Origin of the sequence: Pantoea sp. B270 (assembly GCF_018726825.1) — a bacterium.
Classification (GTDB): Bacteria; Pseudomonadota; Gammaproteobacteria; order Enterobacterales; family Enterobacteriaceae; genus Pantoea; species Pantoea dispersa.
Genome location: NZ_JAHCSX010000001.1, coordinates 2,446,052 through 2,503,722 on the forward strand (window position 1 = coordinate 2,446,052; position 57,671 = coordinate 2,503,722).

Genomic DNA, 57,671 nt, shown 5'->3' on the forward strand with positions numbered 1-57,671 from the left:
TTAAAGCCCGTAGGCTTGTGATATCAATCCTGCGAGTGCCCACACAGATTGTCTGATAAATTGTTAAAGAGCGGTGCCGCGATTTCTCAAGCGGCGCGGGATGCGTATATTACGCCTTCCGCTTTCTCAGTCAAGCATTTATTTTTGCTTTTCTGAAGGTTGCCGTGAAAGGCCACCTCACTAACAGGGCGCTTCGTAAGCCGTTGTGCCGTGTCAGTGGAGGCGCATTATAGGGAGTTCTTTCGGGCTGACAAGGGCTAAATGCAAATTAATTTTCGAGTGCTGTTTTTTTCGGCGAAAGCCCGTCAAATCGCCAGTTTTTCCAGCAGCGGGAAGCCATAACGCTGCAAAACCGGTGATAATTGCACCACTTCGTCATCCATGCGCGTACAAAATGCCACATTCTGTCCGCTGGAACGCGCCTGAGGCGCTTCGTGCTCTAACAACCAGGCGGTGCGCCGTGCAATGGCTGCGCCCGAATCCACCAGCCGGGTGCCGTCAGGCAACACCTGCTGCAGCTCTTCACGTAACAGCGGGAAATGGGTACAACCCAGCACCACGGTATCCGGCGGCTCTTTCATACGCAGCCACGGTTGTACTGCGCGACGCACATCGTCCAACGACACCGTTTCTCCGTGCAGTTTGGCTTCCGCCAGTTCGACCAGTTCCGCCGAGCCCAGCATTTCGATTTTACATTCGCGCGCAAACTGCGCCACCAGCTCATGGGTGTAAGGCCGTTTCACCGTGCCACGCGTGGCCAGCAGGCCGACCACGCCGTTACGCGTCAGACGGGCCGCCGGTTTAATCGCAGGCACGACGCCGACAACCGGGAATTCAAAGCGCTGACGCAACGCTGGCAGGGATACAGTACTGGCGGAGTTACAGGCGATGACCACTAATGCCAGCGGCACGCGCTGTACGATAGCCTCCACCACCGCTACGACCCGCTCAACAATGTACTCTTCGCTTTTTTCACCGTAAGGGAAGCCGGCATTATCGAAGGCATAGAGATAGTGCAGGCCCGGCAGCAGTTGCCGGACCTCATCATAGACGGAGAGCCCACCGACGCCGGAGTCAAACACCAGCACGGTGGGGCGCAGATCAGAAGCTGTAGCTGGCGCTGAGATAGTACTCCGTTCCTGGAGTTTGATAGCCATACACTGTCTCGTAGTCTTTATCGAACAGGTTGGCAATTCTACCACGAACGGTGAGCTGTGATGTGACCGGATACGAAACTGCCAGATCCCATAAACTTACACCGCCCAGTTTGACGCGCTGCGGGGTAAAGGAGTGGTTGTAATCCGTATCATAGCGATCGCCGAGATAATGATAGGTCAGTGACCAGTCAAACTCATAAATCGTCCAGTCGAGCTGGTATTTCACCTGCTGCTTCGCACGGCGCACCAGCGGTTGATCGGTTTCAGCATCGCGCGCATCAACATAATCGTAAGAAATCTGATGGCTAAGCGGACCGGTATCGAACGACGCCGTGGCTTCTACGCCCTTAATGCGCGCTTTATCGATGTTGTAATAGATATACGTGGTGGGATCGCTATCAATCAGATTATCGATATCGTTACGATAACCGGATACGCGCCAGTTTACCGGCCCGGTCAGGCCAGAGAAGCCCGCTTCCCACTGTTTACTCTCTTCCGGCTTCAGGTCGCTGTTGCCATAAGAACCATACAACTGGCCGAGACGAGGCGCTTTATACGCCGTCGCGTAATCGGCAAACACGCTATAGCCATCAACAAACGCCCATGACGCCCCGCCCTGCCAGGTGCCGTGCCAGCCAAACTGGCTGTTGTCGTCACCGCGTACCGCGCCTTCCAGCGTTACGCTGCCCAGCTGCTGCTGGGTGGTGGCATAAATGCCGGTGTTACGCAGCTCAGTACTGTCAGCCACGTAAGCCGTGCCGGGTTCCGTGGTCTGTTTCTGCCAGTCCACGCCCGCGCTTACGCTGCCCTGCGCCACCTGCAACGTATTACCCCACTGCACATTGTACTGCTTACTGTCATCCAGCGTGGTCGACGGGCCGTAGCGGCCTGTACGCGGATCATAGTTATAGTCTTTGCTGCGGCTGTAGCTGGCGATCAGCTGCGTCGAATAAATGTCGTTGCTGTAACGCAAGCCGCTGTCCCAGGTCTGGCTGTAGAGCTGGCGGGTATCGTTTAATCCGTTGATGTTAAAACTGTTATCGTAGCTGTAGGTGCCGTCGTAGGCCGTACGGTTGTCAAAACCGTAGCCGCGAACAAAGCCGCTCAGCCCATCACTGAACTGGTGCTCCAGCGCGCCATACAGTGTCTTGTTCATGAAGCCATCGCGATCTTTCTGCGCCGGATCGCCATACACATCCGGCAGGTTTGCCACCACATCATAGCCGCGCGTATAGGTGTAGTTGCCCGCCATGGTCAGCGTCGTGGCTGCGCCCAGCTGCTGCTGGGTAGAACCTTCATAGTTTTGATAGCCTTTCGAGCCCACGCCCGCGCTCAGCGTCGTGCCCGGCTTATCACGACCGGTGATGATGTTCACCACGCCGCCAATCGCATCGGAACCATACACCGCCGAGCGCGCACCGCGCACATATTCGATGCGCTGGACCAGAGAAAGCGGAATCTGGCTTAAATCAGACGATCCGGACACACCCGCCTGGTTTAGCCGGATACCGTCGATGAGTATAAGTACGTGGCTGGAGTTGGTGCCGCGCACAAACAGCGAGCTCAACTGGCCGAGGCCACCGTTCTGCGCGATGTCCACGCCAGGCAGGCGACGCATGACGTCCGTCAGGCTTTTAGCCTGCCAGCGATCGATATCGTCGCGGGTCACGACTGTCGTCGGCGCGAGAACGGAGGAAACCGGCTGCAAAAACCGGTTGGCGGTAACGATTTGCGTATCATCATTCTGCTGCGCGTAGCCAGATTGCGCCCAGAGCGACAACGCCGTTGCACTAAAGGCAAACAGCGAAGCGTGTGTTGTTTTCATTGTTATAGCATCCAAAAGACGAAGCAGGATGCCGCAGGTCCGGGATCGATAGCACGCGATGATCTCAGAAATTGCGACGTCACACCGGCAGGTCTTCGGGCTGGGAATCATAAGTGGTGAAGACTTCCCATCCGCGAGGACAGTGTCTGCAATTGCGATCACCACGACATTCTTTTACCGCTGCGCGTCAGCTCCAGATTCACACTGGATTCCCTTTTAACTCAAGGAGGCCGGCAGCCGCAGTCTACGTTTAAGAAGGCCGGAAATCCAGACTGCCAGCCTTCCTGCACCGTCTGGGGCTGGACATCAGCAGGTGAATGCCTACAATCGCCCGGCAGGCAGGCTTAACACCAGGATTGAAGATGACACCCGAACAACTCCCGATTGAACAATACGACGCGCAACTGGCGGAAAAAGTCAGCCGCTTACAGGCGATGATGGCCCCCTACGCAGCGCCCGACGTGGAGGTGTTCCGCTCGCCGGTCAGCCACTATCGTATGCGCGCCGAATTCCGCATCTGGCACGACGGTGACGATCTCTATCACATCATCTTCGATCAAGAGACCAAACAGCGTATCCGCGTCGATCAGTTTCCGGCGGCCAGCCAGTTGATCAACACGCTGATGCCAAAGTTGATCGCCGCGATCCGCGATAATCGCGCGCTGCGTTTCAAACTGTTCCAGATCGATTATCTCTCCACCCTCAGCAACCAGATCGTGATCTCACTGCTGTATCACCGCAAGCTGGAAGCCGACTGGACCGAAGCCGCGACTGCGCTGCGCGATAGCCTGCGTGCAGAAGGGTTTGATGTGCAGCTGATTGGCCGTGCCACGAAAACCAAAATCTGCCTCGATCGCGATTACGTCGATGAGCGCCTGCCGGTGGCCGGCCAGGAGATGATCTATCGTCAGGTGGAGAACAGCTTCACCCAGCCGAATGCGGCGATGAATATTCAGATGCTGGAGTGGGCGCTGGACGTGACGCAAGATTCGCGCGGCGATCTGCTGGAGCTGTACTGTGGCAATGGCAACTTTTCGCTGGCGCTGGCGCGTAACTTCCGCCGCGTACTGGCGACGGAAATCGCCAAACCGTCGGTGGCTTCGGCGCAGTACAACATCGCGGCCAACCACATCGACAACGTGCAAATTATCCGTATGGCGGCCGAAGAGTTTACCCAGGCGATGAACGGCGTGCGCAGCTTTAACCGTCTGGAAGGCATCGATCTCAATAACTATCAGTGCGAGACCATCTTTGTCGATCCGCCGCGCAGCGGGCTGGATGACGAGACGGTGAAGATGGTGCAGGCCTATCCGCGTATTCTCTATATTTCCTGTAATCCGCAGACGCTGTGCGACAACCTCAGCGTACTGAGTGCCACGCATAACATCACGCGGCTGGCGCTGTTTGACCAGTTCCCTTACACCCACCATATGGAATGCGGTGTGTTACTGACGCGAAAAGCCTAAAAAAAACGGGAACCCTGCGGTTCCCGTGATTGTTTTCAGTGCTTGTTCTTGCTGCGGCGGAAGCGCATGGCGATCCAGAACACCAGCGCCACCATCAGAATGGTCGGGATGAAGTTAGACCCGATATCCGGATATTCGGCACGCACCAGCGCGCTGTACACCAGGATCCCCAGCAGAAAAAATGCCGCCGCCAGCGAAGGCATGCCGTCCGGCATATTGCGGTTGAGATAGCGCTGATGCAGACACCACGCGGCAAGGCCAAGGGCGATCAGCGGGAAAATCGAAAAGGGAACAAAGGTGCTGAACAGCACCGAAAAGGAGCCGTTGATAGCTAAACCGGTGATAAAAGCCAGTAACAGCGTTCCTTTATCGCGAGGGTTTTGCTCAATCATTTCATTATCCTTATCACATTACTCTTCGGGGGTTTCCAGGGTAACCGCCAGGCGCTCTTGCTCCCGGCGATACCAGTAATACGCGCCTTTGGCGATCATTCGCAGCTGCAGCACCAGACGCTCTTCCAGTTTGCGCCGCTGTTCGATATCCACATCCAGCGCTTCCGCGCCGGCGCTGAACACAATCGTCACCATCGCTTCCGCCTGCGCTTCGGTAAAGCTGCGCGGCATGCGGTTTTCCAGCTCAAGGTAGTCGGCCAGTTCAGCGATAAAGTGCTGAATCTCCCGCGCGACCGCCGCACGAAAAGCCGCTGAGGTGCCGGAGCGCTCGCGTAGTAAGAGACGAAAAGCGTTGGGATTGTTCCCGATGAACTCCATAAACGTGGCAACCGAGGTTTTAATGATGCTGCCGCCTTTGGCAATGCGCTGGCGCGCCTGGCGCATCAGCTGGCGCAGCATCAGGCCACTTTCATCGACCATCGTCAGGCCGAGTTCATCCACATCGCGAAAGTGACGGTAAAACGAGGTCGGTGCAATGCCGGCTTCGCGTGCCACTTCGCGTAAACTCAGGCTGGCAAAACTCCTTTCTGCACTTAACTGACTGAATGCCGCTTCAATCAGTGAACGTCGTGTACGTTCTTTTTGTTGCGCTCGAACGCCCATTTTCCCGGCCTTGTGAGTAATCAGGCAGGCACTATAACAAACTTTTCAGCGTACAGCGGCGCAAAGTTTGTGACCGCCTGTTAACCTCACTGATTGTCAATCTTTGCCAATTTACGCTGTTAGAATTCAGATGTGCGCGGCGAGATGTTAGAATCTCGTTGTAAAAATGTATAGAAACATAGGACGTACTGGTATGCAAAAGTCTTACGATTACGATGCCATTGTGATTGGCTCCGGTCCGGGCGGCGAAGGTGCGGCGATGGGGCTGGTGAAGCAGGGAGCGCGCATTGCAGTGATCGAACGCTACCACAACATCGGCGGCGGTTGTACTCACTGGGGAACCATCCCTTCGAAAGCTCTGCGTCACGCTGTCAGCCGTATCATCGAGTTCAATCAAAACCCTCTTTATAGCGATCACACCCGACTCCTGCGCTCCTCGTTCGCCGACATTCTGAATCATACTGAGAACGTCATCAGCCAGCAAACTGCCATGCGTCAGGGCTTTTACGAGCGTAACCGCTGTGAGCTTTATCAGGGCGACGCCCATTTTGTTGATGCCAACACCATCGAAGTGGAACAGCCAGACGGCACGCGCGAGCGCTTAACCGCAGAGAAGTTTGTCATCGCCTGTGGTTCCCGCCCGTATCATCCGGCGGACGTTGATTTTACCCACCCGCGCATTTACGACTCCGACTCCATCCTCAACCTGCATCATGAACCTGGCCACGTCATCATTTACGGCGCGGGCGTGATTGGCTGTGAATACGCGTCGATTTTCCGCGGCCTTAACGTCAAGGTTGACCTGATTAACACCCGCGATCGCCTGCTGGCGTTTCTCGATCAGGAGATGTCCGATTCGCTCTCTTATCACTTCTGGAACAGCGGCGTGGTGATTCGTCACAACGAAGAGTTTGAGAAGATTGAAGGTGTCAGCGATGGCGTCATCATGCACCTCAAGTCCGGTAAAAAGGTCAAAGCCGATTGCCTGCTGTACGCGAACGGTCGCACCGGTAACACCGATTCACTGGCGCTGGAAAACGTCGGGCTGGAAGCCGATGGCCGTGGATTGCTGAAAGTGAACAGCATGTATCAGACCGCGCAGCCGCACATTTATGCGGTGGGCGACGTGATTGGCTACCCGAGCCTGGCCTCTGCCGCTTACGATCAGGGCCGCATTGCCGCGCAGGCGATCATCAAAGGGGAAGCCACCGCGCACCTGATTGAAGATATCCCGACCGGGATCTACACCATTCCGGAAATCAGCTCCGTCGGCAAAACCGAACAGCAGCTGACGGCGATGAAAGTGCCGTACGAAGTGGGTCGTGCGCAGTTTAAGCATCTGGCGCGCGCGCAGATTGTCGGCATGCACGTCGGCAGCCTGAAGATCCTGTTCCACCGCGAAACCAAAGAGATTCTGGGTATTCACTGCTTTGGCGAGCGTGCGGCGGAGATTATTCACATCGGCCAGGCCATCATGGAGCAGAAGAACGGCGGTAACACGATTGAGTATTTCGTGAACACCACCTTCAACTACCCCACCATGGCCGAAGCCTACCGCGTGGCGGCGTTAAACGGCTTAAACCGCCTGTTTTAACGAACGGTCCAGGTAACCCTGCATGTGGGTTTTAATTGCTTCTGCCAGCTGCTCATAGCGGCTGCGCAGAGGCGATCCCGGACGATACACCAGCGCGATGGTGCGCTGCGGCACCGGTTTATAACACGGCAGATAGCACACGCCATCACGCACGCGCTCATTCGGTACCGCCAGCGACGGCAGCAAAGTGATACCGCTGCCGGCTGCTACCATGTTGCGCAGCGTTTCCAGACTGGTCGCGCGGAAATGGGTATCTTCATCAGCGCCGGCTTCGAAGCAGAAGCCCATCGCCTGATCGCGCAGACAGTGACCATCTTCCAGCATCAGCAGTTTCTCACCGGCCAGATCCGACATCGGCACGCGATCGCGATCGTGCCACGGGTGATCCTGGTAGATCGCCAGCTTCATCGGCTCATCAAACAGCGGCACTTCAATAAAAGCTTCGCTCTCTTTTACCAGCGCCAGAATGGCGCAGTCGAGCTTACCGCTGTCGAGCTGTGCCAGCAGCTGCTGCGTTTGCGCCTCGTGCAGATACATCTCGAGTTTCGGGAAGGTCTGATGCAGCATCGGAATAATATGCGGCAGCAGATAGGGACCGGTAGTCGGAATCAGACCAATGTGCAGCGGCCCGGACATGGTTTCGCCCTGCTGGCTGGCCATCTCCTTCAGTACCTTCACTTCACGCAGCACGGTTCGCGCCTGATCCACCAGCAGCAGTCCAGCCTGAGTAAACAGCACCTTACGGCTGGTCCGTTCCAGCAGCATCACACCCAGTTCATCTTCCAGCTTGCGAATCTGCCCGCTCAGGGTCGGCTGGCTGACATGACAGGCATCAGCGGCACGACGAAAGTGGCGATGTTCCGCCAGCGAAACCAGATATTCCAGATCACGAATGTTCATTGATAGCCTCCAAACCACGATAGCCCGTGGCGATAGATAGAATAGCAATGAACGATTAGCCCTATCAAGCGGTGAACAGGAATAATACCGGCCATCTGATTAAGACCACAGATTGTTAAAGCGGCTAACGCAGACACGCAACAACAACAATCTGGAGCAGCACCTGCAACCTGCTCACGAAATCACTGAGTTGGCCGGGAGTGCCAGCCCTTTGATGATGTGCCTATAACTATATGTAATTCCGAAGCTAGAGGTTGGCGGGCTACTTAAAGCCCGCTTTTTTTTGCCTCTGCATCACAGTGGCACATCACCCAGCAACTGCTGCAAATCCTGCTCCGTCAGCACCAGGGAGTGGCCGACGATACCGGACTGCGTCAGCTCCTGCTGCAGATCGTCATTATTCAGCACCAGCTCATACTGCTGCGTGGCCGGGTTAAGCTCCGCGTCCTGGAACAGGTTAACCGGCACGCTGGCCAGCAGGTCGTGCAGATGCAGGCCGCTGAGTGCCTCCGGCCGGGCCACATCTCCCGTAATATCATCCGCAACGATCAGGCTGACCGGCGCACTGACATTCCCTGCGCCGCATGTCACCACGATCTGATGCTCGCCAGCGGCCAGCGCATGAGACGGCGTAAAGGTCCATTTGTGATCGCTATCGACCAGCGCGCTGCCGAGCGGCTCATCGTTATCAAACAGCTCAACCCGGCTGCCGGGCTGGCCTTTACCGGAAAAGGTCGGCTGGGTTTGCGTGGTGCTCTCTTCCGGCCAGATAAACTGCGTGCCGCTGTGCATGGCGGTTAGCGTGACCGGTACAAAACCAGCGTCTTCGACGATCAGCGTGAAGGGCGCGCTGGTGCTCTGCGGCATTGCCGCCACCTGTGCCATGAACTGATGACTCCCGCCCGCCAGCGCGGCAGGCAGCGTAAAACTGAAGTAGCCGGTCTGAGCATCGCTGAGCGTGCTGCCCACGAACTCGCCGTGATGGTAACACTCAAGCGTGACGCCACGGCCGGCATAGCCGTTCAGCGCAGGGCGCGTATCGCGGGTGATCTCGCCATCGACAATAAAACCGCCGTCATTCACCGAGGCGGAATCGAAGGTGACAGGAACCTGGTTTTCAACGGCCGGCTCCAGAGGAAAGAAAGGGTAGCCAAAGCGTGAAGTGCTCATTTATGTTCTCCAAATTAACGGCGAGCACACTTTAAGAACTCTTCACGCCAGGCCGATCAAGAATTGTCTCTTTTTTGCGAAAGAAATTTCCTGGCGCGCATTACGCCAGGTTTGAGCGCTGCTTCGCTTCGCCGATCGCCAGCGCCACCTGCTGTGGTGCCACGCCGCCGCGCGCGTTACGCTTATCGAGACAAGACTGCAGCGACAGCACCGGATAAACATCTTCCCCGATCGCCGCGCTAAACTGCTTAAACTGCGCCAGACTTAATGCTTCCAGCGCGACGCCTTGTTTGATCGCTTCCACCACGGTTTCGCCGACAATGTGGTGCGCTTCGCGGAACGGCACGCCTTTGGCTACCAGATAATCGGCCAGTTCGGTCGAGTTAGCGTAACCCTGCTCGGCGGCTTCCTGACAGCGCGGACGCTTCACCTGAATGCCATCCAGCACCAGCGCTGACATATGCAGGCAGTCAAGCCAGGTATCGAGCGCATCGAACAGCCCTTCTTTGTCTTCCTGCATATCTTTGTTATACGCCAGCGGCAGCCCTTTCAGCGTCATCATCATGCCGGTCAGTGCGCCCTGCACGCGACCGCACTTGCCGCGGATCAGCTCCAGCGCGTCCGGATTTTTCTTCTGCGGCATCAGCGATGAGCCCGACGTCACTTTATCGGACAGCTCAATAAAGCCGGCTTCACCGGTGTTGAAGAAGATCATGTCTTCGGCGAAGCGCGACAGGTGCACCATGCCAATCGAGGCATCAGACAGCAGCTCCAGCACGTGATCGCGGTCTGACACGGTATCCAGGCTGTTACGCGTGGCAGAGGCGAAGCCGAGCCAGCCGGCCAGCTGCTCACGGTCGATCTCATAAGCAGTGCCGGCCAGCGCACCGCAGCCCAGCGGGCTGACATCCAGCCGCTTCAGCGTATCCTGCAGACGGCTCTCGTCGCGCGCCAGCATCTCAACGTAGGCCAGACACCAGTGGGCAAACGTCACCGGCTGCGCCCGCTGCAGGTGGGTGTAGCCCGGCATCACGGCATCCTGATTGGCTTCAGCCGTGGCTACCAGCGCTGACTGCAGCTCGCGCGTGGCTTCCAGCAGCAGTGCCACCTGCGTTTTACACCACAGTTTGAGATCGGTCGCCACCTGGTCGTTACGGCTGCGCCCGGTGTGCAGCTTTTTGCCCAGCGCGCCGACTTTGTCGATCAGCTTGCCTTCCACCCAGCTGTGAATATCCTCGGCATCGCTCTGCAGAATCTGCTGCGGATTGGCGCGAACCTCTTCCAGCAGCGCATTCAGCGCGGCTTCCAGCTGCTGCTGCTCTTCACTGCTCAGCACGTTTACCGTGACCAGCGCTTTTGACCAGGCCACCGAACCGATGATGTCCTGCTCCGCCAGGCGGTAGTCAAACCGCAGTGAGTCGTTGAACTGTTTAAACCGTTGATCTGCCGCCTGCGAAAAACGTCCGCCCCAAAGTGCCATCTGCTTGCTCCTGAATCTGTTAAACAAAGGGCGGCCCGAAGCCGCCCCTGCAAAATATGTCGCCTGCCGCCGGTATTACTTCTTCTGCTCGTTCAGCGCGCGAATGCGTGAAGAGAGCGAGAACAGACGAATAAAGCCGCCCGCGTGACGGTGATCGTACACTTCGTCTTCGCCGAAGGTGGCAAACTCTTCTGAGTACAGGCTGTTCGCCGATTTTTTCTGGATCGCCGTGGCCTGGCCTTTGTACAGCTGCAGTACCACTTCCCCGTTCACCAGCTCTGCCAGCGATGCGGCAGCGGCCTGGATTGACTGACGCAGCGGTGCGAACCAGCGGCCGTCATACACCACGTAAGACATCTCCTGACCCAGCTGTTCACGCCATTTGAAGCTGTCGCGATCCAGTACCAGCTGCTCAACCGCACGCAGCGCGTTGACCATGATGGTACCGCCAGGGGTTTCGTAGCAGCCGCGTGATTTGATGCCCACCAGACGGTTTTCCACGATATCAATCCGGCCTACGCCGTGTTTCGCTCCCAGCGCATTGAGTTTTTCCAGACACTGGAACGGGCTCAGTTTCTCACCGTTCACCGCAACAACCTGGCCTTTCTCCACGCTGACGGTGACGTTTTCGGGCTGATCCGGCGCTTCCAGCGGATCGACGGTCCACACCCAGCAATCTTTGTTTGGCGCGTTCCACGGGCTCTCCAGCACGCCACCTTCGGTCGAGATGTGCCAGGCGTTCTCATCACGGCTGTAGATTTTTTCCAGCGACGCGGTGGTCGGGATATTGCGCTCTTTCAGGTAATCCAGCAGCGCTTCACGCGAACGCAGGTTCCACTCACGCCATGGCGCCACCACTTTAAGCTGCGGTGCCAGCGCGGTATAGGTGGTTTCGAAACGCACCTGATCGTTGCCTTTACCGGTTGCGCCGTGGCACAGCGCGTCTGCGCCCACTTTCAGCGCCAGTTCAACCTGCGCTTTGGCGATGATAGGACGCGCCATTGAGGTGCCCAGCAGATAGGTGCCTTCGTACAGCGCACCGGTCTGCAGCACCGGGTAAACGTATTCGCTGATAAACTCTTCACGCAGATCGACCACGTGGCACTCAGACGCGCCCGACTGCAGCGCTTTCTTCTCTACGCCTTCCAGATCGGCCGGATCCTGACCAATGTTGGCCACGAACGCCACCACTTCACAACCACCGTAGTTCTCTTTCAGCCAGGGAATGATGGCCGAGGTATCCAGACCGCCCGAGTAAGCCAGAACGATTTTTTTGATGTTTTGCGTGCTCATGTCGTAATCCTTGATTATGCGAGAATCCGGGTGCCAATCGACACGCCGTTGAAAAGGGTTGGCAGCTGTTCAGCATGACGCCAGCTGGCGATATCCACCGGGCGGCCCAGCGTACGCGCCGCGTCGAGCGCCGCATGCACTTTCACAATCATGCCATCGGTAATAATGCCCTGGGCAATCAGCTGCTCGGCTTTGGCTGCGGTCATCTCGGCGATGCGCTGACCTTTGCCGTCGAGAATACCGCTGACGTCCGACAGCAGCACCAGATCGGCACCGATCGTCGCCGCCAGCGCGGTCGCGGCCTGGTCGGCGTTGACGTTCATCAGTTCGCCGCCGTCGGTGATGCCAATCGAGCTGATCACCGGCATATAGCCTGCATCCAGCAGCGTATTGAGCAGCTGCGGATTGCCCGGCGTGGCGTTGCCGACATGCCCCAGCTCCTCATCGAACTGTGCCACGTTCACCAGTCCGGCATCGCCGAGGCATAAACCCACTGCGCCAATGCCGTACTTCTTCGCCCATGCCAGCAGCGTTTTGTTGGCGGTGCCGGCCAGCGCACCGGTAATAATGTCGATCTGATCGGCTGGCGTCACGCGCAAACCGTTCTTCTTTTTCACCGGCAGCGCCAGTTTCTTCATCAGCTCGTCCACCAGGCAGCCACCGCCGTGGACGATGATCAGCGGACGCTGATACTGCGTGCGGTACGCCAGCAGGGCATCAAACAGACGCGCCAGCGCTTCTTCGCTATCCAGCAGTACGCCGCCCAGCTTAATGATCAGAGGATTGCTCATGGTCAGGTTATCCGTCCGTTAAATCAGAGACAGCGTTTCGGGGAAGCCGAAACGAATATTGAGACACTGCACCGCCTGTGAGGAGGCGCCTTTCAGCAGGTTGTCTTCCGCTGCGACAACAATCAGGTGCTCGCCCTGCACGGCAAAGCCGATATCGCAGAACGGCAGGCCAACCACCGCTTTCAGCGCCGGTACGCCTTTGTCGTACAGCCGCACCAGTGGTTTATCGTGGTAAGCGCTGTGGAACGCCGCCGCCACATCCTGCTGACTCACACCGGCGTTCAGACGGCAGGTGATGGTTTCCAGAATGCCGCGCGGGAAATTACCGAGATGCGGCGTGAAGATCACCGGCGTGCCGAGATGGGCCACAATCTCCGGATGGTGACGGTGATTGAAAAGGCCGTACGGCTGCAGGCTGACTTCACAGAAGCTGGTGGTGACGCTGGCTTTACGTCCGGCACCGCTGACGCCGCTGGTGGCATTGATGACCGGCCACTGAGCCGGATTAAGCAGGCCAGCCTTAATCAGCGGCTTAAGCGCCAGCTGCGCGGCGGTCGGATAGCAACCCGGCACCGCCACCAGCTGCGCGTCTTTAATCTGCTCGTGGTTCCATTCGGCCAGGCCGTAAACGGCTTTGTCGAGCCACGCCTGGTGCTGATGGCTGAAACCGTAATACTGTTGATAAAAGCCGTCGTCGTTAACGCGGAACGCACCTGAGAGGTCGAACACCACGCAGCCGGCTTTCAGGAATTCCGGGGCCAGATCGTGGCTGACTTCGTGTGCGGTGGCGAGGAACACCACATCGACCTTGCCGGCCCACTCTGCGGCATCACCCAGCGGCTGCAATGGCAAATCGACCCTGCCTTTCAGCTGCGGATGGAGATCGGAGAGTAACTTTCCGGCATCCGGGCTTTGCGCTGAAACCGCCAAAGCGGTTATGTTCATATGCGGGTGGCGATTCAGGTAGGTGGCAAGCTCTACGCCAGCATAACCACTGGCACCAACGATCAGCGTATTCAACATCAGGCTGTATACCTTATTACAGTCACACGTATCGGGTCGCGGCATTGCCCCGTTGCCCACGATGCCGTTTGCAGCTTTTTTCAGTTCACATGCAGACGACGTTAATGTATTTTTATTCACTATTAATGCATTAATATTGATACATCCTAACCCAGGGACCGTCAACAGTGAAGACAAAAATTCCACCTTTTATCGAACTCTACCGCCAGCTGATTGCAACACCGTCGATCAGCGCCACCGACAGCGCGCTGGATCAGAGCAATGAAACTTTAATCAATTTGCTGGCGGGCTGGTTCCGCGATCTCGGCTTCAGCGTGGAAGTCCAGCCGGTGCCGGGTACACGCCACAAATTCAACCTGCTGGCGCGCAGCGGCAGCGGCGCAGGTGGCCTGCTGCTGGCGGGCCATACCGACACCGTGCCGTACGACGATGGCCGCTGGACGCGCGATCCCTTCACCCTGACCGAACACGACAACAAGCTGTACGGCTTAGGCACCGCCGATATGAAAGGCTTCTTTGCCTTTATTCTTGATGCGCTGCGTGACGTTGACGTGACGAAGCTCAGCAAACCGCTGTACATCCTCGCCACCGCCGATGAAGAGACCACGATGGCCGGCGCGAAATACTTTTCTGAATCGACCCAGCTGCGGCCGGACTGCGCCATCATCGGCGAACCGACGTCGCTGAAACCGGTGCGCGCCCACAAAGGCCATTTGTCGCACGCCATCCGTATTCAGGGTCAGTCCGGTCATTCCAGCGATCCGGCGCGCGGCGTGAACGCTATCGAGCTGATGCATGAATCCATTACTCAGCTGATGCAGCTGCGTAATACGCTGAAAGAGCGCTATCACCATGACGGCTTCGCCATTCCATATCCGACCATGAACTTTGGCCATATCCACGGCGGCGACGCGGCGAACCGCATCTGCGCCTGCTGTGAGCTGCATATGGATATCCGTCCGCTGCCGGGACTGACGCTGAGCGATCTCGACGGTTTACTCAATGAAGCGCTGGCACCGGTGAGCGCGCGCTGGCCGGGCCGTCTGACTATCGGTGAGCTGCATCCGCCGATTCCCGGTTACGAATGCCCGGCCGATCATGAACTGGTCAAAGTGGTGGAGAAGCTGCTGGGCGTGCCGACAGAAGTGGTGAATTACTGCACCGAAGCGCCGTTTATCCAGCAGTTGTGCCCGACGCTGGTGTTAGGGCCTGGATCCATCAATCAGGCGCATCAGCCAGACGAGTTTATTGATACCGCATTTATTAAGCCGACTCATGCGCTTATCACTCAGGTTGTGCAGCATTTTTGCCATTGATGATTAAAAGATGGGGCATTTCACTGCGAAATCAGCAAATTGCCCCGTCATTATCCGGGATTTGATAATAAGAATAACTTATCCCACCTCCTGTCAATTAAATTCGATGAATTTCCGATAGTTAGCAGCACGATACCGGCAATTTAAGTCAATTGACGAACAGGAAGAACCGTGGCTAGATAAAAGACGATGTTATGCCCGTTGGGTATAGAGGTTTTATATTTAAGACGATAAGGGTGTCAGGGTCACATGAACGAACAATATTCCGCAATGCGAAGTAATGTCAGTATGCTCGGCAAACTGCTCGGGGATACGATAAAGGATGCACTGGGAGAGAACATCCTCGATCGGGTGGAGACCATCCGCAAGCTCTCTAAGTCATCCCGTGCAGGAAATGACACTCATCGTAAGGAACTGCTCTCCACGCTGCAAAACCTGTCTAACGACGAGCTGCTGCCGGTGGCGCGCGCGTTCAGCCAGTTCCTTAACCTCACCAACGTGGCAGAACAGTATCAAACCATTTCGCGCAGCGGCGACGGTGCTAACCATCCGGAGCTGCTGAAAAAAACCTTCGAGCGCCTGAAGCAGCAGAGCGATCTCAGCGAGCCGGCCATCCGCCAGGCGATTGAGGAGCTGTCGCTGGAGCTGGTGCTCACCGCCCACCCGACCGAAATTACCCGCCGCACGCTGATCCACAAGCTGGGCGAAGTGAACAGCTGTCTGCAGCAGCTCGACCACAGTGACATCACCGACTACGAACGCAACCAGGTCATGCGCCGTCTGCGTCAGCTGGTGGCGCAGGCGTGGCACACCGATGAGATCCGTAAATATCGCCCGACGCCGGTAGATGAAGCCAAATGGGGCTTCGCGGTGGTGGAGAACAGCCTGTGGGAAGGCGTGCCGGCGTTTCTGCGCGAGCTGAACCAGCAGGTGGAAGAGAGCTTCGGCATCCAGCTGCCGGTGGATTTCGTGCCCATCAAATTTACCTCGTGGATGGGCGGCGACCGTGACGGTAACCCGAACGTCACCGCACCGATTACCCGCCACGTAATGCAGCTAAGCCGCTGGAAAGCCGCCGACCTGTTCCTGCGCGACATCGGCGTGCTGGTGTCCGAGCTGTCGATGTCCGAGTGCAGCGACGAAGTGCGCGAACTGTGTGGCGATGCGGAGGCGCTGGAGCCGTATCGTGTAATTCTGAAACGTATCCGCAGCCAGCTGATGAGCACCCAGAGCTATCTGGAGCGCCGCCTGAAGGGCGAGCGCCTGCCGCGTCCGGCCGATCTGCTGGTTTCAAACGATCAGCTGTGGCAACCGCTGTTTGCTATTTACCAGTCGCTGCAGCAGTGCGGCATGGGCATCATCGCCAACGGCCAGCTGCTGGATACGCTGCGCCGCGTGAAATGCTTCGGCGTGCCGCTGGTGCGTATCGATATCCGTCAGGAGAGCACCCGCCACACCGAAGCGATTGCCGAAGTGACGCGCTATCTCGGACTGGGCGACTACGAAAGCTGGTCGGAAGCTGATAAGCAGGCGTTCCTGATCCGTGAACTGAATTCCAAGCGGCCGCTGCTGCCGCGGCAGTGGGAGCCCAGCGACAACACGCGTGAAGTGCTGGATACCTGCAAAGTGGCGGCAGAAGCGCCGCAGGGCTCGATTGCCGCCTATGTGATTTCGATGGCCAAAACGCCGTCTGACGTGCTGGCGGTGCATCTGCTGCTGAAAGAGGCCGGCATCCCTTACGCAATGCCGGTGGCGCCGCTGTTTGAAACCCTCGACGACCTCAACAACGCCAATGACGTGATGAGCCAGCTGCTGAATATCGACTGGTATCGCGGCTTCATCAACGGCAAGCAGATGGTGATGATTGGCTACTCCGACTCGGCAAAAGATGCCGGCGTGATGGCAGCCAGCTGGGCGCAGTATCAGGCCCAGGATGCGCTGATTAAAACCTGCGACAAAGCCGGCATTACCCTGACGCTGTTCCACGGACGCGGCGGTTCGATTGGCCGCGGTGGCGCACCGGCGCATGCAGCCCTGCTGTCACAGCCGCCGGGCAGCCTGAAAGGCGGCCTGCGCGTGACCGAACAGGGCGAAATGATTCGCTTCAAATATGGCCTGCCGGAAGTCACCATCGCCAGCCTGTCGCTTTACACCGGGGCGATTCTGGAAGCCAACCTGCTGCCACCGCCGGAGCCAAAACGCGAATGGCAGGAAATCATGAACGGTCTGTCAGCCTATTCGTGCGCCATGTACCGCGGCTATGTGCGTGAAAATCCGGACTTCGTACCCTACTTCCGCTCGGCGACGCCAGAGCAGGAGCTGGGCAAACTGCCGCTCGGGTCGCGCCCGGCGAAACGGCGTCCGACCGGCGGCGTTGAGTCGCTGCGCGCCATTCCGTGGATCTTCGCCTGGACGCAGAACCGCCTGATGCTGCCCGCGTGGCTGGGGGCCGGCGCGGCGCTGCAGAAAGCGATGGACGAAGGCCATCAGGATCAGCTGGAAACTATGTGCAGCGAATGGCCGTTCTTCGCCACGCGCCTCGGCATGCTGGAGATGGTGTTCTCGAAGGCTGACCTGTGGCTGGCGGAGTATTACGATCAGCGTCTGGTGGATAAATCGCTGTGGCCGCTCGGCAAACAGCTGCGCGATCAGCTCGATGCCGACATCAAAGCGGTGCTGACCATCGCGAACGATGCGCATCTGATGGCGGACCAGCCGTGGATCGCCGAATCCATTGCGCTGCGTAACGTCTACACCGATCCGCTCAACGTGCTGCAGGCGGAACTGCTGCAGCGTGCGCGTGCGCAGGAAGAGCGCGGCGACGAACCTGATGCGCGCGTAGAACAGGCGCTGATGGTCACTATCGCTGGCGTCGCGGCCGGCATGCGTAACACCGGCTAACGGCTGGCGGCGCATCACGCCTCGCACAGCAAAAAGGGGGCCCTGAGGCCCCCTTCTCTTTTTTATCCTTTCACGCTTATGCCGCCAGCGTCGGGCGAACACCCAGCGTGTGGCAGATAGCGTAGCTCATCTCGGCGCGGTTCAGCGTGTAGAAATGAAAGTCCTTCACCCCTTCGCGCGACAGGATTTTCACCATGTCCATGGCGATGTTGGCACCGACCATTTTGCGCGTCTCCGCATCATCATCCAGCCCGTCAAACATGGCGTTCATCCAGCCCGGTACGCGCACGTTGGTCATGGTGGCGAAACGCTGCAGCTGTTTAAAGTTGGAGACCGGCAGAATGCCCGGCACGATCTCCACGTCGATACCGGTGGCCACGCAGCGATCGCGAAAGCGCAGATAGCTCTCCACGTCGAAGAAAAACTGGGTGATCGCGCGACTGGCGCCGGCATCAATTTTTCGCTTCAGATTGATCAGATCCGCCTGCGCACTCTTCGCTTCCGGATGCACTTCGGGATAGGCCGCTACCGAGATGTCGAAATCACCGACCTCTTTCAGCAGCGACACCAGATCGCTGCCGTACATGTCTAATTTGCCGCCGCCCGGTGGTAAATCGCCGCGCAGCGCCACGATATGGCGAATGCCGTTATTCCAGTAGTCTCGCGCAATGGCGCGCAGTTCATCGCGCGTCGCATCAATACAGGTGAGATGCGGTGCCGCTTCCAGTCCGGTGCGCTCTTTAATGCCTTTGATGATGCTGTGAGTGCGGTCGCGCTCGCCGGAGTTGGCTCCGTAAGTTACCGAGACGAATTTGGGTTTCAGGCTGCTCAGGCGGTCGATGGAGTTCCACAGAGTTGCTTCCATTTCGCTGGTGCGGGGCGGGAAAAACTCAAAAGAGACATTAATTTGCCCGTTCAGCTCAGCCAGGCTCTGGTTCAGCGCTTCGCGCTGATTGGCATGAAAGAAACTCATCCTGTTACCTCATCATCACATATCGATTAATTTGCGAACCGCGAACATCCATACGTTTAGACGTCCAGATGCACAAAATGAACGATCTTCAGCTTAGCGTCAACATAAAATTGTTTGCCGGGCGTGACAAATATTCAACCAAAGTGAAAGGGATTCACCTGACGGGGAAGCAGAGGGAAAAACGCAGACAGCGGACGCCGTCTGCGCAGCAGGTTTACAGCAGTTGGGCGAGACGATTGATATCAGACTGTAGCGCACCGGCGGTGACATCCCGGCCGGCGCCCGGCCCGCGGATCACCAGCGGATTGTCGCGATACCAGCGGCTTTCAATAGCAAACACGTTATCACACGGCAGCAGCGCCGCCAGCGGATGCTCCGGACGCACCGCTTCCACGCCGACGCGCGCTTTACCGTTGGCATCGAAACGCGCTACGTAGCGCAGCACCAGACCCATCTCCTGTGCGGCTTCGAAGCGCTGCAGCATCTGCTCGTTCAGCTCGTCGGCGTTTTCAAAGAAGTGGTCAATGGATTCGCCTTCGCACTGTGACGGCACCAGCGATTCAACCCGCACCTGATCCGGTTCGATGTCGTAACCGGCTTCGCGCGCCAGAATCACCAGTTTGCGCATCACGTCCTGACCGGAGAGATCGACGCGCGGGTCGGGCTCGGTTAAGCCCTGCTGCCACGCCTGATCGACCAGCTCGCTGAACGGCACCGTGCCGTCAAACTGCAGGAACAGCCACGACAGCGTGCCGGAGAAGATACCGCTGATCGCCAGAATGCTGTCGCCGCTTTCGCGCAGGTCGCGCACCGTGTGATTGACCGGCAATCCGGCACCCACGGTCGCGTTATACAGCCAGTGGCGACCAGTTTTGGCGAAGGCATCGCGTACCTGACGCCAGCTCTGGCCGCTGGCAGCGCCGGCCACTTTATTGGCGCTGATGACGTGGAAGCCGTGGCTGGCAAAATCGTGATACTGCTGCGCCAGCGAATCACTGGCGGTGACGTCCAGCACCACCAGATCGTCAAACGGGTGCGCGCGCATCCACAGGAACAGCGACTCTTCGTCGCGCGCTTCGGCTTCATCATCAAAGAAGGCCAGCGCCCGACTGGCGTCGAGACCGTCATAGCTCAGCAGGCTGCGGCTACTGTCCGCCACGCCCGCCAGCACAAACTCGAACCCGGTACGCGCCGACAGCGTCTCCTGCTCGCGCGCGAACAGCTCCAGCCAGCGTGAGCCGATATTGCCTTTGCCGAACAGAATCAGGCCGATGCGCTTCTCGGCGCGGAACAGCGACTGGTGCAGTCCCTGAATCAGGTGCTGGGTCGGTCCGACGCGCAGCACCGCCACCAGGCTGATGTGATCTTCTGACTGCCAGACGAATTCGACCGGCTGGTCTTTGATCTGCTGCCAGAAGCGATGGCTGTGCAGCGGATTACGCGTTACGCCAGCACCGACCAGCGCCACCAGCGCCAGACCGTCGCGCAGCTGCAGATGACCGGGCAGCGCCGCGTCCTGCAGCAGGTTAAAGGCGCTGTTGACCACTTCCGAGGTGTAACACAGCTGCAGCAGGCGACGATCCGGATGGATACCCATCGCCAGCGGACGCAGCTGCGCGCGCTTCAGCAGCAGATCGATCTCTTTCTGCTGGGTAGCAAAATCGTGGCTATCGGGAATCTGAATCTCAACCAGGCAGACATCGTCGTGGCTGGTGACAATGCGCGCGCCGGTGCCGGACGCCAGCACGCGCTCAATGCGCGTTGAGCCCTGCTCCGGCTGATAGCTGCAGCGCAGCTGTAAATCGATGTCGCTGTTGGAGACCGGCTGCAGCGTACGCGTGTGCAGCACCGGCGCCGCCAGTCGGGCCAGCTCGCTGGCCTCATCCAGCCGCAGCAGCGGCAGCAGGCAGGCATCGGAAACCTTGCGCGGGTCCGCGCTGTAAACGCCAGCCACGTCGCTCCAGATGGTGACGCGGTTCACGCCCGCCAGCGCGCCAATCTGCGTTGCCGAGTAGTCAGAGCCGTTACGGCCGAGCAGCACGGTTTCGCCCGCTTCGCTGCGGCTGATAAAACCCGTCACCACCAGACGCTTATGCGGATGCTGCGCCAGCAGCGCCTGCAGCAGCGGCCAGGATTTGCCTTCATCTACCTGCGGCTGCGCCGCACGTTCGGCACGCAGGAAGTCGCGCGCATCCAGCCACGCCGCTTCGATATCGCGCTGGCTGAGCACCGCCGCCATCAGGCGCGCCGACCAGATTTCGCCGTGGCCAACCACTTCGGCGTACACCGCATCGGTGATGGCGCCGTCGAGCAGCGCCGCCAGGCGTTCAAGATCGCGGATGAAGGCTGCGGTCAGGGTTTCTGCATATTCAGCAGGCAGCAGTGCAGCGATCAGTTCGCTGTGAAAACGGCGTAACGCCTGTTGCACCTGATGGGCCGATAAGCGATCGCTCTGGCTCAGCTTGAGCCAGCTGATCAGCTGGTTAGTGGTGCTGCCTGCGGCAGAGACCACCATTAAGTCGCCCGGCTGGCTGTAATCGGCCATGATACCGGCTACGCGCTGATAACAGCGCGCGTCGGCCAGGCTACTGCCACCAAATTTATGCAACTGCTTGATCGGCGTTCCCGCGCCTGCTGAAATCGTCATGGTTACCCCTCGGCTGCGATCCTGAATGCATTATCCAGGTCGGCGATTAAATCTTCGTGATCTTCAATTCCGACAGAAATACGCAGCAGCGAGTCGGAAATGCCCGCTGCGGCACGCGCGTCCGCCGACATGCCGGCGTGCGTCATGGTGGCGGTATGCGAAATCAGACTTTCCACGCCGCCCAGCGACTCCGCCAGCGTAAACAGCTGCAGCGCTTTCAGGAAGCGGCGCAGCCGCGCCTCATCGGCGTCGAGTTCAAAACTGAGCATGGCGCCAAAACCGCGCTGCTGACGCGCGGCAAACTGGTGTCCGGCGTTCTCTGGCAGAGACGGATGATACAGCTTTTTCACCAGCGGTTGTTGCTTCAGGTAATCAACAATCGCCAGTGCGTTACGCTGCGCCGCCGCCATGCGCGGTGCCAGGGTGCGCAGGCCGCGCAGCAGCAGATAGCTGTCAAACGCCGCGCCGGTGACGCCAATGTTATTCGCCCACCAGGCGAGTTCCGTGACCAGCGCCGGATCTTTAGCGATGACCGCACCGGCCACCACGTCCGAGTGACCATTGAGATATTTGGTGCAGGAGTGGATCACCAGATCGGCACCCAGCGCCAGCGGGTTCTGCAGCGCCGGGCTGAGGAAGGTGTTGTCCACTACGCTCACCGCACCGGCAGCACGCGCGGCGGCGCAGATGGCCGCAATGTCCACCACGCGCAGCAGCGGATTGCTCGGGCTTTCGACCAGCACCAGCTTTGGTTTTTCCGCCAGCGCCGCCGCCAGTGCCGCTTCATCGCCCTGATCGACAAACTTCACGCGGTAAGCGCCGCGCTTGCTCAGGCTGTCAAACAGACGATAGCTGCCGCCGTAGCAGTCGTGCGGCGCCACCAGCAGATCGCCTGGCTTCAGGAACACCGTCGTCACCAGATGAATCGCCGACATCCCGGTGTTGGTCAGCACCGCGCCCGCGCCGCCTTCCAGCTCAGCCAGTGCGCGCTGGACCACATCGCGCGTCGGGTTACCACGGCGTGAATAGTCATGCGCGCGCGGCTCGTTGAAATCGAGGAAGTTATAGGTGCTGGAGAGGTGAATCGGTGGGACAACGCAGCCATATTGCTCGTCATCATTCAAACCGCTGCGTACTGCGATGGTTGCCTGTTTACGCGTCATGGTGCTTACTGTTCCTGAAGTGTAATAAAAAAGTGGCAACAGAATAACATTCCGCAACTGGACGTCAATACATCTGGACATCTAAATGTCTTTGCGTATAGATTGAGCAAAGCCGCAATACCCGCTAAAATTACGCGTCATCGCCTGGTGTTCAGCGCGCTTTCCTGTGAAACGCGATGTGTAAGCATAAAACCGGCAGTTTAAGCGGTCAGGCATCGAAAAATCGGGCATAATCAACGGATTTCCCCATATTCAACTTTTTATTGATTAAGGTAACCCATGGCTGAATGGAACGGCGAATATATCAGCCCTTACGCTGAACACGGTAAGAAGAGCGAGCAGGTTAAGAAGATTACAGTTTCTATCCCGCTGAAAGTGCTGAAGATTTTAACGGATGAGCGTACCCGCCGTCAGGTGAACAATCTGCGTCACGCCACCAACAGCGAACTGCTGTGCGAAGCCTTTTTGCATGCCTTCACCGGGCAACCGCTGCCGAATGATGTTGATCTGCGTAAAGAACGCAGCGACGAGATTCCGGAAGAAGCAAAACAGATTATGCGTGAGATGGGCATCGATCCCGACAGCTGGGAATACTGAGGCCAGAAATAAAAAAACCCAGCCGAGGCTGGGTTTTTTCTTGCAACCGAATCGTGAAGATTCGCCGGCAAATAATCTTATTTCTTGCTGCCTGGGATGCTGAAACGCTTGTTGAAGCGATCAACACGACCACCAGAGTCAACAACACGCTGCTTACCGGTGTAGAACGGGTGGCATTTGCCGCACACGTCCAGGTTCAGGGTACCAGTCATGGTTGAACGGGTGTTGATCACGTTGCCGCAAGAGCAGGTGATGGTCACAGCTTCGTATTTCGGGTGAATACCTTGTTTCATGGGAGAACCTCATAAAAGGCCGTGTCGCTCTCCGTGCCAGGCGAACCTGCACAGCACCACACGCGGTTAATAAATGGTGTATCTTTGACGAGTCATCTCATCAAAGGCGGCATAGTATACAGAAAATGAGCGCATTGATCAAATCCGCGCAATGCGCCGTGCTCTGTCACTCCGGGTAAACGCCTGCGGCCAGCGCCGCCGCGCGCTGAAGTATGACGGGGGTGACGCCAGCGTGTACACTACTTCTCCTTTTTACAGAACCGGATAGAGATCGACATGCCCGTTGTTCAGGTTGCCCTGCCCGTTCCGCTGCCTCGCCTGTTTGACTACCTGCTGCCCGCCGATGCGCCGCAGCCGGTGGCCGGCGCGCGCGTGAACGTACCGTTCGGCAACCGGAAAATGACGGGCATCGTGGTTAGCACACGCGCCACCAGCGATCTCCCCCTTGCCCAGCTGAAACAGATTGATGCGTTGCTCGACGACCGCTCGCTGTTTTCGCCGGCGCTGTGGCGCATCCTCAACTGGGCCGCCGGTTACTATCACTCTCCACTCGGCGAAGTGCTCAGCCATGCGCTGCCGGTGCTGCTGCGTCAGGGCAAACCGGCCCAGGAAGCGCCGCTGTGGCAGTGGGTGGTGAACGAAGCCGGGCGCGAAGTGGCGCTGGAAAGCCTGAAGCGCGCGCCGAAACAGCAGCAGGCGCTGGCGGCGTTGCGTCAGCGGCCGCTGTATCGGCATCAGATCGGCGAGCAGGATTTTACCGATGCCGCGCTGCAGGCATTGCGTGCCAAAGGCCTGTGCGACCTGCGCGAACATGCGCCACAGCAGCACGACTGGCGCGCCAGTTTCGCGGTGAAAGGTGAACGGCTGCGGCTGAATACCGATCAGGCGATGGCGGTGGGCGCCATTCGCAGCGAGGATGAACATTACGCCGCGTGGCTGCTGGCAGGCATTACCGGATCGGGTAAAACCGAGGTCTATCTCAGCGTGCTGGAGAATGTGCTGGCGCGCGGTAAACAGGCGCTGGTGCTGGTGCCGGAAATTGGCCTGACGCCGCAAACCATCGCTCGTTTCCGTGAACGCTTCGATGCGCCGATTGATGTGCTGCACTCGGCGCTCAATGACAGCGAGCGTCTGGCGGTATGGCTGCGCGCGCGCAGCGGCGAGACCGCCATTGTTATCGGCACACGATCCGCGCTGTTCACACCGCTGGCGCGGCCGGGCGTGATCATCATTGATGAAGAACACGACAGCTCCTACAAACAGCAGGAGGGCTGGCGCTACCAGGCGCGCGATCTGGCGGTATTCCGCGCTCACGAAGAAGATGTGCCGATTGTGATGGGATCGGCGACGCCGGCGCTGGAGACGCTGCACAACGTGCGTGTCGGTAAATATCGCCAGCTCAACCTGACCAAACGTGCCGGTAACGCCAAACCGGCGCTGCAGCAGCTAATCGATCTCAAGGGACAGCAACTGAAAGGCGGTCTTGCGCCGGCGCTGCTGGGCAAGATGCGCCAGCACCTGCAGGCGGATAATCAGGTTCTGCTGTTTCTCAATCGCCGCGGCTTTTCGCCGGCGCTGATGTGCCACGACTGCGGCTGGCTGGCGGAGTGCCAGCGTTGCGACAGTTATTACACGCTGCATCAGCAGCATCGTCAGTTGCGCTGTCACCACTGCGACAGCCAGCGTCCGCTGCCGCATCAGTGTCCGGGCTGCGGTTCCACCCATCTGCTGCCGGTCGGCGTGGGCACGGAACAGCTGGAGCAGCAGCTCAGCACGCTGTTTCCTGGCGTACCGGTGTCGCGCATCGATCGCGACACCACCAGCCGCAAAGGCGCGCTGGAGCAGCATCTGGCCGATGTGCATCGCGGCGGAGCGCGCATTCTGGTCGGCACGCAGATGCTGGCCAAAGGCCATCACTTCCCGGACGTGACGCTGGTATCGCTGCTGGATGTCGATGGCGCGCTGTTTTCTGCCGATTTCCGGGCCGCCGAGCGCTTTGCCCAGCTCTACACGCAGGTCGCCGGCCGCGCCGGCCGCGCCGGTAAGCAGGGCGAAGTGTTACTACAGACGCACCATCCGGAACATCCACTGCTGCAAACGCTGCTGCATCGCGGCTATTTTGCGTTTGCCGATCAGACGCTGCTGGAGCGCCAGTCAGTGCAGCTGCCGCCGTGGACCAGCCACGCACTGTTTCGCGCTGAAGATCTGGATAACGCGCAGGCGGCGGAGTTCCTTACGCAGCTGCGTAACCTGCTGGAAGCCAGCCCGCTCAAAGATGAGGCGATGTGGCTGATGGGGCCGGTGCCGGCGCTGGCACCGAAGCGCAGCGGACGCTGGCGCTGGCAACTGCTGCTACAGCATCCGTCGCGCAAGCGGCTGCAGCAGTTGCTGAGCAGTTCACTGCCGCTGGTCAGCACCCTGCCCGCCGCGCGCAAAGTCAAATGGACGCTGGATATCGACCCCACCGAGAGTTAAGCAGCGCCACATCTGCGAGCCAGATCGAAAAAAGTCGCACAAGTCACAATTTTTATGCAAATTAAGTAACAACCTCACACGGCGTTGGGTTAACAATAGTGCCCGTCCCGGCACTGGGCCGGCTATGTGTGAATATCTATGCGCTGTACCGCGTCAGGAGTTAACGTTGGATCAGAAGCAACCCTCATCGGCAGCCACCATGAAAGATGTGGCCGAGCAGGCTGGCGTCTCCACCGCCACGGTTTCGCGCGCGCTGATGAATCCGGAAAAAGTCTCCGCCGCGACCCGGCAGAAAGTGGAACAGGCGGTGCAGGCGGTCGGCTATGCGCCGCACGGTCTGGCGCGCAACGCCAAACGCGGCGACACGCAAACCATTCTGGTGATTGTGCCGGACATCTGTGACCCTTTCTTCAGCGAGATTATCCGTGGCGTGGAAGTGACCGCCGCGCAGGAAGGCTATCTGGTGCTGATTGGTGACTGCGCGCATCAGGATCAGCAGGAGAAAACCTTCCTTAACCTGATGCTGACGCGCCAGATTGACGGCATGGTACTGCTGGGTTCGCAGCTGCCGTTTGACGCCGGCATTGAAGATCAGCGTAATCTGCCGCCCATGGTGATGGGCAACGAGTTCGCGCCGGAGATGGCGCTGCCCACGGTGCATATCGATAACCTGACCGCGGCCTTTGAAGCGGTGAATCACCTGTTACAGCTGGGCCATCGGCAGATCGCCTGCATCACCGGACCGGAACATATCCCGCTCAGCCAGTATCGGTTGCAGGGCTACATCCAGGCGCTGCGCCGCAGCAATATCGCCATCGATCCCACGCTGATTGTGCACGGCGACTTTACCTTTGAAGCCGGTGCCAGCGCGCTGAAGCAGCTGATGAGCCTGCCGCAGCCGCCGAAAGCCCTGTTCTGCCATAGCGATCTGATGGCGCTGGGCGCGATGAACCAGGCGCGTAAGCTGGGAATGCGTATTCCGCAGGATCTGTCGGTGGTCGGCTTCGATGATATCGAGCTGGCGCAATACTACGATCCGCCCCTGACCACCGTGGCACAGCCGCGTTTTGCCATTGGCCGCGAAGCGATGCTGCTGCTGCTGGATGAGCTGCAGGGCAAACGGGTCAACAACGGTTCACGCCTGCTCGACGCCGAACTCCGCGTCCGCGGCAGTACTGCACCGGCAGCAAAACGCGAAAAATGAATGCGGGAACCCTGCATTTTCAGCAGATTCTGAAGGCAGACTGTGCTGGTCAAAGTTCCAGCCCTTGAGTAACATGACGCATTCCTTGCCGGGCAAAATTAACACCCCATTTACACGCCCAGTGGCATTTTTTTGAAGGGTATCAGAACGAAAGTGGCACAGAGAGATTACGTAGGCCGCGGGCGTTCAACAGGGACGCGTCGCAAAAAACCCGCAGGCCGCAGCAAGAAAAGCAAAGGCGGCTCCGGCACTTCAAAGCTGATGATAGTACTGGCCGTGGCAGTGCTGGTGACCTTTGCCGGTGGTTTATGGTTCATCTCGCATCACAAAAAAGAAGAAACACCGGTGATTCCGAATCATAAAGCCAACGGTAATGGCCTGCCGCCGAAGCCGGAAGAGCGCTGGAAGTACATCAAAGAGCTGGAAAATCGTCAGGTGACCGTGCCGTCGCCCACCGAGCCGTCTGCCGGTGGCGAAATCAAGTCGCAAACCCAGCTGACCGACGAACAGCGTCAGCTGCTGGAGCAGATGCAGGCCGATATGCGCCAGCAGCCGACCCAGCTGAATGAAGTGCCGTGGAACGAACAAACCCCGGCTCAGCGCCAGCAAACGCTGCAGCGTCAGCAGCAGGCACAACAGCAACAACAGCAGTTGCAGCGTCAGCAGCAGCAGTTACAGCAGCAGCGTCAGCAACAGTTGCAGCAGCAACGCCAGCAGGAATTGCAGCAGCAGGCGGCACGCCAGCAGCAGCAGCAGGCCGCACCGATCACTCGCGAGCCGGCGAAGCCGCAGGAGAGCGCCAAAGCCAAAAAGGAAGAGAAAGCGAGCACCCAGCGCTGGATGGTGCAGTGTGGCTCGTTTAAAGGCACCGATCAGGCGGAATCGGTACGCGCCGGTCTGGCGTTTGAAGGTTTCGAAAGCCGCATCACGACTGGCGGCGGCTGGAATCGCGTGGTGATTGGGCCGTTTAAAGACCGCAGCAGCGCAGACAGCACCGTGAAGCGCCTGCACAGCTCCGGCCACAGCAGCTGTATCCCGCTCGCCCTGCCTTAACCCTCCCTGCTCGCCCCCGGCAATTTGCAGCATCAGATATTGCCGGGGGTTGAAACCCCACAGGATTACCCCATATCTGGTTGCATGATACGCCGCGCCCGCTGCGCGGTGTCTTTTTTCCACTGCAACAAGGGGTCTGCCCGTGACAACAATAGTAAGTGTACGACGCAACGGCCGGGTCGTGATCGGCGGTGATGGCCAGGCGACGCTCGGCAATACCGTAATGAAAGGCAATGTTAAAAAGGTGCGTCGTCTTTACAACGACAAAGTGATCGCGGGCTTTGCTGGCGGCACCGCAGATGCCTTTACCCTGTTTGAACTGTTCGAACGCAAACTGGAGATGCATCAGGGCCATCTGGTGAAAGCCGCGGTCGAACTGGCGAAAGACTGGCGTACTGACCGGATGCTGCGCCGCCTTGAAGCGCTGCTGGCGGTTGCCGATGAGAACTCCTCGCTGATCATCAGCGGTAACGGTGACGTGATTCAGCCGGAAAATGACCTGATTGCCATCGGTTCCGGCGGGCCTTACGCCCAGGCAGCCGCCCGCGCGCTGCTGGAGAACACGGAGATGGGTGCGCACGATATCGTAGCCAAAGCGCTGAATATCGCCGGTGATATCTGCATCTACACCAACCACAACATTAACTTCGAAGAATTACCGTCTAAGGCGTAAGGACCAAAACCATGTCTGAGATGACTCCACGCGAGATTGTCAGCGAGCTTAACCGCTTCATCATCGGCCAGGACGGCGCCAAAAAAGCGGTCGCCATTGCGCTGCGTAACCGCTGGCGCCGCATGCAGCTTGACGAAGAGCTGCGCCATGAAGTGACCCCAAAAAACATCCTGATGATCGGCCCGACCGGCGTCGGTAAAACCGAAATCGCCCGCCGTCTGGCGAAGCTGGCCAATGCGCCATTCATCAAAGTTGAAGCCACTAAATTCACCGAAGTCGGCTATGTCGGGAAAGAAGTGGATTCGATTATTCGCGATCTGACGGACTCCGCCATCAAGATGGTGCGCAGCCAGGCGATCGAGAAAAACAAATATCGCGCCGAAGAGATGGCAGAAGATCGCATTCTGGATGTGCTGATCCCGCCAGCGAAAAACAACTGGGGCCAGCCGGAGCAGAGCGCTGAGCCGTCCGCTGCCCGCCAGTCGTTCCGCAAAAAACTGCGCGAAGGCCAGCTGGATGACAAAGAGATTGAGATCGATCTGGCTGCTGCGCCGATGGGCGTTGAAATCATGGCGCCTCCGGGCATGGAAGAGATGACCAGCCAGCTGCAGTCGATGTTCCAGAACCTCGGCGGCCAGAAGCAGAAACCGCGTAAGCTGAAAATCAAAGATGCGATGAAGCTGCTGATTGAAGAAGAAGCGGCCAAGCTGGTGAATCCGGAAGAGCTGAAGCAGGACGCCATCGACGCGGTTGAACAGCACGGTATCGTGTTCATCGACGAAATCGACAAAATCTGTAAGCGCGGCGGCCAGTCGTCGGGCCCGGATGTGTCACGTGAAGGCGTACAGCGCGATCTGCTGCCGCTGGTGGAAGGCTGCACCGTGTCCACTAAACACGGCATGGTTAAAACCGACCATATCCTGTTTATCGCCTCCGGTGCGTTCCAGGTGGCCAGCCCGTCGGATCTGATTCCGGAGCTGCAGGGTCGTCTGCCGATTCGCGTTGAGCTGCAGGCGCTGACGGTCAATGATTTCGAACGCATCCTGACCGAGCCGAACGCGTCCGTGACCGTACAGTACAAAGCGCTGATGGGCACCGAAGGCGTTAACGTTGAATTCACCGAAGACGGCATCCGTCGCATCGCCGAAGCGGCGTGGCAGGTGAACGAAACCACCGAGAACATCGGTGCACGTCGTCTGCACACCGTGCTGGAGCGTCTGATGGAAGATATCTCCTACGACGCCAGCGATCGCCACGGCGAATCGATCACCATCGATGCCGAATATGTTGGTCAGCATCTGGATGAACTGGTGGCCGACGAAGATCTCAGCCGCTTCATTCTGTAATTCCAGTCAATACCCAGCCTTGCGCTGGGTATTTTTTTGCCCGCCCGCCGCGCTGCACCCGATTATCCCGTTGCCTCTGTTGTCGCTGCGCTGCAAAAGCGGGCGGATTTGATGTATCCTTTGCCTGTTTTCCTTAATGAGTTTTCCCAATGAAAGAACAAGAAAAAGCCGAGATTAAACGTTTCAGCGACCAGCTGGACGCGCTGAATCGCAAAGAACCGCAGCTGCTTGAAGCGGGCGATGCCGAAAAGCTTGGCGCGCTGCTGAAAGAGAAAGAGACGCTGGTGCAGGAAATTGAGCGTCTGCGCAACGTGCGCGAAGAGAAGCTGAGCAAAGAAGCCCAGCAGCTGAAAAAGCTGCCGTTCAGCCGTGAAATCACCAAAAAAGAGCAGGCGAACATGGGCGCGCTGAAGAAAAGCGTGCGCGGCCTGGTAGTGGTACACCCGATGACCGCGCTGGGACGTGAGATGGGGCTGAAGGTGATGACCGGCTACGCGAAGCAGCCGTTCTGATTGCCGTTACGCGGCGTGGGCCACGTCGCGTTCTGCCCCGGCAGCCTGCAGCACCTGCTGCGCCAGCGTATCCAGCAAGGCATAGCGGCGGCGATACTCCGCGCGCTTCTTGCTGGCAATCTCTTCCAGATCTTTACGAGCCATGCTCAGCGGCAGCGTAAACAGCTCATCACCCCGCATTTCCCCGCCCAGTGACAGCCAGAACTCGCTATAGCTGGCAAAGAACTTATCACCTTTGCTATGACGGTAGCGCAGGCTGCGGAAAACATGGGTGGTATCGCCGACGGCGGTAATGGCCTGTACGCCGCACTGTGCCGCCAGAATAAATACCGCTTCCATCAGCAGACGCTTAGGAAATACGCCGTGCGCGGCTTTGGTGGCATCGCGAATAACGTCACTGGAAATATGTTTCCGCGGCCCCTGCAAGCCCCCAATTAATAGCGTGCGCTGCTGCTGCTCCTGAATAATAGAGAATGACAGCGAGGCCAGCGTCATGTCCTGATAATTAAGCAGCAGCGTAATTTCCCCTTCCCGGTCGTAATGGCCGGAGCAGCAATAAATCGCAAACTGCTCCTCGTTTTTGCCGTCGAAACGGGCAAGGAGATTACCAGTCGGGCTCAGCAGCAACTGGCGCAGCTGATTATTCGCCAGCTTATCCATCAATTGATAATGATCGAGAATCGCCTGCGCACGCTGCGCCACGCTGAAACCAGCGCGCAAATAGGGACGATGCGGCTTAGCCGGCAGTAAGCCCTGGCTGCTTAACAGCTGCGGCAGAAAAGAGAGTTTGGCCAGCTGATGGAGATAATTAAAAGTGGTCAGTGGAAATACCGCTGACCTTAAGGCAAATTTCAGGCGAAATTGCTGGCTATTCCACAGCTTATTTGGCCGCAGCTTTCCACTGACTAAAGGTATAAACAGCGCGGCCGACGAAACGGAGTCCGGCTCAGAATGTGTAATAATAGACATGATTATTTTTACGTCGCGAGATAACTGAAGGCTACTGTATGCCCCAAATTATCAACGGCGCGTTAATAACCACTTTAGCCTGGTCATGACGTGGAGTTTGTTGAGCTGCGGTTTAGGATGGTGATAAAAAAACCGGTGCACGCAGGCACCGGTTATTCACATAGCGTAAGCCAGAACTTATTTTGCCGAGGCGAAACGTGCCGCTGCTTCGTCCCAGTTCACCACGTTCCAGAACGCTTTGATGTAGTCAGGGCGCTTGTTCTGATACTTCAGATAGTAAGCGTGCTCCCACACATCCAGACCGATGATTGGGAAACCAGACACGCCAGCGATGGCTTCGCCCATCAGTGGGTTGTCCTGGTTAGCGGTTGAAACGACCGCCAGCTTGTCGCCTTTTTTCACCAGCCACGCCCAGCCAGAGCCAAAACGGGTCGCAGCCGCTTTCTCGAACTCTTCCTGGAATTTCTCAACGCTACCGAAATCTTTTTCGATTGCCGCTTTCAGGTCGCCCTGCAGCGTGGTGCCGGTTTTCAGGCCTTTCCAGAACAGGCTGTGGTTAGCGTGGCCGCCAGCGTTGTTACGCAGTGGGCCTTTTTTGTCTGCTGGCAGCTGATCCAGTTTGGTGATCAGTTCATCAACCGGCAGATTTGCGAATTCGGTACCTTCCAGCGCCGCGTTGGCGTTGTTAACGTAGGTCTGGTGATGTTTAGTGTGATGGATTTCCATCGTCTGCTTGTCGAAGTGCGGTTCCAGTGCGTCGTAGGCGTACGGCAGGGATGGCAGTGAATAACTCATGTTCTTCCTCTCCATTTAGTGTTTGGCAGCACAACCTTGCTGGTGTGCCGCATAAGCAGTCGGATCATTATAGTTAAAATCATGATCCGGAAAAGGGTTATCAATGCCTTAGTAATGATAAGGATTTGATCAATCTGGCAAAAGGTGCGCACACACGGCTACACCTTATGCGTACTGGCGCGCACCTTAAGCTGCACCGGCAGCTCATTGATGGCAGGCGGCTCGTCGCCGTTGAGCGCCGCCAGCAGGCGTTTACCGGCCATGCGCCCCATCTCCTCGTACGGCAGCACAATGCTGGTCAGCGGCGGCGAACATACCGCCGCCAGCGGGCCACCGCCGATGCTGGCAATCGCCAGCTGGCTGGGCACCGAGACGCCGGCTGCGTGACAGGCCATGATGGCGCCGCACGCCACTTCATCGCTGGTACAGATCAGGACGTCCAGTTCCGGCCAGGTGAGACGGATCTCTGCCAGCAGGCTGTGGCCGGCGGCAAAGGTGGGCATTTTCGGTGAGGTCACCACGCGGTGCGGTGCCAGATTCAGCGCCAGCATCCCGCTGTGCCAGCCATTGAGCAACTGACGGAAAATAGTGCTGTGCGTTTGTGTACACAGCAGGCCGGGATAGCGATAGCCGCGCTCCACCAGGCTGTTTACCAGCTGGCGAATGGCTTTCGCATAGTCCACGCCGATGCTGATGCCGGCAGAATCCTGATGCACGCCGCCGATGTCCATCACCGGCAGGCCGGAGTTGCTCAGCAGGCGCTGCGCTTCGGCGGCATTGTCGAAATTGAAGTGCACCATCGCGGCCGGGTTGTAAGAGAGCAGCATCTCGATCAGCTCGCTCTCCTCCGCCGCCGAATGATTGGCTTCGGCCAGCATCATGTTATAGCCCTGCGGCCGCAGCACCTCCTGCAGCGCCTCTGACACAATCGCGCTGCCCGGCGTCGCAAAAGATGGTACCACCATGGTGATCAGCCGCGACGAGGCTGACGCCAGGTTACGCGCCTGCACGTTGGGCACATAGGCCAGTTCCGCGACGGCCGCGTCGATCCTTGCGCGAATTTCGGGCGACACTTTCTCCGGCATACGCAAAGCGCGCGACGCCGTCATGGCGCTGACACCGACCAAACGGGCAACATCGGCCAGCGTACTTTTGCCGGTACTGCGCCGTCGTTTTTCTGTCATGCGTTCTCCTGTCTCTACCCTACTGGTTCCGGGTAGCGCTCGATTTATCCGCACGCAGCTTAAAACCAAAAGCAAATTGGTGCCATGTTAAAAACCACAGAATCGGGCATGTCTCATTGGCTGCGTGATTTTCGCTGGCCTGAGCATGTCACCCCGGCCTCAGCGTGACAAACCGCGCGCGCAAAAATGTTATCGCTAACACATTTTTTAACATCATTCGTGTTAGCGCTAACTTTTGCGAGCAACATCACAGAACCCAGGCGATAAAATCACCTACAGTGCACCGCATCGACGAATAAACAGGAATTACTGATGCTCACTCAATGGCTGACACCGCAACATATCCGGGTAATAGACGACGTTAGCGACTGGCAGGAAGCGGTGCGTTTATCGGCCGAGCCGCTGCTGGCGGAGGGGGCAATTACCCCGGCTTATCTGGATGCGATCTTTACCTCGCATGCTGAGCTGGGTCCCTATTATGTGCTGGCGCCGGGTCTGGCGATGCCGCATGCGCGTCCGGAACAGGGTGCGCGCAAAAACGGCCTGTCGCTGCTGCATGTAAAACAAGGCGTGAATTTTGCCGCCGATGAAAACGACCCGGTATTTGTCGTTATTATGCTGTGCGCCCTGTCTGGCGACGATCATATTCAGATGATCACCGCGCTGGCTGAGGTGTTCAGCGACGAATCCCGCCTGCAGCAGTTGCTGTCGGCATCGACCCTGCCAGCGATTGAAGCTGTCATTAAAGATTAATCACCAGAGAAACCTGAAAATGAAAAAAGTACTGATTGTGTGTGGAAACGGTTTAGGCAGCAGCTTCATTGTGGAAATGAACGTGAAGAAAATTATTAAGGAGCTGGGTAAAGAGGCTGAAGTGGGTCATACCGATTTAACCTCTGCCAAATCTGAGCAGGCCGATATTATCATCAGCGCTAAAGATATCGCTGACCAGCTGTCGAGCCACTGCGCACAGGTATTTGGCCTGAGCAATTTACTGGATAACGCCAGAATCAAAGAAATTCTCGCCGACAACCTGTAATTGACCCGACGAAATTTACTCACACGGAGTAATTTATGCTGCAGTTTATAATTAAGGATGTTCTTGGAACACCCGCTATACTTGTCGGCCTTTTTTCCCTGATTGGTTTATTACTGCAAAAGAAACCGGTATCCGATGTGATTTCCGGTACGCTAAAAACCATCATGGGTTTTGTTATTCTTATCGCCGGGGCCAACTTAATTGCGGCCACCCTGACCATCTTCAGCCAGCTATTCGAGCACTCGTTCAATATTCAGGGCGTAGTGCCGAATACTGATGCAATGGCCGCGCTGGCACAGAAAAACTACGGTACCGAAACCGCGATGATCATGGTGTTCGGTATGCTGGTGAATATTGTGCTGGCGCGCATCACGCCGCTGAAATACATCTTCCTGACCGGGCACCATACGCTGTATATGTCGGCCATGCTGGCAGTGATCCTGTCGGTGGGCGGCGTGCACGGCTTCTGGCTGGTGCTGATCGGCTCGCTGATTCTCGGCACCATGATGGTGGTATGTCCGGCGATTCTGCAGCCGTTCACCCGCAAAATCACCAACTCGGACGACCTGGCGCTGGGCCACTTTGGCTCCACCGGCTACCTGCTGTCGGCGCTGGTCGGCAAAGCGGTGGGCAAAGGCAGCCCATCAATTGAAGAGCTGAAAGTACCGAAAACCCTCAACTTCCTGCGCGACTCGTCCGTGGCAATTTCGCTGACCATGATGATTCTGTTTGTCGCGCTGGTGCTGGTCGCCGGTAAAGAGTTTACCGAAAGCCAGGTGAGCGGCGGTCAGAACTTCATCGTCTTTGCCATTATCCAGTCAATCACCTTTGCTGCGGGTGTTTACATCATTCTTGCCGGTGTACGCATGGTGATTGCCGAGATCGTCCCGGCGTTCAAAGGCATCGCCGATAAACTGGTGCCGAACGCAAAACCGGCGCTGGATTGTCCGACGGTCTTCCCGTTCGCGCCGAACGCCGTAATCATCGGCTTCCTGTGCAGCTTCGCCGCCGGGCTGATCAGCATGTTCCTGTGCCCGCTGTTCGGTCTGAGCGTGATTGTGCCGGGCCTGGTGCCGCACTTCTTCTGCGGCGCGACCGCTGGCGTCTACGGCAACATCACCGGCGGACGGCGCGGTGCCATCATCGGTTCCTTTGTCCAGGGGCTGCTGATCTCCTTCCTGCCCGCCATTCTGCTGCCGCTGATGGGTGACCTTGGCTTCGCGTCCACCACCTTTGGTGATGCGGACTTCGGTATCGTCGGCATTGTGCTCGGCCACATTATTTCGTTCTTCCATTGATGTCACAGACAGCGCCTGCGGGCGCTGTTTGCGTAATGAGGAAATCAGCATGAACGCCCGCTTTTCACCGTCCCTGATGTGCATGGATTTGACCCGCTTCCGCGAGCAGATCGAAGCGATGAACGCCAGCGCCTCGTTCTATCATGTCGATATTATGGATGGCAGCTATGTTAAGAATATTACGCTGTCGCCGTTCTTTATTGAGAACCTGCGTAAAATTACCGATGTGCCGATTGATGTGCATTTAATGGTGAACCACCCGGAAGATATTATTCCGATATGCATTGATGCCGGTGCGGATATTATCAGTTTCCATCCGGAGACGGCGAATAACAAAATTTTTCGCCTGCTGACGCAAATTAAAGAGGCTGGCCGTCGCTGCGGCGTGGTGCTGAATCCGGCTACGCCAGCCGACAGCATTCGTGAATATGCGCATCTGCTGGATAAAGTGACGGTGATGTCGGTCGATCCCGGCTTCGCCGGGCAGAAATTTATTCCGGAAACGCTGAACAAAATTCGCCAGCTGATCGCTATGCGGGAAACGCACGGTTATCACTATCTGACCGAAATCGATGGGTCGTGCAATGCGCGCACCTTTAAGCAGATTGCCGCCTCGGGCGTCGACGTGTTTATTGTCGGCACCTCCGGCCTGTTCAATCTCGATGATGATGTGGCACAGGCGTGGCAGAAGATGGAGCAGATTTTTGCCCAGGAAACTGCCGCAGCGTGATGTCCTTTCACGCCCTGCCAGATGCGCATCAACGCGCGTCTGGCACATTATGCTGAAGGGTCGCCATTCATGGCGACCTGATATCTGAATAATTAACGCCCCAGCTCCGTCAGCGACTTATCCAGTGCTCCCACCAGCCAGTCGATATCACCGCTCTGGAACGCCAGCGGCGGACGCAGTTTCAGCACGTTGCCGTACGGCCCGGCCACCGACGTCAGCACATGGTGATCGCGCAGCTTCTCGATCAAATCCAGCGCCAGCGCTTTGTCCGGCGTCTTACTGCTGCGATCCTGCACCAGCTCAAACCCGATAAACAGCCCGGCACCGCGCACATCACCAATGCAGTCATGGCGATCCATCAGCTTCTGCAGCTCCGCCAGCAGCTGGGCGCCGACCACGCGGCTATGCTCCTGCAGCCCCTCTTCCTGGATCACCGTCAGCACCGCCTGCGCAGCGGCCATCGCCACCGGGTTGCCGCCGAAAGTATTGAAATAAGGGATCTCGTCGCTGAACGCGGCCAGCACGTCGCTTTTCGCCAGCAGGCCGGAAACCGGAATACCGTTGCCCATCGGCTTACCGGTGGTGACCACATCCGGCACCACGCCGTGACGGGCAAAGCCCCAGAAGGCATCGCCAGTACGGGCAAAGCCGGGCTGCACTTCATCAGCGATAAAAATGCCGCCGTTAGCATGCACCACATCTACCGCTTGCTGCAGGAATCCGCGCGGATTAGGCAGCACGCCGTCGGAGGAGAAGATCGAGTCGGCGAGGAAACCGGCGAATTTAATGCCGTGCGCTTTCATGTCATCAATCTGCTGCTGAATCTGATCGGCGAACCATGCCCCGAGGTCGGGCGCATCGACTCGATAAGCATCCGGCGGTGGCACCAGACGGGTGGTCGCGGCCAGCGGCTGACCGCTACCCAGCGCCGGTGACGCGCCAGAGGTCAAATCACTGGTACCGTGGTACGCCTCCTGCGAGACAATAATGCCGGTGCCGCCGCTCCAGGCGCGCGCCACGCGAATCGCCAAATCGTTGGCTTCTGAGCCGGTACACATATACATGGCGCGGTCGATGGCTTCCGGCGTGGTCGCCAGCAACGCTTCGCTGTAGTCAAGAATGCGCTCGTGCAAATAACGCGTGTGCGTGTTCAGCATCTTCATCTGCTGATTCACCGCCTCAATGACCGCCGGATGGCAGTGGCCGATGCTCGCCACATTGTTATACACATCCAGATATTTGTTACCCGCCGCATCCCACAAATACTGCCCTTCGCCGCGCACCAGATGCACCGGCTTGCGATAAAACAGACGATACGATTCGCCCAGCACTTTGCTGCGCTTGTCCGTCAGAGTGCGGGTGGCCGGATCCAGCGCGTCGGCGTGTTCGGCGCGAAAACTGTTGGTATCCATGATGGTGGAACGTGTAACCATGGTAACTCCCGTTGCGAAGGTGAAAGGGGTGTTTGCAGCCTGATCTCTGCGAACATCATGCCTGCTTTAGTGAAAAATGCAACCAAATACACAAATACAACCAAATACACATGACGCCACGATGACACTCAGGTAAGCTTAGGCCCAGCTTCGCTCTGCCACAGGGAAACGTCATGCTGCAGGAAACCCGTTTACATCGCATCCGCGCGCTGCTGAGCACGCAACATCAGCTCAGCACTGAACGCATCATCAAAGAGCTGGGCATTTCACGGGAAACGGCACGGCGCGATATCATTTCGCTTGAGGCGCAGGGGCTGGCGCGCCGCGTACATGGCGGTCTGGTGGCGCTGGAGAGCCCGCCGGAGCCACCGCTGCAGGTGCGCCGTAACGCACAGGCCAGAGAGAAACGCGCGATTGCCGCCGCGGCGGTACAACATCTGCAGCCCGGCCAGACGCTGTTCCTCGATGCCGGCACCACCACCACGCTGCTGGCTGAAGAGCTGCGCACCATGTCCGGCCTGACCATCATCACCAACAGTCTGCAGGCGGCACTGGCGCTCAGCGCGGCCGAAGAGCATGAAACCCTGAATAACCAGGTGCTGCTGCTGGGCGGCATGATGATGGCCGGCGCGCAGCAGACGCGGGGAGAAATGACGGTGGGGGAAATTTATCGATATCGCGCCGACGTGGCGCTGCTGTCACCGGTCGGCATCGATGCCCGAAACGGCGCCAGCAGCTTCCATCCGCATGAAGCCGCCATCGCGCACGCCATGGTACAGCAGGCCAGCTGCACCCTGCTGCTGGCGGATCACAGCAAACTCGGCGTGATCAGCCGTACCCAGTACGCCCCTGTCGGCGATATCGATCTGTTGATTTGCGACGGCGGCGCGGCAAAGCCCGGTGCGCTCAGCGCTCTGCAGCAGGCGTTAGCGGTGCAGGTGGTGTAAGGAACTGCCCGATGCACGGTCACCGTACTGACGGCACAGTGACCTCATCGATTATGGCTGAACCAGCGTGTGGATTTTTTGGCTTATTTTCTCAACCAGCCGTCCGTCATTTTTAAAAACAAACTCATCGGAAAATATCTGATGGCCGTTACTGTAGCCAGGCGACCACAGCTGATTATTTTTCAGTGAGTCCTGATAGATGCCAACCAGGGCTTTGTTATAAGCCGCCGAGATATGCACCACGGCGGTATCGGGAGTAATCACGCAATCACTTTTCTTAACCGCAGCGAAAGCGTGATACAGCGAGGGAACGCGGTATAACTTCGCGGGGTGCAGCGACGCCTGTTCCAGCGCGCCTTTGTGATCGAGCACCACGATATTGGTGGCCGCATTGTGCCTGACAATCGCCCCGATTAGCTCATTCAGCTGCTGCTCAGAGAGGTCACGATCGGCATGACTGGCATAAATATTGATTAAAATATTGTGCTCATCAGCGGAAAACATGCCGGACTGGTGAATTTCGGCATCAATGCGCTCAGGATAAAATATTTCATAATTCAGCCCATCAACCGTCTCAACCTGAAGATAGTCAAGAACCGCACGATAGATATTTTTAACGTGGTTATTAAGGTGATCGAACTGAATGTTGATATCGTAGGGTTTAAGCCAGCCAGGCTTGTTGAAACCCAGCGTCATTTTAGGATTGATATCGGCAATCATTTTGGGCATATACAGCGCGGTTTGCCAGATAGCCGTATCGATCAATAAATCGTAAGCATTGTCTCTCAGGAGGGTAACGACCTCACTCCCGATGGCGGTGTCATATTTATCGCGCTGATGACAATCACTGAAACTCTCCGAGAGATAGATGTTGTGGATATACGGGTTATGCCGGAAAAGGCTCTCATTCTCCTTTACCGCCAGAATATCTACACGATACCCGGCTTCAAACAGCGCTCTGAGAAAACACGTAGAAACGATGGCATCGCCGATTTTACCTTCATTGCGAACCAGCAGAATGGATTTGATATCCTGTCTATTCGGCTTGTGGCATGAAGACTTTTTCCATTTCCTTGCTGCAAAATAAAGATCAAGAGAGTATTTAATCTCTTTCTTTAAATAATTACGCCTGCGATTCAGCTGCCGCAGCTTTTTAATTAAAGCCATAATGAATATATTATTATTGATTGAGACGTTAATGATAGCGCATCAACTTCTTCATTCCTATCGAAAAGAAGGTCACATTAAAAACTATTGCATGCATATTATTTAGCAGGCTAACCAGAAAAAGCGTAGCGTAATAAAAGATTGCCTGACACCTCCCGGTACGCTGCACGCCGCGAACGATGAAATTCCCGGCATGTATCGCACATCAACCGTTGATCAGACGCTGCGGATGGCTGTACACCGTGGCGCGTCCCGGTTTAGAAAAACCCACCAGCGTCAGGTTACAGCGCTCGGCCACCTCAACCGCCAGCTGGGTGGCGGCCGAGACGGCAAACAGGATCTCTACGCCGCACATGGCAGATTTTTGCACCATCTCATAGCTGGCGCGGCTGGAAACCAGCACCGCACCCTGCTGCCAGTGCTGCTGGCTGCGCTGACCCAGCAGCTTATCCAGCGCCACGTGGCGACCCACGTCTTCGCAGCCGCCCTGCAGTTCGCCCCGCGGCGACATCCACGCGGCGGCGTGCGTACAGCCGGTCAGATTGCCGATGGGCTGGAAATCGCGCAGCTGTGCCAGCCCGTTATCAAGGCAGGCCAGATCGAAGGTCTGCGTAAACGGCAGCGGCTGCACCGGCTTGCCGATTTGATCCAGCTGCTCCACCCCGCATACGCCGCAACCGGTGCGGCCCGCCATGGCGCGACGCTGCGCCTTCAGCGCCATAAAACGCCGGCTGGAGAGTTCGATCTGCACTTCGAACCCATTGCAGCCCGGCACCACATCCATGCCATAGATCTCGCCGGGTTGCTCAATAATGCCTTCGGAGAGCGAAAAACCGAGCGCAAAAGCCTGCAGATTATCCGGCGTCGCCATCATCACCACGTGTGAAATACCGTTGTAGACCAGCGCCACCGGCACTTCCTGCGCCAGCCAGTCGCTTTCCGCTTCAGTAATCGCGTGGCGCTGCCATACGGTGGTCTGGCTCAGTCCTGCGATCTCATTCACATTCTGGTTACTTTTTTGCTGTTTCGCTTTCACTTCTCTCGTCTCGCATAACAACCACATTAAAGTAGTGGTAATATCAGGTCGCTTTTGACGCAATCCTGCGTGGAGCCATTCTGAACCCCGGCTCCATCCAGCGCAAAAAAATTATTACAGCAATGTCGACTCAAGGATTACCCATGAACGTCAGCCGAAGAAAATTCTTCAAGATCTGCGCTGGCGGTATGGCAGGAACCACGGCAGCCCTGCTCGGCTTTACGCCGGAAGCCGCGCTGGCGGAAACACGGCAGTATAAGTTGCTGCGTGCCCGCGAAACCCGTAATACCTGCACTTACTGCTCAGTCGGCTGTGGCCTGTTAATGTACAGCCTCGGCGATGGCGCGAAAAACGCCAAAGAGACCATTTTCCACATCGAAGGGGATCCGGACCATCCGGTGAGCCGCGGCGCGCTTTGTCCGAAAGGCGCGGGCCTGCTTGATTTTGTCCACAGCGACAGCCGTCTGAAATATCCGGAATACCGTGCGCCAGGCTCCGACAAATGGCAGCGCATCAGCTGGGATGACGCCTTTACGCGCATCGCGCAGCTGATGAAAGCCGATCGCGACGCCAACTTTATCGCGCAGAACGCCGCCGGCGTGACGGTAAACCGCTGGCTCTCCACCGGCATGCTGTGCGCTTCGGCCTCCAGCAACGAAACCGGCTACTTAACGCAAAAATTTACCCGATCGCTCGGTATGCTGGCGGTCGACAACCAGGCACGCGTCTGACACGGACCAACGGTAGCAAGTCTTGCTCCAACATTTGGTCGCGGTGCGATGACCAACCACTGGGTCGACATCCGTAATGCCAATCTGGTTGTGGTGATGGGCGGAAACGCTGCTGAGGCGCATCCGGTCGGTTTCCGCTGGGCGATGGAAGCCAAAATTCACAACAAAGCCAAACTGATTGTTATCGATCCGCGCTTCACCCGCACGGCATCGGTGGCAGACTTTTACACGCCTATCCGCCCCGGCACCGACATAGCCTTCCTGTCGGGTGTGCTGCTGTGGCTGCTGCAGAATGACAAAATCCAGCATGAATATGTGCAGGCATATACCAATGCCAGCCTGATTGTGCGGGAGGATTACCATTTCGACGATGGCCTGTTCAGCGGCTACGACGAAGCCAATCGCAAATATGACAAAACCAGCTGGAACTACGAGCTGGGCGACGACGGCTTTGCCAAACGCGATGACAGCCTGAGCCATCCGCGTTGCGTATGGAATCTGCTGAAGCAGCACGTCAGCCGTTATACGCCGGAAATGGTCGAGCGCATCTGCGGCACGCCAAAAGCGGATTTCCTGCACGTCTGTGAGCTGATTGGTGAAACCAGCGCGCGCGACCGCACCACCTCGTTCCTGTATGCGCTGGGCTGGACACAGCACTCCGTCGGGGCGCAGAACATCCGCACCATGGCGATGATCCAGCTGCTGCTGGGCAATATGGGGATGGCCGGCGGCGGCGTCAATGCGCTGCGCGGACACTCCAATATTCAGGGTCTGACCGATCTCGGCCTGCTGTCGCAAAGCCTGCCGGGCTATATGACGCTGCCGTCGGAAAAACAGACCGATCTCACCAGCTATCTGGCGGCAAACACGCCGAAGCCGACGCTGCCGGGCCAGGTGAATTACTGGGGCAACTACTCGAAATTCTTCGTCAGCATGATGAAAGCCTTCTTTGGCGATAAAGCGCAGGCGGAGAACAGCTGGGGCTTTGACTGGCTGCCGAAGTGGGACAAAGGCTACGACGTGCTGCAGTACTTTGAGATGATGTCGCAGGGCAAGGTCAACGGCTATCTGTGCCAGGGCTTTAACCCGGTGGCGTCGTTCCCGAACAAGCGCAAAGTGATTGATTCGCTGTCGAAGCTGAAGTTCCTCGTCACCATCGACCCGCTCAACACCGAAACCTCGACCTTCTGGCAAAACCACGGCGAGTTTAACGATGTCGATCCGGCGCAGATTCAGACCGAAGTATTCCGTCTGCCGTCAACCTGCTTTGCCGAGGAGAACGGCTCAATCGTCAACTCCGGCCGCTGGCTGCAGTGGCACTGGAAAGGTCAGGATGCGCCGGGCGAAGCGCTCAACGACGGTGAAATTCTCTCCGGTATCTATCTGCGCCTGCGTGAGATGTATGCGCGCGAAGGCGGTGCACAGCCAGAGCCGGTACTGAACATGACCTGGAACTACCTGACGCCCGACAATCCGGCCTCGGAAGAGGTGGCGATGGAGAGCAACGGCAAAGCGCTGGCGGACATCTACGATGACAAAGGCACGCTGCTGGTGAAAAAAGGCCAGCAGCTCAGCACCTTTGCCCATCTGAAAGATGACGGCAGCACCAGCAGCGGCTGCTGGATTTTCGCCGGTAGCTGGACGCCGGATGGTAACCAGATGGCGCGCCGCGATAACACCGACCCGAGCGGGCTGGGCAATACGCTGAACTGGAGCTGGGCGTGGCCGCTGAACCGCCGCATCCTGTATAACCGCGCCTCCGCCGACCCGCAGGGCAACCCGTGGGATCCGAAACGCCAGATCCTCAAATGGGATGGCAGCAAGTGGGGCGGTATGGATATTCCGGACTACAGCACGGCCGCGCCGGGCAGTAACGTCGGGCCGTTTATCATGCAGCCGGAAGGCATGGGCCGCCTGTTCGCCATCGACAAAATGGCAGAAGGACCGTTCCCGGAGCACTACGAGCCGTTTGAAACGCCGCTCGGCACCAACCCGCTGCATCCTGACGTGGTCTCCAACCCGGCCGCGCGCGTGTTCAAAGACGATCTGGCGGCGATGGGCAAAGCGGAGCAGTTCCCGTATGTCGGCACCACGTATCGTCTGACCGAGCATTTCCACTACTGGACCAAACACGCGTTGCTCAACGCCATCGCGCAGCCGGAACAGTTTGTGGAGATTGGCGAGAAGCTGGCAAACAAGCTCGGCATCGCTCAGGGCGATACGGTGAAGGTGAGTTCCAACCGCGGCTATATCAAAGCCAAAGCGGTGGTCACCAAGCGCCTGCGTCCGCTCAACGTCGATGGCAAAACTGTCGATACCATTGGCATCCCGATTCACTGGGGCTATCAGGGCGTGGCGAAAAAAGGCTTTATCGCCAATACCCTGACGCCGTTTGTCGGTGACGCCAACACGCAAACGCCGGAGTTTAAGGCGTTCCTGGTTAACGTCGAGAAGGTGTAACGGAGAACGAAGATGGCTTATCAATCGCAAGACATTATCCGCCGCTCCGCCACCAATGGTTTCACGCCTGCCCCGCAGGCGCGTGACCATCAGCAGGAAGTGGCGAAACTGATCGACGTCACCACCTGCATCGGCTGTAAGGCGTGTCAGGTCGCGTGTTCAGAGTGGAACGACATCCGCGACGAGGTCGGTCATAACGTCGGGGTGTATGACAACCCGGCGGATTTGACCGCCAAATCCTGGACGGTGATGCGTTTCTCGGAAGTCGAGGAGAACGGCAAGCTGGAGTGGCTGATCCGCAAGGATGGCTGCATGCACTGTGCCGACCCCGGCTGTCTGAAAGCCTGCCCGTCGGAAGGCGCGATTATTCAGTACGCGAACGGGATCGTCGATTTTCAGTCGGAACAGTGCATTGGCTGCGGCTACTGCATCGCCGGCTGTCCGTTTGACGTGCCGCGGCTGAATAAAGACGACAACCGCGTGTATAAGTGCACGCTGTGCGTCGATCGCGTTAACGTCGGTCAGGAACCGGCGTGCGTGAAAACCTGTCCGACCGGGGCGATTCACTTCGGCAGCAAAAGCGATATGCAGCAGCTGGCTGCCGATCGCGTCGCCGAGCTGAACACGCGCGGCTATGCCAACGCCGGGCTGTACGATCCGGCTGGCGTCGGCGGCACGCACGTCATGTACGTGCTGCACCACGCCGATAAACCGCAGCTGTATCACGGCCTGCCGGCTAACCCGAGCATCAGCCCGGCGGTCACCTTCTGGAAAGGCGTCTGGAAACCGCTGGCTGCTATCGGCTTTGCCGCCACCTTCGCCGCCGCGGTGTTCCACTACGTTGGTGTCGGTCCGAACCGGGTGGAAGAGGACGACGACGAAAACCTGCATGAAAAAGAGGAGCGCGAGTAATGAAAAAGCGCGATCGTCTGGTGCGCTACAGCGCGCCGGAACGCATCAATCACTGGATTGTCGCGTTCTGTTTTGTGTTTGCCGCGCTCAGCGGACTGGGTTTCTTTTTCCCGTCGTTTAACTGGCTGATGCACGTGCTCGGCACGCCACAGCTGGCGCGTATCCTGCACCCCTTCGTCGGCGTGGTGATGTTTGCAGCCTTTATTATCATGTTCTTACGCTACTGGAAGCACAATCTTATCCAGCGCGAAGATCTGGTATGGGCGAAAAATATCCGCAAAATCGTGCGTAATGAAGAGGTGGGCGATACCGGGAAATACAACTTCGGGCAGAAGTGTGTGTTCTGGGCTGCTATCATCAGCTTAGTCTTGCTGCTGGCGAGCGGAATTGTCATCTGGCGCCCCTGGTTCGCCGGGTACTTCACCATTCCGCTGATTCGCGCCGCGCTGGTGGTGCATTCGGTCTCGGCTGTGGCACTGATCATGACGATTATGGTGCATATTTATGCCGCCCTGTGGGTGAAAGGCACCATTACCGCCATGGTTGAGGGCTGGGTACCGGCCGCGTGGGCGAAGAAACATCACCCACGCTGGTATCGCGAGCAGCGCCAACGCCAAACACAACAGGAAAAACGTCCCTGATGAGTATTCGCATCATCCCGCAGGAGCAGCTGGAGAAGAGCGAAAAGAACACGGCGGAGCAAGTTCCGCCGTTACTTTTCCCCCGGCTGAAAAATCTCTACAGCCGCCGTGCGGCGCGGTTGCGTGATCTGGCGGCGAAAAATCCGCTGGGCGACTACCTGCGTTTTGCCGCGGTGATCGCGCAGGCCCAGGAAATCGTGCTGTATGACCATCCGCTGCAGATCGATCTGCATCAGCGGCTGGCAGAGAGCGCGCAGCAGGGCAAACCGCCGCTGGATATCCACACTTACCCGCGCGATGTGCACTGGCAGCGGCTGCTGCATTCGCTGATCGCCGAGCTGAAGCCAGAGATGAGCGGCCAGGCGCTGGCGGTGCTGGAGAATCTGGAGAAGGCCTCGTCCACCGAGCTGGAAACCCTTGCCAGCGCGCTGCTGGAGGGCGAATTCGCCCAGGTCAGCAGTGATAAAGCCCCGTTCATCTGGGCGGCGCTGTCAATTTACTGGGCGCAGATGGCGGCGATGATCCCCGGCAAAGCGCGGGCCGAATATGGCGAGCACCGTCAGTTCTGCCCGGTGTGCGCCAGTGTGCCGGTCGCCAGCGTGGTGCACATGGACGTTGGCCAGCAGGGTCTGCGTTATCTGCACTGTAATCTGTGCGAAAGCGAGTGGTACGTGGTGCGCAGCAAGTGCTCGAACTGCGAGCAAACGCGCGATCTGCATTACTGGTCGCTGGACAGCGAGCAGGCCGCCGTGAAAGCCGAAAGCTGCGGCGACTGCGGTACCTATCTGAAGATGCTATACCAGGAGAAAGATCCGGCGCTGGAACCGGTGGCCGACGATCTCGCCTCGCTGGTGCTGGATGCCCGCATGGAGCAGGAAGGATTCGCGCGCAGCAGCCTGAATCCGTTTATGTTTCCCGGGGATTGATGCCACGTGCGCATGATTGGACGCCGGACATGGTAGGGTCGCCATTCATGGCGACCAGGTTTATTCACCTGCGTCATCCCTGTTGCCTGAATTGATCATTCACACGGAGGCTTCGATGAAACTGATTGGCAGCTATACCAGCCCGTTTGTGCGCAAAATCTCAGTGATCCTGCTGGAAAAGGGCCTGGTGTTTGAATTCGTCAACCACTCTCCGTGGGAGCCTGACAGCCACGTCCCGCAGTACAATCCGCTGGGTAAAGTGCCGGCCTTCATTGATGACCAGCAGCTGACCTGGTTTGACTCCTCGATCATTGCTCAGGTGATTGAACTGCGTGGCGATGCCCCTGCCCTGCTGCCCGACGACGCACTGCGCGCCCTGCAGATCCGCCAGCTGGAGAAGCTGGCCGACGGCATCAATGATGCGGCGGTGATGATCGTGCGCGAACAGATGCGTCCCGGCGATCGGCAATCGGAAGAGGTGCTGCTGCGTAATCGCGAGAAAATCGCGCGCGGCCTCGACGCGCTGGAAACCGCCGCCGCGCAGGGCGAGTTGCTCAACAGCGGCACGCTCAACCTCGCCGATATCGCCACCGGCTGCACCCTGGGCTATCTCAATTTTCGCCGCGTGCTGCCCAACTGGTGCGTCAATCGCCCGGCGCTGGTTAAACTGGCAGAAACGCTGTTCGAGCGGGAAAGCTTTGCCCGTACGGTTCCGCCCACCCACTAAGTGATGTGATGAAAGCCCTCTACAGTCAGCTCCCTGCCATCGACAGCCTGCTGCGCGATCCGGCGCTGCAGCCGCTGCTGGCACAATCCGGTACCGCCTTTATCACGCGTCAGCTGCGCGGCATGCAGCAGGAGGCGCGCGACCACATTCAGCAACATCAATCGTTACCACACTGGCACGCCAGCTGGCCGGATGAAGCGCTGCGCCGCGCGCAGCAGCAGCAGCAAAGCGCGCTGCACCCGGTGTTTAACCTGACCGGCACCGTGCTGCACACCAATCTCGGGCGCGCGCAGCTCAGCGATCGCGCAATCGCGGCGGTCAGCGCCTGTTTGCGCCAGCCGGTAACGCTGGAGTATGCGCTGGACGACGCGGCGCGCGGCCATCGCGATCGCGCAGTCAGCGCACTGCTGTGCGAGCTAACCGGCGCCGAAGCTGCCTGTATCGTCAATAACAACGCCGCGGCGGTGCTGCTGATGCTGGCCAGCCTGGCAGCGGGCCGCGACGTGATTATGTCGCGCGGCGAACTGGTGGAGATCGGCGGCGCATTCCGTATCCCTGACGTGATGCGCCAGGCGGGCTGCCGATTGGTGGAGGTCGGCACCACCAATCGCACCCATATGAAGGATTATCGCGGCGCCATCGGCGAGGACAGCGGCCTGCTGATGAAGGTACATACCAGTAATTACCAGATTCAGGGCTTTACCCATGCCGTGTCTGAAGCCGAGCTGGTGCAGTTAGGCGACGCGCACGGCCTGCCGGTGATCAGCGATCTCGGCAGCGGTTCGCTGGTGGATATGACGGCGTACGGATTGCCACCTGAACCGATGCCGCAGCAGCTGATTGCGGCTGGCGTGAGTCTGGTGAGTTTCTCCGGTGACAAACTACTGGGTGGCCCGCAGGCCGGGATTATCGTCGGCAAAAAAGCGCTGATTGACCAGCTGCAACAGCATCCGCTGAAGCGCGCACTGCGCGTCGATAAAATGACGCTGGCGGCGCTGGAAGCGACGCTGCAGCTCTACCGTCAGCCGGAAACCCTGCATGAGACGCTGCCGACACTGCGCCTGCTGACGCGTAGCGCGCACGATATTCTGCAACAGGCCGAACGTCTGATGCCGGCGCTGGAGCACGCCTTCAGCGCCGATTTTTCGCTGGCGATCGCCGCCTGTTCCTCGCAAATTGGCAGCGGTTCGCTGCCGGTCGAACGTCTGCCCAGCTTTGCTATCACCTTCACGCCACGCGACGGTCACGGCAGCCAGCTCAACGCCCTGGCGCAGCGCTGGCGCCAGCTGGCACGCCCGGTGATTGGTCGTCTGCAGGAGGGCAAACTGTGGCTGGATTTACGCTGCCTTGATGACGAAGCCGCCCTGATACGGACCTTAGTACCATGATTATTGCCACGGCCGGACATGTCGATCACGGTAAAACCGCGCTGTTGCAGGCCCTGACCGGTGTTGATGCCGATCGCCTGCCGGAAGAGAAACGGCGCGGCATGACCATCGATCTCGGTTATGCCTACTGGCCGCAGCCCGATGGCCGCACGCTGGGCTTCATTGATGTGCCTGGCCATGAAAAATTTCTCGCCAACATGCTGGCCGGCATCGGCGGCATTCATCATGCGCTGCTGGTGGTGGCCTGTGACGATGGCGTGATGCCGCAGACGCGTGAGCATTTACAGCTGCTGAGCCTCGCCGGACAGCCGCCGCTGAGCGTGGCGCTCACTAAAGCCGACCGCGTCGACGCCGCACGCATCGCAGAGGTGCAGCAGCAGGTCGCGCAGCTCACGCAGCAACTCGGCTGGCCAGCGGCAGCGCAGTTTGTTACCAGCAGCCATACGCTGCAGGGCATTGAAACGCTGCGCCAGCACCTCAGCAGCCTGAACGCACCGGCGTTTGAGCCTGGCCGCCGTTTCCGCCTCGCCATCGACCGCGCTTTCACGCTGAAAGGCACCGGGCTGGTGGTCACCGGCACCGCGCTGAGCGGTGAAGTCAGGGTGGGCGACACGCTGTGGCTCAGCAGCCTGAACCTGCCGCTGCGCGTGCGGGCGCTGCATGCGCAGAACCAGCCAGTGACGCGCGCCCAGGCGGGCGAGCGCATCGCGCTGAATATCGTCGGTGACGTGGAGAAGGCACAGATTACGCGCGGCGACTGGCTGCTGGCGCAGCCACGTCCCGCCGGCACGCAGCGGCTGATCGTTGCACTGCGCCTGCTGCAACCGCTGAAAACGGCCTCACAGCCGGTGCATCTGCATCACGCGGCCAGCCACGTCACCGGCCGCTTAACGCAGCTCACGGACGATGTGGCTGAACTGGTGCTCAGCCAGCCGCTGTGGCTGGCGGAAAACGATCGGATAATTATCCGCGACAGCAATGCGCAGCACACGCTGGGCGGCGGACGCGTACTGCTGTGCGACAGCAAAAAGCGCGGTAAACGCCAGCCGGACTATCTGCAGTGGCTACAGCAGCTGGCCGCGGCGCGCGATGACAGCGCCAGCCTGCAGGCGCATCTGGCGTATCAACCGGCCGCGTATGACGAGCTCGGCTGGGCGCGTCAGCTCACTGCGCCGGCGCTGGACGCGCTGCTGCTGCCGCTGAATCCGGTACGGCTGGGGACCAGCCTGATGAGCGACACCATGGCCAGCGCCTGGCAGCAGCGTTTACGGGAAGCGCTGAGCGCCTTCCACCAGCAGCATCCGGAGCTGCCGGGCATCGGCCACGATCGCCTGCGCCGTGTGGCGCTGCCGCATGCGCCGGTACCGCTGGTGCCGGGATTAATCGACCAGATGCTGGCACAAGGCGAGTTGCGGCAGAAACAGGGCTGGCTGCACCTGCCCGACTTCGCGCCGCGCTTTAATCCACAGGAAGCCACGCTGTGGCAGCAGGTCGAGCCGCTGTTCAGCGACCAGCCGCTGTGGGTGCGCGACATTGCCGATGCGCTGCAGCAGGATGAAGCGCAGATTCGCGGTTTATTGCTCACCGCGGCGCGTCTCGGCCATATCACGGCGATCGTGCGCGATCGCTACTACCGCAGCGCGCAGATCCAGATCTTCGCCGATCTGATTCGTCAGCGCGCAGCCGCCGGAGGCAGCACCAGCGCCGCCGACTTCCGCAACCAGCTGGGTACCGGCCGCAAAGTCGCGGTGCAGATTCTGGAGTTCTTTGACCGCAGCGGCTTTACCCGCCGTCGCGGTAACGATCACCTGCTGCGCGACGCGCGCCTGTTCACCCCTTCTGCCGCCTGAAACAAAAAAAGGACGATTGCTCGTCCCTTCAGTTCACTTCTGCCCATCGCTTACTGCAGCAGCGAAATGTCCGCCACCTGCAGGAACAGCTCGCGCAGTTGCGCCAGCAGCGTCAGGCGATTGATACGCACCGCTTCGTCATCGGCATTCACCATGACGTTGTCGAAGAAGTTATCCACCGCTTCGCGCAGCTGCGCCAGCTCCACCAGGGCATCCTGATAGCGGCCTTCCGCAAAGTACGGCTGCAGTTTGTCGCCCAGCGCGGTGACAAAGGTCGCCAGCTGAATTTCAGCGTTCTCTTTCAGCAGGGATGCCTGCACGCTGTCGTTCAGGGTTTCGGTGGCTTTCGCCAGGATATTCGACACGCGCTTGTTAGCCGCCGCCAGCGCCGAAGCCGCTTCCAGCGTACGGAAGTGCGAAACCGCCTTCATACGTGCATCGAAATCGGCCGGACGGGTTGGACGACGCGCCAGCACCGCCTGAATGGTGTCAACGCTGTGGCCCTCTTCCTGATACCAGGCGCGGAAACGGCCCAGCATGAAGTCGATGACATCATCAACCACGTTGGCGTTGCTCAGCTTGCTGCCGTACAGGCGCACCGCTTCTTCCGTCAGGGTTTGCAGATCGAGCGGCAGGTTCTTCTCAACGATGATACGCAGCACGCCCAGCGCGGCACGACGCAGCGCAAACGGGTCTTTATCGCCTTTCGGATGCTGTCCGATGCCGAAGATACCGGCCAGGGTATCCATTTTATCGGCAATCGCCACGGCGCAGGCCACCGGGCTGGACGGCAGATCGTCACCGGCGAAACGCGGCTGGTACTGCTCGTTAAGTGCAACTGCCACATCTTCCGCTTCACCATCGTGGCGCGCGTAGTGCATGCCCATCACACCCTGGGTGTCGGTGAACTCGAACACCATATTGGTCATCAGGTCGCACTTCGACAGCAGGCCAGCGCGCGTGGCGTGATTGACATCAGCGCCAATCTGCGCGGCAATCCAGCCAGCCAGCGCCTGAATACGGTCGGTTTTGTCACGCAGCGTACCCAGCTCTTTCTGGAACAGCACGGTTTCCAGACGCGGCAGGTTATCTTCCAGACGCTTTTTACGGTCGGTGTTGAAGAAGAACTCGGCATCGGCCAGACGCGGACGCACCACTTTTTCATTACCGGCAATGATCTGCTGCGGATCGCGCGATTCAATGTTAGTGACGAAGATGAAGTTTGGCAGCAGCTGGCCGTCTTCGGCGTAAACCGGGAAGTATTTCTGATCCCCTTTCATGGTGTACACCAGCGCTTCAGCCGGTACCGCGAGGAACTTCTCTTCAAACTTCGCCGTCAGCACCACCGGCCACTCCACCAGCGAAGCCACCTCTTCCAGCAGGCTGTCGCTCAGGTCGGCTTTACCGCCCAGCTGCTGCGCGGCGGCTTCGGCATCGGCTTTGATTTTGGCTTTACGCGTGGCGTAATCGGCGATCACTTTACCGCGCTCCTGCAGCAGCTGCGGATATTGATCGGCATTATCCAGCGTCAACTCCGGCTCGCCCATGAAGCGGTGGCCGCGAATAACGCGATCGGACTGAATACCGAGGATGGTGGCCGGAATCAGCTCATCACCCAGCAGCAGCGTCACGGTGTGCACCGGACGCACGAACTGCACGTCGCTGGCACCCCAGCGCATCAATTTTGGAATCGGCAGCTTGCTCAGCGCGGTCGCGACCATCGCCGGCAGCAGCGCCTGCGCGCTTTCGCCTTTTACCGCAGCACGATGCACCAGCCACTCGCCTTTGTCAGTGCTGAGACGCTCAGCCTGCTCTACGGTGATGCCGTTGCCACGTGCCCAGCCTTCTGCCGCTTTAGTCGGCTTGCCTTCGGCATCAAACGCCGCAGCGACGGCCGGGCCGCGCTTTTCTACTTCGCGATCGGGCTGCGCGGCCGCCAGCTGTGCCACCTTCAGCGCCAGACGACGCGGTGCCGCAAACCAGCTGACGTCGCCATGCGCCAGACCGGCGCTGTCGAGCTCAGCGGTAAAGTGCGCAGCAAAGGCTTCTGCCAGGCTGCGCAGGGCTTTCGGAGGCAACTCTTCGGTGCCAATTTCCACCAGGAAAGTTTTATCGGTCATGGCTGCCTCTTACTTATTACGGTTGCACATAGGGAAGCCGAGCGCCTCGCGGGAGGCATAATAGGCTTCCGCCACGGCTTTCGTCAGGGTGCGGATACGCAGGATATAGCGCTGGCGCTCGGTGACCGAGATCGCCTTGCGCGCATCAAGCAGGTTGAAGCTGTGCGCGGCTTTGAGAATGCGCTCATAGGCCGGCAGCGGCAGCGGTTTTTCCAGCGCCAGCAGCTGCTGTGCCTCTTTTTCATACTGCTCGAAGCAGCTGAACAGGAAATCGACGTCGGCGTACTCAAAGTTGTAGGTCGACTGCTCCACTTCGTTCTGGTGGAACACGTCACCGTAGGTGGTTTTGCCGAACGCGCCGTCGCTCCAGGTGAGATCGTACACGCTGTCCACGCCCTGGATGTACATCGCCAGGCGCTCCAGACCGTAGGTGATCTCGCCGGTCACCGGCTTACACTCCAGGCCGCCGACCTGCTGGAAGTAGGTGAACTGCGTGACTTCCATGCCGTTCAGCCACACTTCCCAGCCGAGTCCCCAGGCGCCCAGCGTTGGGTTTTCCCAGTTATCTTCGACGAAGCGAATGTCATGCACGCCAGGGTCGATACCGAGCTCTTTCAGCGATCCGAGGTACAGCTCCTGAAGGTTGTCCGGGTTCGGCTTAATCACCACCTGGAACTGGTAGTAGTGCTGTAAACGGTTCGGGTTTTCACCGTAGCGGCCATCGGTGGGACGACGCGATGGCTGCACGTAGGCGCTCGCCATTGGCTCTGGCCCGAGAGCCCGCAGGCAAGTCATAGGGTGAGAAGTGCCAGCGCCCACTTCCATGTCCAGCGGCTGGACGATGGTGCAGCCCTGACGCGCCCAGTAATCCTGCAAGGTCAGGATCAGGCCCTGAAAGGTCTTGGTATCAAACTTTTGCATGTTGAATTCGCACGCGATACGGGTGGATTTAAAAAGAGTGCGACAGTATACCCTTTGACCGCGCATTGTGCAGCCGGAAATCCTGGCGCAGACGGCCACGGTTGTGCGGCGGTTAACAGAGAGCTCCGAAATCCAGGCTGCGGGGGTTGTTGGCCCGCTGTGCACTGGCTACCCTTCTTCGCACGGAGTACGCACGAGGAAGCCATGTCGCAAAAAATCTGCTGGATTGATAACTTACGCGCGGTCGCCTGTCTGATGGTGATCGTCATTCACACCACCACCTGGTACATCACCGGACCGATGGCAGTCACCGGACCCAGCTGGGACGTCGCCAATCTGCTTAACTCGGCTTCGCGCGTCTGCGTGCCGCTGTTCTTCATGATTTCCGGTTATCTGTTCTTTGGCGAACGCAGCGCACAGGGCCGCCATCTGCTGCGCATTGTGCTGTGCCTGCTGTTCTACAGCGCCGTCGCGCTGGCCTACATCACCTGGCTGACGCCGATCAGCGAAGGCCGATCGCTGCTGAAGCTGTTGCAGAAGCCGGTGTTCTACCATCTGTGGTTCTTCTTCGCCATTATCGGCATCTACCTGCTGTCTCCGCTGATTCAGGTGAAAAACGTGCCGCCGCGCTATGTGGCGCTGCTGGTGCTGATCCTCGCGGTGATCGCCAATCCGAACACCGTCAGCCAGTCGCTGGGGCCGTTCCACTGGCTGCCGGTCAATCTGTATGTCAGCGGCGACTCGATTTACTACCTGCTGTACGCGCTGCTTGGACGGGCAATTGGCGTGATGGATACCGACAGGCGCGGCATCAGCTGGCTGGCCGGGCTGAGTTTTATCGCCTGCGTCATCGGTATCGCACTTGGCACCAGACAGATGCTGAAGATTAACGGCGCGTTTAATGACACCTGGTATCTTTACTGTGGCCCACTGGTGTTTATCGCGGCGATAAGCCTGCTGGTGCTGTTTAAAAATGTGCTGAACCACCGGCCGCTGCCGCTGCTGGCAACCATTTCACGCTATTCGCTGCCGATTTATGGTTTCCATGCGCTGTTCATTCACTATCTGCGTACCCATCATTACGACGATATGTCGCGGCCATGGCTCGATCTGCCGTGGGTCTTTGGCGTAACCCTGCTGGGCAGCCTGCTGCTGGCGATGTTGCTGAAACGCGTGGACAAGCATCATCTGGTGAGCTGATCGTCCCAGCGCTGCCGGGCGCGGCGCAGCTGGCGTGCCGAGGAGAAGCCGGCGGCCAGCGCCGCTTTTTCCGCCGCTTCCCCCTGCTGCTGGCGCTGGCGCGCAATCACCAGCCGCAGCTGCTCGTGGTATTCCCGCACGCTGATACCCAGATGCTGGCGAAACAGGCGCGTCAGATGGCGTTCGCTGACGTGGGCACGTTCGGCCAGCGCGCCCAGCGCCCAGTCATGTTCCGGATGCGCAATCATCGCGTCCTGCGCGCGATGAATCGCCGGATGCAGATGATTACGGTAACGCAGCCACGGCGACAGTTGCGGATCGTCACCCGAGCGGCGGAACCACACCACCATCTCCCGCGCCACCGTTAGCGCCTGCCGCGCGCCGCACAGACGGTTGATCAGGTGCAGCGCCAGATCGATACCCGCAGTAATCCCCGCGCTGGTCCAGATGCCGGCATCTTCCACAAACACACGGTTGTCTTTCACCAGCGCAGCCGGCGCGGCAGCTTTCAGGCGCGGCAACACATCATGGTGCGTGGTGCACTGTACGCCATCCAGCAGACCAGCCTGCGCGGAGAGCAGCGCGCCGGAGCAAATACACACAAGGGTAATGCGCCGCGTATGAATCGCGCTGCGTTGCTGGCGCAGCCAGTCGCGCGCCTGCCCGGCTGCCCCGGTATCGAACCAGATGCGGGAATCGAACACGCCGGGTACAATCAGCAGGCTGTTATCGGGTAGCGTGGCGGGCAGCGGTGCAATATCAGCAATGGTCATGCCGGTCGAGCAGGTGACGCTCGCCTGCGGGCCGATGTAGTGCAGCGCAAAATGTCCGCCCGCCAGCTGCAGCGTCTCTGCCGGCCCGGTGAGGTCGAGCGCCATGACGCCCGGCAGGACAAGAAAATAGACGGGCTGCGGCATGGTGGGTTCCTCAGGCGATGAAGGGTAACGATGGGCGAAGATGCGCAGCCAAATCCGGCCACGTATCTTCATCGATTCTTCCCATCATACCCGACTCTGCTCACGCCTTACGACCTCATCCGGCCATGCTTCAGCCAAATCAGGACATCAGTGGCAACAGCTGCTGATATAGCTGCGCAAAGCGCGCACGACGCGGCTGATAAGCCTGATGCTGCGCGGCATCCGGCTGATGGCGCTGCACTAACGCCGGTGCCGGCCATTCGCTGGTCGGGTCCACCGCCAGCTGCGCCAGACGCGCGGCACCGAGTGCCGGTCCCACCTCGCCGCCGTGACAATAATCCAGCGTCAGTCCGCTGATGTCCGCCAGCATCTGCCGCCAGTACGCGCTGCGCGCACCGCCGCCAATCAGCATCACCGCGTTGGGCAGTACGCCACACTCATGCACCGCATCCATGCCTTCCGCCAGCGCAAAGCCCACGCCTTCCAGCACCGCGCGCGCCAGTTCCGGCCGGCCGTGCTGGTGCGTCAGGCCAAAGAAAGCTCCCTGTGCCTGCGGATTATTGTGCGGCGTGCGCTCGCCGGAAAGATAAGGCAAAAACCATACCGGCGTGGCCTGCGCGCTGGCGCGTTCAGCTTCGGCCAGCAGGTGCGGCACATCATCGCAGCCGGTCAGCGCAGCGGCCCAGTCCAGACAGGCGGCGGCACTCAGCATCACCGACATCAGATGCCAGCGCTGCGGCAGCGCATGACAGAAACTGTGCACGGCGCGTTGCGGATTGCTGAGATAGCCTTCGCTCACCAGAAAATAGACGCCAGAGGTGCCGAGCGACAGCATGCCCTGTCCTGGCTCAACCATGCCAACGCCGACAGCGCCAGCCGCATTGTCGCCGCCGCCGGCCACCAGCGGCACCGGCTCCATCCCCCAGCGCGCCGCAATTTCCGGCAGCAGCGTGCCGGTAATCTGGTTGCCCTCAAACAGCTGCGGCATGTGGCTGCGGTTCAGCCCGCACGCTGCCAGCATTGCATCGCTCCAGTCGCGCTGTGCCACATCCAGCCACATCGTTCCCGCCGCATCTGACATATCGGTGGCGAAATCGCCGCTCATCCGCCAGCGCAGATAATCTTTCGGCAGCAGCACTTTTGCTACCTGCGCAAATATCGCCGGTTCATGCTGCTGCACCCACAACAATTTGGGCGCGGTAAAACCCGGCATCATCAGGTTGCCGGTAATCTGACGCGACGACGGTACGCGCTGCTCCAGCTCGTGACACTGCGCGCTGCTGCGCCCGTCGTTCCACAGTATCGCCGGACGCAGCACCTGATGCGCAGCGTCCAGCAGCGTCGCGCCGTGCATCTGGCCGCTAAAGCCGATG

At 58.6% G+C, this 57,671-nt stretch carries 48 protein-coding genes and 1 riboswitch (1 of these 49 cut by a window edge); of the genes, 24 read left to right on the forward strand and 24 right to left on the reverse strand.

Annotated elements, in window-relative coordinates; genetic code table 11:
- Window positions 1-305: 305 nt before the first annotated feature.
- Window positions 306-1,157: a glutamate racemase gene (murI, locus tag KOL70_RS11750; protein ID WP_040679621.1), complete on the reverse strand. Its 852-nt coding sequence runs from the start codon at window positions 1,155-1,157 to the stop codon at window positions 306-308.
- Window positions 1,102-2,982, reverse strand: a complete 1,881-nt coding sequence (gene btuB / locus KOL70_RS11755) for a TonB-dependent vitamin B12 receptor BtuB (protein WP_058775572.1) — start codon at window positions 2,980-2,982, stop codon at window positions 1,102-1,104. Before btuB ends, murI begins: the two co-directional genes overlap by 56 nt.
- Window positions 2,983-3,050: 68 nt before the next feature.
- A riboswitch (cobalamin riboswitch) is annotated at window positions 3,051-3,232 on the reverse strand.
- A 112-nt stretch (window positions 3,233-3,344) separates the two neighbouring features.
- Between btuB and trmA the strand changes: the two genes are divergently transcribed.
- A complete protein-coding gene (gene trmA, locus KOL70_RS11760; RefSeq protein WP_215480689.1) occupies window positions 3,345-4,448 on the forward strand; it encodes a tRNA (uridine(54)-C5)-methyltransferase TrmA in 1,104 nt (367 codons plus the stop codon).
- 35 nt (window positions 4,449-4,483) lie between these two features.
- Here trmA and KOL70_RS11765 read toward each other — a convergent pair whose 3' ends face one another.
- Both KOL70_RS11765 and fabR read right to left on the reverse strand, forming a co-directional pair.
- The gene (locus KOL70_RS11765; protein ID WP_021506823.1) at window positions 4,484-4,840 is read right to left on the reverse strand and encodes a YijD family membrane protein; all 357 of its coding nucleotides are present in this window, start codon (window positions 4,838-4,840) and stop codon (window positions 4,484-4,486) included.
- 18 nt (window positions 4,841-4,858) lie between these two features.
- Window positions 4,859-5,503: an HTH-type transcriptional repressor FabR gene (fabR, locus tag KOL70_RS11770; protein ID WP_031279587.1), complete on the reverse strand. Its 645-nt coding sequence runs from the start codon at window positions 5,501-5,503 to the stop codon at window positions 4,859-4,861.
- 193 nt (window positions 5,504-5,696) lie between these two features.
- Here fabR and sthA point away from each other — a divergent pair, with 193 nt between their 5' ends.
- Window positions 5,697-7,097, forward strand: coding sequence for a Si-specific NAD(P)(+) transhydrogenase (gene sthA, locus KOL70_RS11775; RefSeq protein ID WP_021506825.1), 1,401 nt, complete (start codon window positions 5,697-5,699; stop codon window positions 7,095-7,097).
- Here sthA and oxyR read toward each other — a convergent pair.
- From oxyR to argC, 6 genes are all read right to left on the reverse strand, one after another.
- The gene (gene oxyR / locus KOL70_RS11780; protein ID WP_021506826.1) at window positions 7,080-7,997 is read right to left on the reverse strand and encodes a DNA-binding transcriptional regulator OxyR; all 918 of its coding nucleotides are present in this window, start codon (window positions 7,995-7,997) and stop codon (window positions 7,080-7,082) included. The two genes, sthA and oxyR, sit on opposite strands and share 18 nt — an antisense overlap.
- A gap of 294 nt (window positions 7,998-8,291) precedes the next feature.
- Complete coding sequence (locus tag KOL70_RS11785) at window positions 8,292-9,167, reverse strand: Ig-like domain-containing protein (RefSeq protein ID WP_215480690.1); 876 nt, start codon at window positions 9,165-9,167, stop codon at window positions 8,292-8,294.
- Window positions 9,168-9,267: 100 nt separating this feature from the next.
- On the reverse strand, window positions 9,268-10,647 hold the full coding sequence (argH, locus tag KOL70_RS11790) for an argininosuccinate lyase (protein ID WP_215480691.1): 1,380 nt from the start codon (window positions 10,645-10,647) through the stop codon (window positions 9,268-9,270).
- A gap of 75 nt (window positions 10,648-10,722) precedes the next feature.
- Window positions 10,723-11,940 (reverse strand): argininosuccinate synthase, encoded by a 1,218-nt coding sequence (locus KOL70_RS11795; RefSeq protein ID WP_021506829.1) that lies wholly within the window; start codon window positions 11,938-11,940, stop codon window positions 10,723-10,725.
- Between the two features lie 14 nt (window positions 11,941-11,954).
- Entirely contained in the window at window positions 11,955-12,731 is a 777-nt protein-coding gene (gene argB, locus KOL70_RS11800; protein ID WP_021506830.1) for an acetylglutamate kinase, read from the reverse strand.
- A gap of 18 nt (window positions 12,732-12,749) precedes the next feature.
- Window positions 12,750-13,754 (reverse strand): N-acetyl-gamma-glutamyl-phosphate reductase, encoded by a 1,005-nt coding sequence (gene argC / locus KOL70_RS11805; RefSeq protein WP_021506831.1) that lies wholly within the window; start codon window positions 13,752-13,754, stop codon window positions 12,750-12,752.
- Window positions 13,755-13,921: 167 nt separating this feature from the next.
- Between argC and argE the strand changes: the two genes are divergently transcribed.
- Window positions 13,922-15,070 carry an acetylornithine deacetylase gene (gene argE / locus KOL70_RS11810; RefSeq protein WP_215480692.1) on the forward strand — a complete coding sequence of 383 codons (1,149 nt, stop codon included), beginning with the start codon at window positions 13,922-13,924 and terminating at the stop codon, window positions 15,068-15,070.
- A gap of 249 nt (window positions 15,071-15,319) precedes the next feature.
- On the forward strand, window positions 15,320-17,971 hold the full coding sequence (gene ppc / locus KOL70_RS11815) for a phosphoenolpyruvate carboxylase (RefSeq protein WP_031279588.1): 2,652 nt from the start codon (window positions 15,320-15,322) through the stop codon (window positions 17,969-17,971).
- Between the two features lie 76 nt (window positions 17,972-18,047).
- Here the strand turns inward: ppc and metF are convergent, their stop codons facing one another.
- The 3 genes from metF to metB all read right to left on the reverse strand — a co-directional run bounded on the left by metF (window position 18,048) and on the right by metB (window position 22,754).
- Window positions 18,048-18,944, reverse strand: a complete 897-nt coding sequence (gene metF, locus KOL70_RS11820; RefSeq protein WP_215480693.1) for a methylenetetrahydrofolate reductase — start codon at window positions 18,942-18,944, stop codon at window positions 18,048-18,050.
- A 214-nt stretch (window positions 18,945-19,158) separates the two neighbouring features.
- Entirely contained in the window at window positions 19,159-21,591 is a 2,433-nt protein-coding gene (locus KOL70_RS11825) for a bifunctional aspartate kinase/homoserine dehydrogenase II (protein ID WP_021506835.1), read from the reverse strand.
- A 2-nt stretch (window positions 21,592-21,593) separates the two neighbouring features.
- Window positions 21,594-22,754 (reverse strand): cystathionine gamma-synthase, encoded by a 1,161-nt coding sequence (metB, locus tag KOL70_RS11830; RefSeq protein WP_021506836.1) that lies wholly within the window; start codon window positions 22,752-22,754, stop codon window positions 21,594-21,596.
- Between the two features lie 279 nt (window positions 22,755-23,033).
- Here metB and metJ point away from each other — a divergent pair, with 279 nt between their 5' ends.
- Window positions 23,034-23,351: a met regulon transcriptional regulator MetJ gene (gene metJ / locus KOL70_RS11835; protein ID WP_007885403.1), complete on the forward strand. Its 318-nt coding sequence runs from the start codon at window positions 23,034-23,036 to the stop codon at window positions 23,349-23,351.
- A gap of 77 nt (window positions 23,352-23,428) precedes the next feature.
- On the opposite strand, the gene rpmE is transcribed toward metJ, so the two are convergent.
- Window positions 23,429-23,644, reverse strand: coding sequence for a 50S ribosomal protein L31 (gene rpmE, locus KOL70_RS11840; RefSeq protein ID WP_021506837.1), 216 nt, complete (start codon window positions 23,642-23,644; stop codon window positions 23,429-23,431).
- Between the two features lie 276 nt (window positions 23,645-23,920).
- On the opposite strand from rpmE, the gene priA reads away from it, so the two are divergent.
- From priA to KOL70_RS11870, 6 genes are all read left to right on the forward strand, one after another.
- Window positions 23,921-26,119, forward strand: coding sequence for a primosomal protein N' (gene priA / locus KOL70_RS11845; RefSeq protein WP_215480694.1), 2,199 nt, complete (start codon window positions 23,921-23,923; stop codon window positions 26,117-26,119).
- Between the two features lie 124 nt (window positions 26,120-26,243).
- Complete coding sequence (gene cytR / locus KOL70_RS11850) at window positions 26,244-27,323, forward strand: DNA-binding transcriptional regulator CytR (protein ID WP_370445720.1); 1,080 nt, start codon at window positions 26,244-26,246, stop codon at window positions 27,321-27,323.
- Window positions 27,324-27,476: 153 nt separating this feature from the next.
- The gene (gene ftsN, locus KOL70_RS11855) at window positions 27,477-28,376 is read left to right on the forward strand and encodes a cell division protein FtsN (RefSeq protein WP_215480695.1); all 900 of its coding nucleotides are present in this window, start codon (window positions 27,477-27,479) and stop codon (window positions 28,374-28,376) included.
- Between the two features lie 142 nt (window positions 28,377-28,518).
- Window positions 28,519-29,049 (forward strand): ATP-dependent protease subunit HslV, encoded by a 531-nt coding sequence (gene hslV / locus KOL70_RS11860; RefSeq protein ID WP_125310719.1) that lies wholly within the window; start codon window positions 28,519-28,521, stop codon window positions 29,047-29,049.
- Between the two features lie 11 nt (window positions 29,050-29,060).
- Entirely contained in the window at window positions 29,061-30,395 is a 1,335-nt protein-coding gene (gene hslU, locus KOL70_RS11865; RefSeq protein ID WP_021506842.1) for an HslU--HslV peptidase ATPase subunit, read from the forward strand.
- A gap of 149 nt (window positions 30,396-30,544) precedes the next feature.
- Window positions 30,545-30,907 (forward strand): YibL family ribosome-associated protein, encoded by a 363-nt coding sequence (locus tag KOL70_RS11870; RefSeq protein WP_215480696.1) that lies wholly within the window; start codon window positions 30,545-30,547, stop codon window positions 30,905-30,907.
- A 6-nt stretch (window positions 30,908-30,913) separates the two neighbouring features.
- Here the strand turns inward: KOL70_RS11870 and KOL70_RS11875 are convergent, their stop codons facing one another.
- The 3 genes from KOL70_RS11875 to KOL70_RS11885 form a co-directional block, all read right to left on the reverse strand.
- The gene (locus KOL70_RS11875) at window positions 30,914-31,876 is read right to left on the reverse strand and encodes a VirK/YbjX family protein (protein WP_132466969.1); all 963 of its coding nucleotides are present in this window, start codon (window positions 31,874-31,876) and stop codon (window positions 30,914-30,916) included.
- A gap of 177 nt (window positions 31,877-32,053) precedes the next feature.
- Window positions 32,054-32,671, reverse strand: coding sequence for a superoxide dismutase [Mn] (gene sodA, locus KOL70_RS11880; RefSeq protein WP_021506845.1), 618 nt, complete (start codon window positions 32,669-32,671; stop codon window positions 32,054-32,056).
- A 158-nt stretch (window positions 32,672-32,829) separates the two neighbouring features.
- Window positions 32,830-33,855 carry a LacI family DNA-binding transcriptional regulator gene (locus KOL70_RS11885; RefSeq protein WP_104094286.1) on the reverse strand — a complete coding sequence of 342 codons (1,026 nt, stop codon included), beginning with the start codon at window positions 33,853-33,855 and terminating at the stop codon, window positions 32,830-32,832.
- 312 nt (window positions 33,856-34,167) lie between these two features.
- Between KOL70_RS11885 and KOL70_RS11890 the strand changes: the two genes are divergently transcribed.
- Genes KOL70_RS11890 through alsE form a run of 4 tightly spaced genes read left to right on the forward strand, consistent with a single transcriptional unit; the run spans window position 34,168 to window position 36,922 of the window.
- Window positions 34,168-34,608, forward strand: coding sequence for a PTS sugar transporter subunit IIA (locus KOL70_RS11890; protein WP_021506847.1), 441 nt, complete (start codon window positions 34,168-34,170; stop codon window positions 34,606-34,608).
- Window positions 34,609-34,627: 19 nt separating this feature from the next.
- Window positions 34,628-34,894 carry a PTS sugar transporter subunit IIB gene (locus tag KOL70_RS11895; RefSeq protein ID WP_215480697.1) on the forward strand — a complete coding sequence of 89 codons (267 nt, stop codon included), beginning with the start codon at window positions 34,628-34,630 and terminating at the stop codon, window positions 34,892-34,894.
- A 35-nt stretch (window positions 34,895-34,929) separates the two neighbouring features.
- Window positions 34,930-36,192 carry a PTS ascorbate transporter subunit IIC gene (locus tag KOL70_RS11900; protein ID WP_058758148.1) on the forward strand — a complete coding sequence of 421 codons (1,263 nt, stop codon included), beginning with the start codon at window positions 34,930-34,932 and terminating at the stop codon, window positions 36,190-36,192.
- Window positions 36,193-36,241: 49 nt separating this feature from the next.
- A complete protein-coding gene (alsE, locus tag KOL70_RS11905; protein ID WP_215480698.1) occupies window positions 36,242-36,922 on the forward strand; it encodes a D-allulose 6-phosphate 3-epimerase in 681 nt (226 codons plus the stop codon).
- Window positions 36,923-37,014: 92 nt separating this feature from the next.
- Here alsE and KOL70_RS11910 read toward each other — a convergent pair whose 3' ends face one another.
- Window positions 37,015-38,355, reverse strand: a complete 1,341-nt coding sequence (locus tag KOL70_RS11910; protein ID WP_058758150.1) for an aspartate aminotransferase family protein — start codon at window positions 38,353-38,355, stop codon at window positions 37,015-37,017.
- Window positions 38,356-38,528: 173 nt separating this feature from the next.
- Between KOL70_RS11910 and KOL70_RS11915 the strand changes: the two genes are divergently transcribed.
- A complete protein-coding gene (locus tag KOL70_RS11915) occupies window positions 38,529-39,302 on the forward strand; it encodes a DeoR/GlpR family DNA-binding transcription regulator (RefSeq protein WP_215480699.1) in 774 nt (257 codons plus the stop codon).
- 51 nt (window positions 39,303-39,353) lie between these two features.
- Here the strand turns inward: KOL70_RS11915 and KOL70_RS11920 are convergent, their stop codons facing one another.
- Both KOL70_RS11920 and fdhD read right to left on the reverse strand, forming a co-directional pair.
- Window positions 39,354-40,469 carry a glycosyltransferase family 9 protein gene (locus KOL70_RS11920; RefSeq protein ID WP_215480700.1) on the reverse strand — a complete coding sequence of 372 codons (1,116 nt, stop codon included), beginning with the start codon at window positions 40,467-40,469 and terminating at the stop codon, window positions 39,354-39,356.
- 205 nt (window positions 40,470-40,674) lie between these two features.
- Window positions 40,675-41,505 carry a formate dehydrogenase accessory sulfurtransferase FdhD gene (gene fdhD, locus KOL70_RS11925; protein WP_058770769.1) on the reverse strand — a complete coding sequence of 277 codons (831 nt, stop codon included), beginning with the start codon at window positions 41,503-41,505 and terminating at the stop codon, window positions 40,675-40,677.
- A 143-nt stretch (window positions 41,506-41,648) separates the two neighbouring features.
- Between fdhD and fdnG the strand changes: the two genes are divergently transcribed.
- From fdnG to selB, 7 genes are all read left to right on the forward strand, one after another.
- Complete coding sequence (gene fdnG / locus KOL70_RS11930; protein WP_215480701.1) at window positions 41,649-44,696, forward strand: formate dehydrogenase-N subunit alpha; 3,048 nt, start codon at window positions 41,649-41,651, stop codon at window positions 44,694-44,696.
- 12 nt (window positions 44,697-44,708) lie between these two features.
- Window positions 44,709-45,608, forward strand: coding sequence for a formate dehydrogenase subunit beta (gene fdxH / locus KOL70_RS11935; RefSeq protein WP_021506856.1), 900 nt, complete (start codon window positions 44,709-44,711; stop codon window positions 45,606-45,608).
- Window positions 45,608-46,249 (forward strand): formate dehydrogenase cytochrome b556 subunit, encoded by a 642-nt coding sequence (gene fdoI / locus KOL70_RS11940; protein ID WP_125311334.1) that lies wholly within the window; start codon window positions 45,608-45,610, stop codon window positions 46,247-46,249. Before fdxH ends, fdoI begins: the two co-directional genes overlap by 1 nt.
- Window positions 46,249-47,175, forward strand: a complete 927-nt coding sequence (gene fdhE / locus KOL70_RS11945; RefSeq protein WP_058770768.1) for a formate dehydrogenase accessory protein FdhE — start codon at window positions 46,249-46,251, stop codon at window positions 47,173-47,175. Before fdoI ends, fdhE begins: the two co-directional genes overlap by 1 nt.
- Before the next feature lie 115 nt (window positions 47,176-47,290).
- Window positions 47,291-47,902 (forward strand): glutathione S-transferase, encoded by a 612-nt coding sequence (locus KOL70_RS11950; RefSeq protein WP_021506859.1) that lies wholly within the window; start codon window positions 47,291-47,293, stop codon window positions 47,900-47,902.
- An 8-nt stretch (window positions 47,903-47,910) separates the two neighbouring features.
- On the forward strand, window positions 47,911-49,290 hold the full coding sequence (selA, locus tag KOL70_RS11955; protein ID WP_215480702.1) for an L-seryl-tRNA(Sec) selenium transferase: 1,380 nt from the start codon (window positions 47,911-47,913) through the stop codon (window positions 49,288-49,290).
- Window positions 49,287-51,140, forward strand: coding sequence for a selenocysteine-specific translation elongation factor (selB, locus tag KOL70_RS11960; protein ID WP_215480703.1), 1,854 nt, complete (start codon window positions 49,287-49,289; stop codon window positions 51,138-51,140). The genes selA and selB overlap by 4 nt, the downstream gene beginning before the upstream one ends.
- A 50-nt stretch (window positions 51,141-51,190) precedes the next feature.
- On the opposite strand, the gene glyS is transcribed toward selB, so the two are convergent.
- Both glyS and glyQ read right to left on the reverse strand, forming a co-directional pair.
- On the reverse strand, window positions 51,191-53,260 hold the full coding sequence (gene glyS, locus KOL70_RS11965; protein WP_058781907.1) for a glycine--tRNA ligase subunit beta: 2,070 nt from the start codon (window positions 53,258-53,260) through the stop codon (window positions 51,191-51,193).
- Window positions 53,261-53,269: 9 nt separating this feature from the next.
- Entirely contained in the window at window positions 53,270-54,181 is a 912-nt protein-coding gene (glyQ, locus tag KOL70_RS11970; protein WP_021506863.1) for a glycine--tRNA ligase subunit alpha, read from the reverse strand.
- Window positions 54,182-54,385: 204 nt separating this feature from the next.
- Here glyQ and KOL70_RS11975 point away from each other — a divergent pair, with 204 nt between their 5' ends.
- Window positions 54,386-55,381: an acyltransferase gene (locus KOL70_RS11975; RefSeq protein ID WP_058775591.1), complete on the forward strand. Its 996-nt coding sequence runs from the start codon at window positions 54,386-54,388 to the stop codon at window positions 55,379-55,381.
- Here KOL70_RS11975 and KOL70_RS11980 read toward each other — a convergent pair.
- Together KOL70_RS11980 and xylB are read right to left on the reverse strand one after the other, a co-directional pair.
- Window positions 55,366-56,298, reverse strand: a complete 933-nt coding sequence (locus tag KOL70_RS11980) for a GlxA family transcriptional regulator (protein WP_215480975.1) — start codon at window positions 56,296-56,298, stop codon at window positions 55,366-55,368. The genes KOL70_RS11975 and KOL70_RS11980 overlap by 16 nt on opposite strands.
- 139 nt (window positions 56,299-56,437) lie before the next feature.
- Window positions 56,438-57,671, reverse strand: partial view of a xylulokinase gene (gene xylB, locus KOL70_RS11985; RefSeq protein ID WP_215480704.1) — the 3' portion only. The gene runs 209 nt beyond the window's last position; 1,234 of the gene's 1,443 nt are visible here — the last part of the coding sequence; the start codon falls outside the window, past its right edge — the gene reads right to left on this strand; it ends in the stop codon at window positions 56,438-56,440.

Bases quoted from the DNA above. Each gene is read 5' to 3' on its own strand.
- KOL70_RS11795 (WP_021506829.1), bottom strand. From the start codon at position 11,940: ATGAGCACGCAAAACATCAAAAAAATCGTTCTGGCTTACTCGGGCGGT.
- sodA (WP_021506845.1), bottom strand. From the start codon at position 32,671: ATGAGTTATTCACTGCCATCCCTGCCGTACGCCTACGACGCACTGGAA.
- KOL70_RS11975 (WP_058775591.1), top strand. From the start codon at position 54,386: ATGTCGCAAAAAATCTGCTGGATTGATAACTTACGCGCGGTCGCCTGT.
- btuB (WP_058775572.1), bottom strand. From the start codon at position 2,982: ATGAAAACAACACACGCTTCGCTGTTTGCCTTTAGTGCAACGGCGTTG.
- KOL70_RS11980 (WP_215480975.1), bottom strand. From the start codon at position 56,298: ATGCCGCAGCCCGTCTATTTTCTTGTCCTGCCGGGCGTCATGGCGCTC.
- alsE (WP_215480698.1), top strand. From the start codon at position 36,242: ATGAACGCCCGCTTTTCACCGTCCCTGATGTGCATGGATTTGACCCGC.
- metJ (WP_007885403.1), top strand. From the start codon at position 23,034: ATGGCTGAATGGAACGGCGAATATATCAGCCCTTACGCTGAACACGGT.
- KOL70_RS11900 (WP_058758148.1), top strand. From the start codon at position 34,930: ATGCTGCAGTTTATAATTAAGGATGTTCTTGGAACACCCGCTATACTT.
- argB (WP_021506830.1), bottom strand. From the start codon at position 12,731: ATGAGCAATCCTCTGATCATTAAGCTGGGCGGCGTACTGCTGGATAGC.
- cytR (WP_370445720.1), top strand. From the start codon at position 26,244: ATGTGTGAATATCTATGCGCTGTACCGCGTCAGGAGTTAACGTTGGAT.
- KOL70_RS11920 (WP_215480700.1), bottom strand. From the start codon at position 40,469: ATGGCTTTAATTAAAAAGCTGCGGCAGCTGAATCGCAGGCGTAATTAT.
- glyS (WP_058781907.1), bottom strand. From the start codon at position 53,260: ATGACCGATAAAACTTTCCTGGTGGAAATTGGCACCGAAGAGTTGCCT.
- KOL70_RS11875 (WP_132466969.1), bottom strand. From the start codon at position 31,876: ATGTCTATTATTACACATTCTGAGCCGGACTCCGTTTCGTCGGCCGCG.
- KOL70_RS11895 (WP_215480697.1), top strand. From the start codon at position 34,628: ATGAAAAAAGTACTGATTGTGTGTGGAAACGGTTTAGGCAGCAGCTTC.
- fdoI (WP_125311334.1), top strand. From the start codon at position 45,608: ATGAAAAAGCGCGATCGTCTGGTGCGCTACAGCGCGCCGGAACGCATC.
- rpmE (WP_021506837.1), bottom strand. From the start codon at position 23,644: ATGAAACAAGGTATTCACCCGAAATACGAAGCTGTGACCATCACCTGC.
- KOL70_RS11765 (WP_021506823.1), bottom strand. From the start codon at position 4,840: ATGATTGAGCAAAACCCTCGCGATAAAGGAACGCTGTTACTGGCTTTT.
- KOL70_RS11950 (WP_021506859.1), top strand. From the start codon at position 47,291: ATGAAACTGATTGGCAGCTATACCAGCCCGTTTGTGCGCAAAATCTCA.
- argC (WP_021506831.1), bottom strand. From the start codon at position 13,754: ATGTTGAATACGCTGATCGTTGGTGCCAGTGGTTATGCTGGCGTAGAG.
- fabR (WP_031279587.1), bottom strand. From the start codon at position 5,503: ATGGGCGTTCGAGCGCAACAAAAAGAACGTACACGACGTTCACTGATT.
- murI (WP_040679621.1), bottom strand. From the start codon at position 1,157: ATGGCTATCAAACTCCAGGAACGGAGTACTATCTCAGCGCCAGCTACA.
- metB (WP_021506836.1), bottom strand. From the start codon at position 22,754: ATGACGCGTAAACAGGCAACCATCGCAGTACGCAGCGGTTTGAATGAT.
- fdhE (WP_058770768.1), top strand. From the start codon at position 46,249: ATGAGTATTCGCATCATCCCGCAGGAGCAGCTGGAGAAGAGCGAAAAG.
- KOL70_RS11915 (WP_215480699.1), top strand. From the start codon at position 38,529: ATGCTGCAGGAAACCCGTTTACATCGCATCCGCGCGCTGCTGAGCACG.
- KOL70_RS11885 (WP_104094286.1), bottom strand. From the start codon at position 33,855: ATGACAGAAAAACGACGGCGCAGTACCGGCAAAAGTACGCTGGCCGAT.
- trmA (WP_215480689.1), top strand. From the start codon at position 3,345: ATGACACCCGAACAACTCCCGATTGAACAATACGACGCGCAACTGGCG.
- KOL70_RS11910 (WP_058758150.1), bottom strand. From the start codon at position 38,355: ATGGTTACACGTTCCACCATCATGGATACCAACAGTTTTCGCGCCGAA.
- ppc (WP_031279588.1), top strand. From the start codon at position 15,320: ATGAACGAACAATATTCCGCAATGCGAAGTAATGTCAGTATGCTCGGC.
- priA (WP_215480694.1), top strand. From the start codon at position 23,921: ATGCCCGTTGTTCAGGTTGCCCTGCCCGTTCCGCTGCCTCGCCTGTTT.
- KOL70_RS11870 (WP_215480696.1), top strand. From the start codon at position 30,545: ATGAAAGAACAAGAAAAAGCCGAGATTAAACGTTTCAGCGACCAGCTG.
- hslU (WP_021506842.1), top strand. From the start codon at position 29,061: ATGTCTGAGATGACTCCACGCGAGATTGTCAGCGAGCTTAACCGCTTC.
- glyQ (WP_021506863.1), bottom strand. From the start codon at position 54,181: ATGCAAAAGTTTGATACCAAGACCTTTCAGGGCCTGATCCTGACCTTG.
- metF (WP_215480693.1), bottom strand. From the start codon at position 18,944: ATGAGTTTCTTTCATGCCAATCAGCGCGAAGCGCTGAACCAGAGCCTG.
- selB (WP_215480703.1), top strand. From the start codon at position 49,287: ATGATTATTGCCACGGCCGGACATGTCGATCACGGTAAAACCGCGCTG.
- KOL70_RS11785 (WP_215480690.1), bottom strand. From the start codon at position 9,167: ATGAGCACTTCACGCTTTGGCTACCCTTTCTTTCCTCTGGAGCCGGCC.
- oxyR (WP_021506826.1), bottom strand. From the start codon at position 7,997: ATGAACATTCGTGATCTGGAATATCTGGTTTCGCTGGCGGAACATCGC.
- fdxH (WP_021506856.1), top strand. From the start codon at position 44,709: ATGGCTTATCAATCGCAAGACATTATCCGCCGCTCCGCCACCAATGGT.
- argH (WP_215480691.1), bottom strand. From the start codon at position 10,647: ATGGCACTTTGGGGCGGACGTTTTTCGCAGGCGGCAGATCAACGGTTT.
- sthA (WP_021506825.1), top strand. From the start codon at position 5,697: ATGCAAAAGTCTTACGATTACGATGCCATTGTGATTGGCTCCGGTCCG.
- selA (WP_215480702.1), top strand. From the start codon at position 47,911: ATGAAAGCCCTCTACAGTCAGCTCCCTGCCATCGACAGCCTGCTGCGC.
- KOL70_RS11890 (WP_021506847.1), top strand. From the start codon at position 34,168: ATGCTCACTCAATGGCTGACACCGCAACATATCCGGGTAATAGACGAC.
- KOL70_RS11825 (WP_021506835.1), bottom strand. From the start codon at position 21,591: ATGACGATTTCAGCAGGCGCGGGAACGCCGATCAAGCAGTTGCATAAA.